The organism is Ectothiorhodospira haloalkaliphila ATCC 51935, assembly GCF_000633935.1.
Classification (GTDB): Bacteria; Pseudomonadota; Gammaproteobacteria; order Ectothiorhodospirales; family Ectothiorhodospiraceae; genus Ectothiorhodospira; species Ectothiorhodospira haloalkaliphila.
The window spans coordinates 271,025-319,450 of sequence record NZ_KK214998.1 but is presented as its reverse complement, the minus strand read 5'-3'; the positions used below and the strand labels follow the sequence as shown (position 1 = coordinate 319,450).

Genomic DNA, 48,426 nt, shown 5'->3' with positions numbered 1-48,426 from the left:
GCGCCATGATGCGCTCGAAAACAGAAGATCGGGTCATCCTCAACCTGGGGGGCATTGCCAACATCACGGTACTACCCGCTGACGAGGGAGCCCCGCTGCAGGGTTTTGATACCGGCCCGGCCAATGCCTTGATGGATGCGTGGATACGCCACGAAAGAGGTCAACCCTGGGATGCACAGGGTGACTGGGCTGCGGGCGGCGAAGTGGACGACCCTCTGCTGGCATCCATGCTGGGGGATCCGTATTTCATGCAACCGCCACCGAAGAGCACTGGCACGGAGTATTTCAATCTTCAGTGGATCAAGAAGCAGCTACAGATGGCCGACCGACCCATTCCGGCCCGCAACGTTCAGCGCACCCTGGCGGAATTGACGGTGGCAAGTGCCAGTGACGCCATCATCCGTCACGCTTCCAGTGCGCAACGGGTGCTGGTGTGCGGGGGAGGCGTTCACAACCGGGCCGTGATGGAGGGCCTCGGCCGACGACTGCCGAACGCCACCGTGGAGTCCACCGAAGCCGTTGGGTTGTCGCCCGACTGGATCGAAGCCATGGCCTTCGCCTGGCTGGCCCGGGAGACCCTGGCCGGGCGGCCGGGCAATGTGCCTTCGGTCACTGGCGCCCGAAAGGCGGTGGTGCTCGGCAGCATTCACCCCGGAGAGGTGGTTTAAGTGGCCACCGGTGCGGGTTGGGCATCGACTCTCGTCCCCGGCGCCCATTCGCGGGCGAGGCGACGCGCCTCCTCAATCTGAGCCGCGGTCATGCCCTGGGCAAACCGGTCGCGATTTTCCCGGGCCAGCTCATACCCCTGAGCTGCTGCCAATTCCGACCACATGTAGGCCAGAACCTGATCCTGGCGCACCCCATTGCCATTGGCATGCAGAACGCCCAGGTTGCACTGGGCCGAGGGATTTTCCAGATCGGCCGCCAGCCGATACCAATGGACTGCCTGAGCCGGGTCCTCGGCCACACCGCGCCCATGGAGGTACATGAAGGCCAGATTGCACTGAGCATTGGTGCTGCCCTGATCCGCCGCCAGGCGGTACCAGTGCACCGCCTTGCCATCATCCTGCTCGACCCCCTGCCCCTTTACATACATCAGGGCCAGGTTGCTCTGGGCATGCACATCACCCTGCTCCGCTGCCTTGAGATACCAGGCCACGGCCTTTTCCGCGTCCTGTGGCACGCCGTAACCCTTGGCATACATGTAACCGATGTTGAACTGCCCCGTGCAATGACCGAAAAGCGCCATGAGGCGATACCAGCCAAAACGCACCAGGGCCATCAGGCGGCTCGGATCCATGCCCTGACCTCAAACGGAGAAGGAAGAACCACACCCGCAGGTCGTGGTGGCGTTCGGGTTGCGAATGACGAACTGGGCGCCTTCCAGGCTTTCCGTGTAGTCAATCTCGGCCCCCAGCAGATACTGGTAGCTCATGGGATCGATCAGCAGGGTGACGCCCCCCTTCTCGACGGAGGTATCACCGTCGTTGACGTCTTCATCAAAGGTGAAGCCATACTGGAAGCCGGAGCAGCCGCCGCCGCTCACAAAGACGCGCAACTTCAATGAGGGATTGTTCTCCTCGTCAATCAGGGCCTTCACCTTGGCGGCAGCCGAATCGGTGAAATTCAGCGGGCTGGGCATGGTGTCGTTGGTGGTTTCGGTTGCAGTCATGAATCTGCCTCTCCGTAATCGCGGTTGATGTGCCCGAACCGGGCCTTGGTGGTACGCTAGCATTCGCCCAGAGAAACGGTCAAGAATGTGCGCTCCCGGAGGAAACCCCCGACACAGGCTTTTCTGCCCCGCCTTCCCGAGATGGCGGCTCGGTGCCGTGGGATTCACCGGGCACTTTCAGATGCTCCAGCCTCAGGGCCTCCTTGCTCTGGTGCACCAGATTACCATTGACCTCGGCTCCCATGGCCATCTCGATGAGCGTGTAATACACATTGCCCGTGACCTGGGCACCGGAAGAGAGTTCAACACGCGCACTGGCGTGCACATCCCCCTCGACCGAACCACTGATGACCACCCGAGGCACCTTGACGTCGCCCTTGATGACTGCGCCCTCGTTGATCACCAGCAGGGCATCCTCATCCTGGTCATCGGCGCTGATATTGCCATGGATGGTGCCCTCAAGGTGCATGCCACCGGAAAAGCGGAGATCCCCCTCGATGACACTGTTGCGACCCAGGATGGTATCCACCCGGGCCACCTTCATTTTCTTCTTGCGTCGAGACAACATTCAAGAGTCTCCTTCGTTAAACAGCGATGACCAGGTCTCGCGCTGTTGCACCGACCGGGCATGCGAGCCCTCCGGTTCCACACTGACCATCAAGGCCTCGGGGATCACATCGCCGGGCAGATGCAGGCGACCGCTGACCACCTGAAAGTAACGGAATGAAAACGGCCGGCCATCTACCTCGCCGGGCACGAGATCGCCATGCTCAAGCTGGATCGACTCGCCGTTTCGCCGCCCCTCCAGTTGCAGGTTCACCCTGCCCTCAAGGGATCGATTGCCCTGAACCTGCGTCAGCACCAACTGGTACCGGTACGCCCCCGGCACATCCGCCGGGGTCAACTGCACCTTATGAATGTGCAGGCCACGCTCAAGTTCGTCAGGAGAAACGATATTGCGGTAGAAATCCACCTCTTCGGTCAATTCATGGATGCGCCGTTCCAGTCCCTGTATGTCCAGCCGCACCCGATTGGACACTTCCCGCTCCACGGTCAGTTCGCGCTGCAGCAGGGCGTTGTCCTGTCGCAACTGGCGGTTTTCACGGCCCAGCACGGCCACCCGTTCACGCAAATCACGCAACTCCGTCTTGGCGCTGCCGTAATCGCCCCCTCCCAGAGCATACCCCAGGTGATACAACTGCCACCCGGCCCCCAGCACCAGCAACACCAACACCAACCTGACCACAGTACGCAGCCAGGGATTGCGATACTCCACGTGATATCCCGTGGAAAGATCCGGCAACCCCTTGCGCCAGCGCACCATGGATCAGGGCAACACGGCAATGGCCTCGAGCCCGCGCGTCTCGGGCAAGCCAAACATCAGGTTCATGTTCTGGATGGCCTGTCCCGAAGCCCCCTTCACGAGATTGTCGATTACCGAGACGACCACAGCGGTGTCGGCACCGCCGGGGCGATGCACCGCCAACCGGCAGAGATTGGTGCCACGCACGCTGCGCGTCTCCGGCTGACTTCCGGCGGGCAGGACATCCACGCAGGGTTCATCCCGGTAACGCTGTTCATAAACCGATTGCAGATCCACTTCCACGTGCGCCAGCGTGGCATAGAGGGTGGCCAGGATGCCACGGATCATGGGCACCAGGTGAGGCACGAAGGTAAGCTGGGGCACGCTGCGGGCCGCCAGGCTCAGGGTCTGCAGGATCTCGGGAAGGTGACGGTGACCGGCCACGCCGTAAGCCTTGAAGTTTTCCGAGGCCTCGCACAGCAGTGATCCCACCTGGGCCTTGCGCCCTGCCCCGCTGACACCGGACTTGGCGTCGGCCACCAGACGCAGCGGATCCACCAGCTGCTGCTCCAGCAGCGGCAGGAATCCAAGGGTGACGGCGGTGGGATAACACCCCGGCACCGCCACCAGGCGTGCCTCCGGGATCTGGGCCCGGTTCAACTCCGGCAGGCCATAGACCGCCTCCCCCAGCAACTCGGGGGCCCCGTGGGGCTGGTTGTACCAATGCTCCCAGACCTGCGCATCCTTGATGCGAAAGTCGGCGGAAAGATCGATGACCCGGGTGCCCCGTTTGAGCAATTCCGCAGCCATGGCGTGTGCCACGCCGTGCGGGGTGGCGAAAAACACCACATCGCATTCGCCCAGCGCAGCGGGATCAGGCTCCTGGAAGACCAGATCGCACTGGCCGCGCAGATTGGGGAACAGTGCATCGAGCCGCTCGCCCGCATTGCCTCGGGAGGTGACCACTGCTGGCTCTGCCTCGGGGTGCGCCAGCAGCAGACGCAGCAGTTCCACCCCGGTATAGCCGGTCGCACCGACAACGCCCACCCTGACCACCATTTCACCTCCACTCGCTAACGATCATTCAGGCGGCAGGCCTGGCGACCCACCCGCGTGTCGATATCATAACAAAACCCGCAGGCTGCACGGCGTGCCGAGCGGGACAACATGGCGAAACTCCGGTCCCGCCGTTTATGATGCAGGGCCGAGACATCCATCGCTCATAGGAACCGCAACACCGTGAAGAAAAGAGACGTATTCATCGGAATCTTCGTCCTGGCCCTGACCGGAGCGCTGCTGGCCCTGTGGCTGGCCCCCGAGGGGGGGCGCACCGCCCCGCAAGTGGAGATGGAAACCCTGGACGGTTCCACCCTGCACCTGGCAGATCTGCAGGGGCAGCCGGTGCTGCTTACCTTCTGGGCCACCACCTGCCCGTCCTGCGTGGAAGAAATCCCGCATTTCAACCAGCTCAAGGCGGAGTACGGGGAGCGGGGCCTGCAAGTGATTGGCGTGGCCATGCACTACGACCCGCCCGCACAGGTGGCAGAGATGGTGCGCCGGCGAAACGTGAACTATACCGTCGCCCTGGACCGTGATGACCAGGTAGCCCCGGCGTTTGGCAATGTGCAACTCACGCCCACCACCTTCCTGATCTCCCCCCGGGGACGCATTGCCTATCAGAAGATGGGCGACCTGGATTGGGAGCGGGTGGAAAAACACCTGGACAGGTGGCTGCCAGCCCGGAGCTGATCCGGCCCCAGCCGACCGTGCTCAGGCCTTGCCGGCCCTCACCAGCCCCCCCAGGCCGGCCTGTACCAGGGCATTATCCAGCAACGCCCGGATAGCCGCCGGCTCCTCCATCCTGACGCACTGTCGCAGCAACTCCCGGCAGCGCTCCCTGGAGAAGCTGCGGATCACCCATTTCACCCGGGCCAGGGCCGCCACGTTGACACTCAGGGCATCGATCTCCATGCCCAGCAACAGGATCACCGAGGCCGGATCCGCCGCCATCTCTCCGCACACACTGATGGTCTTGCCCGCCCGGTGAGCGCCCTGGGCCGTCTGGTCCAGGGCGTGTAGCACCGCCGGGTGCAAGCCGTTGTACAGATCGGCCACCCGTGGGTTGTTACGATCCACTGCCAGTAGGTACTGCACCAGGTCATTGGTGCCCACGGAGAGAAAATCCACCCGCCGGGCCAGGGCCTCGGACAGGTAGACAGCCGACGGCACCTCCACCATCACCCCCACCTTGGGCACCGGGATCACATAGTGTTCATCCAGCAGCTCATCCCGGGCCCGTTGCAGCAACTGCATGGCCCCCTTGAGCTCCCCCAGGGAACTGATCATGGGGAACAGGATGTGAAGATTGCTCAGACCCTGGCTGGCACGCAGCATGGCCCGCAGCTGGGTGAGGAAGATCTCCGGGTGATCCAGGGTGATGCGGATGCCCCGCCAGCCCAGGAAGGGGTTGTCTTCCGTCACCGGGAAATAAGGCAGGGCCTTGTCGCCACCCACGTCCAGGGTGCGCAGGGTCACCGGGCGGGGGTTGAATGACTTGAGGATCTCCCGGTAGATCTGGGTCTGCTCGTCCTCACCGGGGAACCGCTCCCGGATCATGAAGGGCACTTCCGTGCGATACAGGCCGATTCCGTCGGCACCGGACTGGATGGAGGGAGCGATGTCCGCCAGCAGACCGCTGTTGGCATACACTGGCACCTCCACACCATCCTGGGTGATGGCCGGCTCCTGGGCCAGGTCGCGAAGGCCCTCGGCCAGTTCCTTCTCCTCGTCCTGCAGGTGCTTGAATTCTTCCAGCAGTTCCGCCGTGGGCTGGATGTAGAGATTGCCCCGGTAACCATCCACGACGATCTGCCGGCCTTCCAGACGCCCCACGGGCAGGTCTGCCACCCCCATGACGGCGGGGATGCCCATGGCGCGAGCCAGGATGGCCACATGGGAGGAGCCCGTACCCCGCGATGAGACCACCGCCGCCAGCCGGTCCGGCGGAACCTCCGCAAGCTGGGTGGCGGTCACGTCCTCGCCCAGGAGGATGGTGTGCTCCGGAAACTCCTCCGGCTCCCGCACATGGGATTGCAGACGCATGAGGATGCGCCGGCCGATATCTCGCACATCCGACGCACGCTCCCGCAGATAGGGATCGTCCATGTCCTCGAAATTACGGGTGCTCTCGCGCACCGTGTCCCGCAGGGCGGCCGGGGCCCAGCTGCCGCCACGGATGCGGTCCACCGTGCCATTCACCAGGCTGTCGCTGCCCAGCATCATCACATAGGCATCGAACAGCAATCGCTCTTCCATGGGCAGTACGTCTTCCATGCGGTCCTTGATCTCGATGAGTTCATCCTGAACCTCCTTGACCGCCTCGCGAAACGCTGTCTCCTCGTTCTCGACGGACTCTGCGTCCCGGTCGGGTACGGACTCCAGATCCGCCAGGGCATAGGCCACCACTCCCTGCCCCACGGCGACGCCGGCAGCCCCGGGGATGCCGGCGATCTGCAGGTTATCCTGCTGGATCTCCTCGCGGCGTTTGCCCACCTCACCAATCAGTTCGGCGTGGCTGATGGCCCCTGCCAGCTGGGCCGCCAGCGTGATGAGAAAGGCCACGTGCTCATCATCGAACCGCCGCCGCTCCCGCTGCTGCGCCACCAGCACGCCCAGCAGACGCCGGTTATGAATGATGGGCACACCCAGGAAGGCGTGATAGCGCTCCTCGCCGGTCTCGGGAAAATACTTGAAGCGGGGATGGTCGGGTGCATTCTCCAGGTTCACCGGCTCGGCCCGCTCGGCCACCAACCCTACCAGGCCCTCGCCGGTGTTCATCACCACCGTCCCCACGGAATCGGGGTTCAGGCCCTCCGAGGCCATCAGCAACAGGCGCTGACCATTGGCCTCCGGCTCACGCAGATAGACGGAACAGACATCAATGGTCAGCTCCTGCTTGACCCGGCGAACGATGATCTCCAGCGCCTCTGCCAGGTTACTGGCGGCGCCAACCTCCAGGACGATCCGTCTGAGTACATGCAGCATGCGCGGGGCCAGGGGTGATGAGCCGCTCGTGCGGCCCGTGGATCAAAGCCGGCGGGGACGATAGTGCCGCTCGGCAGGACAGGAGGGTACGTCCTCCTGAAACAGCAAAGGCGCCAGTTCCTTGAGCGCCCGACGGTAGACATGGCGCTTGAAGAACACCACCTCCCGCATGGGGTACCAGTAATCGACCCAGCGCCAGGAATCGAACTCCGGGTGGGGTGCTGCATCCAGTCGCACGCAGCTGTCTTCGCCCACCAGACGCAGCAGAAACCACACCTGCTTCTGGCCAATGCACACCGGGTTGGAGCGGCGTCGGATCAAATGCTTGGGCAGCCGATAGCGGAGCCAGTGGCGGGTACACCCCACAATCTCCACATGACAGGCTTCCAGACCCGTCTCCTCGGCCAGCTCTCGATACATGGCCTGGGTGGGTGTCTCATCCCGACGGATGCCCCCTTGCGGAAACTGCCAGGACTGCTGCCCGATGCGCTTGGCCCAGAACAGGCGTCCATCCTGGTTACACAGGATGATACCCACGTTCGGCCTATAGCCATCACAATCAATCACTTACGCAGCCACCTGAAAGCCGTTCGTTGCCCTGCATTTTTCCATAAGCGGGGCGGATCGGCAAATAACACACAATCCCGGCGGATAGACCGCCGCGCGTGGCAGCCGGGCACCCGGATCAGTTAACATCACACGCCCCCCATCATCACCACAAGGAGAAGCCTGTGAGCCTCGCCCTGTTCGACCTGGACAACACCCTGCTGGCGGGAGACAGCGACCACGAGTGGGGCCAGTTCCTGGTGGATCTGGGCATCGTGGACAGAAGCCAATACGAGGACCTCAATCACCGCTTCTACGAGCAGTATAAGGCGGGCACCCTGGATATCCGGGAATTCTGCCGTTTTTCCTTCGCGCCGCTGGCCGCTCACCCGCTGGATCAACTGCAGGGATGGCGAGATCAGTTCATTCACGAGCGCATCACGCCCATGATTGCCCCGGGCGCCGAAAACCTGCTGACGGAGCACCGGGAGGCTGGCGATGAACTGGTGATCATCACGGCCACCAACCGCTTTGTCACCGAACCCATCGCCCGCCTGCTGGGTGTGGAGCACCTGCTGGCCACCGAGCCCCACTTCGAGGGCGGTCGCTATACCGGTGAACTCCAGGGCGTGCCCTGCTTCCAGGGAGGCAAGGTCACCCGTCTGGAACAGTGGCTGAACACCCAACCCGGACGGGCGCTGGACGGCAGCTGGTTCTACAGCGACTCCCACAACGACCTGCCGCTGCTGGAGCGGGTGGAACACCCCGTCGCCGTGGATCCCGACGAGATCCTGGCAGACACCGCCCGAGCCCGGGGCTGGAAGCAGATCTCGCTGCGCGATACGGCCTGAACACAGGACTCCCTGATAGGGGTCGGGAGCTGGCCTGCCAGCGAATCGGTGAGGCAGACCTGGTGCCACCCCCTCCGCGGGCGAGGCCCGCTCCCACCCTTACCGGATCAGGAAGCCATCTCCTCGAAATCGGACTTGGCTGCACCACATTCCGGGCAGACCCAGTCTTCAGGCACGTCGGCCCACGCGGTACCAGGCGGAATACCATCGTCAGGCAGTCCCTCTGCCTCATCGTAGATGAACCCGCAGATCACGCATTGATATTTTTTCATCGCTGACACTCCTCCGATGACGGCCAACCCGCAATGAGGTGGCATGGCCAGGTGGTACACTGTAATCAAATCAAGTTGGGGAGCTTAGCATGATCGATCAGCCATCGGTTCCCGTCGTCATGACCCTGGCGGGCAACGATCCCACCGGTGGTGCCGGCATCCAGGCAGACATCGAATCCATCATCAGCATGGGCTGCCATCCGGCGCCCGTAATCACCGCCATCACGGTGCAGGACACCGCCAGGGTGATGGGCTTCGCCCCCCTGGACGCGGAACTCATCATCCACCAGGCTCGGGCCGTGCTGGAGGACATGCCGGTGGCGGCCATCAAGATCGGCATGCTGGGATCCATAGAGGCGGTGCAGGCAGTACACACCCTGCTGAGCGACTACCCGGATCTGCCGGTGGTGCTGGATCCGGTGCTGGCCTCCGGTAGCGGCACCGCACTGGCCGACGAGGAAATCATCGACGGCATCCTGACCCTGCTGGCCCCGTTCACCACCCTCATGACGCCCAATAGCCTGGAGGCCCGCAACCTGGCCACCGGCTCGGACACCCTGGACGCCTGCGCCATGTCGTTGCTGGATCAAGGCACGGAATACGTGCTTATCACCGGCACCCACGAAAAGACCGGCAGGGTGCACAACACGCTCTACGGCAATCATCGCCGCCTGGACACCTTCACCGTGGATCGCCTGGAGGGTCATTTCCATGGCTCGGGTTGCACCCTCTCCTCGGCCATCGCTGCCCTGCTGGCCCAGGGGACCGTCCCCAGTGCCGCCGTACACGAAGGCTTGAACTACACCTGGAACACCCTGCGCCACGCCCACCGCCTGGGCATGGGGCAGATGATCCCCAATCGACTGTTCTGGGCTGGAGAGAACATTGAGGATGACCCCAACGACCAGACCCGCCATGCCGACTGAAGCCAACCCCCTCCACACCGGCCTCGCCGGCCTGTACGTGATCACCCCCGCCGACCTGGGCGCACAGCTTGAAACCATGGTGGGTCAGGCCCTGGATGGCGGCGCCCGGGTGGTGCAGTACCGGGACAAGACCACGGATCATTCGCGCCGTCTGAGCGAAGCCCGGGCCCTTGTGTCCCTGTGCCAGGAACACGGAGCACTGCTCATCATCAACGACGATGTGGAGCTGGCCCGGGCCTGCGGTGCCCATGGCGTACACATCGGCCTGGAAGACAGCCCCCTGCGGCGCGCCCGGGAGCGTCTGGGAGCCGATGCCATCATCGGCGTCTCCTGCTACAACCGTCTGGACCTGGCCCACGAGGCCCAGGAACAGGGCGCCGATTACGTGGCCTTTGGCTCGGTCTTCCCCTCCGCCACCAAGCCCGAGGCGGTCCACGCGCCGTTGTCGCTGCTGAGCCGTGCGCGATCGGAACTGCACCTGCCCATTGCGGCCATCGGCGGCATCACCGAGCAGAATGCCGGGCAGGTCTTCCACGCCGGGGCCCACATGGCGGCGGTGATCCAGGGCGTGTTTGGCGCCACCAATGTGCGGGCCGGCGCAGCACGGATTGCCGCCACGGCACGCCCGGAAGGTTGCACCTGACCCACCGATCAAGCCCGTTTCCAGGGGCGTGCAGCCTGCCCCCGGTTTTGCAGGGACATCCATATCGAGTATCTTGTCCCCCTTCAAGGTTTTGCCCAGTCACTTTCACCAAGCCCAACAAGCGAAAGATCACCCCATGACAAAATCCCACGATCTCTTCCAGGCAGCCCAGAAGCACATCCCCGGTGGCGTCAACTCGCCGGTCCGCGCCTTCAAGGGCGTCGGTGGCGACCCCATCTTTGTCGAGCGTGCCCAGGGCGCCTACATGTACGACGCCGACGGCAAACGCTACATCGATTACGTCGGTTCCTGGGGTCCGATGATCGTCGGCCACGCCCACCCGGAAGTCATCGCCGCTGTGCGCGAGGCTGCTCTCAACGGCCTGTCCTTCGGGGCACCCACCGCCATCGAGACGGAAATGGCCGACCGGGTCTGCGAACTGGTGCCGTCCATGGAGATGGTGCGCATGACCAGCTCCGGCTCGGAAGCCACCATGAGCGCCATCCGCCTGGCACGCGGTTTCACGGGGCGGGATAAGATCCTCAAGTTCGAGGGTTGCTACCACGGTCACGGCGATTCGCTGCTGGTCAAGGCCGGCTCCGGGGCACTGACCCTGGGCGTGCCCAACTCCCCCGGCGTACCCGCCTCCCTGGCGGAACACACCCTCACGGTGAGCTTCAACGACATCGAGCAGGTGCAAGAGATCTTCTCCCAGTACGGCAACGAGATCGCCTGCATCATCGTGGAACCGGTGGCCGGCAACATGAACTGCGTGCCGCCGGCGCCGGGTTTCCTGGAAGGCCTGCGCAGCGTCTGTGACGACCACGGCGCCCTGCTGATCTTCGACGAAGTGATGACCGGCTTCCGTGTGGCACTGGGCTGCGCACAGGCCCTTTACAACGTCAAACCCGACCTGACCACCCTGGGCAAGGTCATCGGCGGTGGCATGCCGGTGGGCGCCGTGGGCGGTCGTCGCCAGGTGATGGAGTACATGTCGCCGCTGGGCCCCGTGTACCAGGCAGGTACGCTCTCCGGTAACCCCATCGCCATGACGGCCGGCCTGAAGACCCTGGAGATCCTCTCCGCATCGGGTTTCCACGACGATCTGTCCGCCAAGACCGAAACCCTGGTCAACGGCATCCTGGACGAGGCGAAAAAGGCTGGCGTCCCCATGACCGCCAACCGTGTGGGCGGCATGTTCGGTCTGTTCTTCACCGACCAGCCCCAGGTGGCCAACTTCCAGGAAGTGGGCCGTTGCGACACGGAACGCTTCGGCAAGTTCTTCCATGCCATGCTGGACAAGGGTGTCTACCTGGCCCCCTCTGCCTTCGAAGCTGGCTTCCTCTCTGCCGCCCACAGCGCCGAGGACCTGGAAGAAACCATCCGCAAGGCGGGCGAAGTGCTGCAAAGCCTTTAAGTCGGGGCTGATACCCGGGGTCTTCCCCGGGTGGATGATATGTGGGACATCCTCGCCTATCTGGCACTGGGGGCCTTCACCGGCGTGGTGGCGGGCCTGCTGGGGGTGGGCGGTGGCCTGATCATCGTGCCGGTACTGGTGTGGCTGTTCACTCGCCAACAGGTGGACAGTGGAATCATCACCCACCTGGCCATCGGCACCTCCCTGGCCACCATCATCCCCACAGCCATCGCCTCCACCCTGGCGCATCATCGCCATGGCGCGGTGCAGTGGCAGGTGATCCGGCGAATGGCGCCCGGCGTCATGCTCGGTGCCCTGGCCGGGGCCACCCTGGCAGAATTCATGAGCGCCGTATTGCTGCGGCAGGTCTTCGGGGTATTCGAGATCCTGATGGGGATCTATCTGCTCATGAGCCTGCCGCCCAGACCGGGCAGACAGCTACCCGGACCTGCCGTGCTCAACACCGGCGGCGGGATGATCGGTGGGGTATCGGCCCTGCTGGGCATTGGCGGCGGCACCCTGATGGTGCCCTTCATGGTGTGGTTCAACATCCATTTGCGCCAGGCCATCGCCACCGCCGCAGCCACCGGCCTGCCCATCGCCCTGGCGGGCACTGCCGGATTCATGATTCACGGATGGGGGCACGCGGCGCTGCCCGCCTTCAGCAGCGGTTATGTGCACTGGCCGGCCTTTGCCGGCATTGCCCTGGCGGCCTTTTTCACTGCCCGCATCGGCGCCTGGCTTACCCACCGCCTGCCGGTGAAACTCGTGCGGCGGGTGTTTGCCCTGCTGCTGATCGGGCTGGGCTTGAGAATGATCGGGGTCGGGGGCTGATCAGCCCTGATCCTCGCCTGAGTCCGGTCCGGTTTCCATTTTGCTGCGCACGTCATCCATGTCCAGCGCGGCCACCTTCTCCAATACCTCATTGAGCTGACTGGCCGAGAGCATGCCCGGCTGGTTGAAGACGATGATTTGCTCGCGGAAGATCATCAAGGTGGGGATGGAGCGGATCTGGAACAAGGCCGCCAGTTGCTGCTCCTCTTCGGTGTTCACCTTGCCGAACACCACGTCGGGGAACTGCTCGGAGGCCTCTTCGAAGATGGGGGCGAAGGCCCGGCACGGGGCGCACCAGGGGGCCCAGAAATCCAGGATCAGCGTACCGCTGTCACGGATCGCGGCCTCCAGGCGGTCCTGGGTAATATCAATGACGGCCATGTTCAGGCCTCCTGAGTCGGTATCTGGCCGGGCAAGATGCAGGCCACGGGGCCCGTTGTCAACGTCGAGCCCGCGCCGAACGCAGGCTCAGGGCTGCAGTTGCAAGCCCATCATGGCATCACGCAGACGGAACAGGCGGGCCAGGTGATCATCCATCTCCAGCATGGCCTGCTTTTCCTTCAGATCCAGGGGCATCAACTCCGCCAGGCGGGCGCCCACCCAGCCGGCCTGATCGTAATGCCCATGCAGCAACCCATAAGGCGGCGGTAACTGTTCCACCAGGCGCTGAAGCAGACCCGACAGGGGCAGAAATTCCTCCGGCAGACCGACTTCAGGCGGCCACTCCACTGCTTCCACCTCCCCCATGAGCAGACGGTCCTTGCGGGCCCAGGTGGTTTCCACCCGGAAACGGCTCTCACCCATCACCGTGATCCCCAGCAACCCATCGGCGCGGCGATCCCAATCGACAATGCGCCCCCAGGTGCCCATGGTGTGCACCTGGGCCGCCCCGGCCACCTCGGGCCCCTCGCGGATCAGACAGACACCAAAGGGGCTCTCGGTACGCATGCACTGGCGCACCATGTCGATGTAGCGGGTCTCGAAGATCCGCAGCGGCAACACGCCGCCCGGGAACAGCACCGTGTTGAGCGGAAACAGAGGCAGTTCCATCACTCCACTCCCCCGGCCTCGCGGCCCGTATCATGGTCGGCATCCCGCCCCCAGCGGCGGACCAGGGCGTTGGGCACCCCGAGATGATCCAGCACCCGGGAGACAATGAAATCCACCAGGTCATCCACGCTCTGGGGCCGATGGTAGAACGCGGGATTGGCGGGCAGGATCACGGCCCCCATGCGGCTCAGCCGCAGCATGTGTTCCAGATGAATCTCCGAGAAGGGCGTCTCGCGCACCACCAGCACCAGCCGGCGCCGCTCCTTCAGGGCCACGTCGGCGGCGCGCTCGATCAGGGAGCGACTGGCACCACCCGACACCGCCGCCAGGGTGGCGGTGGTACAAGGGCAGATCACCATGGCATCGGGAGGAGAGGAGCCACTGGCCACCGGGGCGGTCCACTGCTCCCGGTCAAACACCTGCAACTGTCCCGGAGCAGCCCCGAAACGTTCGGAGAGAAAGCGCTCCATCTCCCGGGGCCTGCCCGGCAGTGACAGATCCGTTTCCATGCTCAACACCACCTGGGCAGGCCGGGACACCATGAGATAGACCCGCACACCCGCATCCAGCAGGCATTGCAACAGACGCAGGCCATATTGGGCACCAGATGCGCCGGTCATGGCCAGGGCCACTGTCCCGGGGGTATCAGCCACGTAGGACTCCTTCAAAGGCAGTCGATGATCGGGTCCCGGCAATGGGACAGCCATCCCTGCATCATACTCAGTCTTCAGGAACGGGTCACATACCCACGGGCCAGCAGGGGCTGACACTGATTCGCCGGCATGGGACGGGCATAGAGGTAGCCCTGGGCCTGTCCACACCCCCGTGTCCTGAGCCAGTCGGCCTGGGCCTGGGTTTCCACGCCCTCGGCCACACAGTCCAGCGACAGGCTTTCGGCCAGGGCCAGCACCGCGCTGGCGATCATCTCGGCCTCATCGCTGGATTCCAGGTCCTTCACGAACCGGGCATCCAGCTTCAGGGCATGCACCGGGAAACGCCGCAGGTAGGCCAGCGACGAGTAGCCGGTACCGAAATCGTCCACCGACAAACGCACGCCCAGTCGCCGCAGGCGACCGAGTGTCTCGGCCGCGGCATCCATGTCCTCCATCAGGCCGCTTTCGGTAAGCTCCAGTTCCAGGGCCTGGGCCGGCAACCCGGCCTGGCTCAGGGCCCACTGCACCCGCGCGATCACGTCCGCCTGGTACAACTGCACGGTGGACAGATTCACCGCCACGGTCAGATCCCGCCAGCCCGCATCCCGCCACCGCCGGGCCTGAAGACAGGCTTCCCGCAGCACCAGGTCACCAATGGCAATGATGCTGCCATTGGCCTCGGCCCTGGGTATGAACTGCCCCGGTGGAACCCAGCCCCGCCTGGGATGCCGCCAGCGCAGCAAGGCCTCGAAACTGACGATGCGGCCGGATTCCAGCGCCACCTTGGGCTGATAGTGCAGCTCGAACTGACCCTGGGCCAGGGCCTGCTCCAGGTCATGATCCAGCTCCAGGGCCTCCGTATGACGATCGAGCAGGCCCGGCTCGAAGACGCACATGCGCTGACCCAGGGTGGCCTTGGCGTGTTCCAGGGCGAGCCCGGCATGAACCAGTAGTTGCGAGGCATGATCCGGATAGGGGGGACACAGCACCACCCCCAGATGGGCTGCCACTTCGATGCGACGCTCCCCCACCTGGAAGGGCTCATCCAGGGTGGAAAGCAGATCACGCGCCAGCAAAGTGATATCCGACAGGCGTGAATCCTTGCACACCACCAGGCCAAACTGGTCGCCGTAGACCCGTGCCGCGAGTACATCCGCTCCAACCTTTTCCACCAGGCGCCGTGCAAACATTGTCAGCACCTGATCGGCCACCGCATCGCCCCAGATGCGATTGAGTTCGGCAAACCCTTCCAGGTCCATCAAGTAAAGGCAAAGTGGCCATTGGTTGGTCCGAGCCTCGGCCAGCCGGTCCTCCAGCCGCTCATGGAAGCAGCCGCGGTTGGGCAGGCGAGTAAGGGCGTCATGACGCGCCATGTACGCGATCCGCTCCGTTGCCTCCTGGTGCTGGCGGTAGCGCTGCACCAGATCCCTGGCCACCAGCAGGGACAGGCCCATGGTCAACACCGTGAGCAACAGGATGAAGAACGTCCACAGGGCCAGTCGCTCGCGGCTCCTTTCCTTTTCTGCCCGGGCGTTTTCCATGATGTGCTCCGACAACCTTATCTCCATTTCCCGCAGGGCATCCACACGGGCAGTGGTGATGCGAAACCACTCCACGGCGTCCAGGTGTTGGGGCTGGCTGGCGTCACCATTCTCGATGATGGCAGCACGGGCCGCCATCAGGGCCTGGTGATCCGCTCGGGATTCCAGTTCCAGAAGGGCATTGCCATGCTCCAGCGGGGCCAGGGCCAGAAAGTGGCTGCGTTGCTGATCCTGAATGGCCAGATTGCTGGAATAGCGATAAAAGACGTTGCGATCACGGCGGGCTGCATTGAGCCAGGCACTGCCCAGGGCCCGCTCCAGGCCCGCGTGCTCCTTGAGCAGGAGCAGTGGCCGATAGGCATGAAGCAGCGCGGGCGTCTGTGCGTGAACGCGACCCTCGGGCGCGTGAGAGGCCACCAGGATCAACCGTCGAATCACGCTGCTGTAGGGTGGCAGAACCTCCAGCGGCTCCAGCCGCTGATGATCCACCTGCCGACGGTGGTTCTCCAGGGCATCCAGCTCAGGGCACAACCTCCGCACCAGTTGTGCGACAGCGCCCACCTGCTCGGGATCCACCCGGCTGACCTGATCACGAAAGCGCTCCAGCGCCTGATCGGTTTCGTCCCGGGCGGCCTTGAGAATGGTCAGAAACTCCTGATCCGGCCCACTCAGGTAGCCAGCCGAACTGCCCCGCTCCACCTGCAGGGCATGGATCAGCACCTTGGCTTCCCAGGCCAGCGAGGCCGTGGCCAGGGCATGCTCCATGTGCCGAGCATCACCCTGCCGCCCACCCAGGGCCAGCACGGCCATCAATACGAACGCGGCAACGGGAATCGCGACGGCCAAGGTGATACGCGGCCCCAGCCTTTCCATGCCCCCTCCCACATGATCAGATCCCGGCGACAGGCACCCTTGGGTGCCCCACACCCTACGCTCACGAACAATCCGTCAGCCCGCCCACCATTTTTTGAGCCTGAGAATAACATCCCCGGTGCGGTGGCGGCCGGACACCCGCGCAGCCGGTCGTTTCAGCCTCCCGGACGTGCCGGTTCAGATCACCGCTGCCCCAACCAGAGGACAAACTCGTCCGGGGGCATGGCTGGGGCATACAGATATCCCTGTCCCAGCCGGCACCCCCGCTCCCTCAGCCAGTCGGCCTGGGCCTGGGTTTCCACGCCCTCGGCCACGGAGCGCAGGGACAGGCTTCGAGCCAATCTCAGCACCGCAGAGGCAATCATGCGCGACTCGTCGCTGGACTCCAGATCGCTGACAAAGCGCTTGTCCAGTTTCAGTCCCTGCAAGGGGAAGCGGCGCAGATAGGCCAGCGACGAATAGCCCGTGCCAAAGTCATCCACGGACAGGCTCACTCCCAGGCCCCTCAGGCGTTCCAGAGCCTCCGTGGCGGCGTTCATGTCCTCCATCAGGCCGGTCTCGGTCAGCTCCAGCTCCAGTGCCTCGGGGGGCAGACCGGTCTCGACCAGGGCCTGGCGCACCCGTGCCACGATGTCGGCCTGATAGAGTTGCAGGGTGGCCAGGTTGACGCCCACGGTCAGGTCCGGGCAAAGGCCCTGACGCCAGGCTTGAATCTGTGCACAGGCCTCGCGCAGGACATGGTCACCGATCTCGATGATGGTGCCGCTGGTTTCGGCCCGGGGGATGAACTCGTCCGGCGACACCCAACCACGCCTTGGGTGATACCAGCGCAACAGGGCCTCCACACTGACAAGGCGACCGGTTTCCAGATCCAGCTTGGGCTGATAGTGCACCTGAAACTCGCCCCTTTCCAGGGCCTTTTCCAGATCCCGATCCAGATCCACCAGGGCTGCATGCCGTTCCAGCATCCTGGGTTCGAAGCGACGGTAGCGCTGACGCGGACTGGACTTGGCGTATTCCACCGCAAAGCCGGCGTCGGACAGCAGTTCCGAGGCATGCCGGGGAAAAGGCGGACAGGCCACCACGCCGATGTTGCCGCGCATTTCGATCCGCCGCCGCCCCACCTGAAAGGGCTCATCCAGGCAGGCGAGCAACCGCTGAGCGAACGCCTCCCCGCCCTCGGCGGCGTCCAGTCCCGACGCGGACTCAGAAGGCCCTATCACAACACCGAACTGATCCCCATAGATGCGCGCCAGCAGCGCGTCCGGATGCAGTAACCCGCGCATCCGCTCGGTCACCTGCACCAGCACCTGATCGGCGACGGATTCACCCCAGATCCGGTTGACCTCCGAAAACCCCTGCAGGTCCATGAGATAAAGGGTCATGGAACTCCCCTCAGGGCGCGCCGCTTCCAGCCGCTGGTCCAGCAACTCGGTGAAGTGACTCCGGTTAGGAAGGTGAGTGAGGGTGTCGTGGCGAGCCAGCCAGGCCACCCGCTCCATGGCATGAAGGCGTTCCCGGTGGCGCTTGAGCAGACCACGGGCGATGGCCACCGAAAGGGTCACCGTGGACAGCAGCAGCATCAGGGCGATCCCCAGCAAGACCATGAACTCCTGACGGGCCTCCCGCTCTGCCCGTGCGGCGGCAACGCGAATCTCGGCAGTCAGGTCCTGTTCCATGTGTCGCAATTGATCGACACGCTCGCGGGTGACCCCATACCAGCGCATGACATTCAGATGCTCAGGCTTGCCGGCAGATCCATGGTTGATCATGGCCGCGCGGGCGGCCAGCAGTTCCTGATGGGCCGGCAAGGACTCCAGCTCCAGCAGGGCATCACGGTGACCCGGCGGGGCCAGGGACATGAACTGCTGACGCTGCAGATCCTGAATGGCCACGCTGCTCAGGAAACCATGAAACACCCGCCGATCGGGCTGAAAGGCTCCCAGCCAGGCATTGCCCAAGGCACGCTCGCGAGCCGCATGCTCCTTGAGGAGCAACAAGGGGCGGTAAGCGTTGAAGAGCGCCGTGAGCTGTGCATCGGCATGCGCTTGAGGGGTGTGAGAGACCATCAGGATGAGCCGCTGAATCAGACGGTCATACGCCGGCAGCAACTCCAGGGGGTGCAACGCCTGCTGGTTCACCAGGCTGCGGATTTGTGCCAGGCTGCGCAGGTCCTCACCCATCCTGTCCAGCAGGGTGTGTGGTGGAAGGCCCTCCTGCCCGCTGGCCAGTTGCTCCCACCGTTCCCGAAACGGCTCGATCAGTCCATCGGTGGCGTCACGGGCCTCCTCCAGGATGTACCAGAATTCGTTATCCAGGCCGCTGAGATAACCCACCGAATCGGCCCGCTCATCCTGCAGGGCGTGCACAAGGGCCTTGCCCTCCGTGGCCAGGGCGGCCATGTCTCCGGTGGTGGCCATGTCACGACCGACCCGCTCGCGCTCACCCAGGGCGATACCCGCCATGATGAGAAAGGCCACCACCGGGATGGCGATGGCCAATGCGATGCGAAACCCCAGCCTGTCCATGAGCCCTCCTCTCAGATCCTTAAGCACGGCAGCCACTCCGGATCTTCACGCGAGATCTGCATTTTACGCGAGATCAAGAGCCAGGGCTCTCCGACTTCACACCTCCGCCGGTCCGTGTTGATGATCGAGGGCATCGATGCGACGGCCGGTATCACCGGGCGAACCCGTGCGTCGGGCCAGGGTCTGGTAGGCCACCGGCACCACGAACAGGGTGAACAGGGTCGCGAACAACACCCCGGAAAATACCACCGTGCCGATCACGAACCGGCTTTCCGACCCCGGACCACTGGCCAGAATGAGCGGCAGCGTGCCCATCACCGTGGTGACAGCAGTCATCAGTACCGGCCGCAAACGAATGCGGGCCGCCTCCACCAGGGCCTCGCCGAAGGCCTGCCCCGCATCCCGCAGCTGGTTGGTGAACTCCACGATCAGGATGCCATTCTTGGCGGCCAGGCCAATGAGCATCACGATGCCGATCTGACTATGATGTTGAGACTCTGCCCGGTGAGCCACAGACCCAGCAACGCCCCGACCACAGCCAGGGGCACGGTGGTCAGGATCACCAGGGGGCTCGATCCGGATCTCGACGTATGGAGGTCCATTGGACCGGTGAAGACGGGACTTATTCCGTCACCTTTGCCTGAAAACCCAGGCGAATGATGGCCTCCTCCAGGGCCTGGGCAGCGGCAGGCCCCTCCACCACCGCCTCCTCCCGCTGGCGATCCACTCGCACCACCTGGTCCACACCAGGCACGTTCGTCAGGGCCTTTTCCACGCTGGCCTCGCAATGGCCGCAGCTCATTCCAGTGATGTGTATCCGGGTCATGGGCACCTCGTTATTCATGATTTGGCTCAACACTTTGAAGGGTTATGGGGCTGTCCTGGCAAAGCGGGCGTCCACTTGCCTTGACATCCCCCCGTGTCAACGTAGACTCACACCCGGACTACGAGCAGGGTCATTCCCGCCACTTTCGGGTGACTCGGGGAGCATAGCCCGCCACGCTCGTGATTAGCACCATGTGTTGTGTTCAGGGTCTGCGCAGACCCGCCTTCAATCTCAAGAGGATGATGTCCATGAGCGAATACAGAGCGAAGAAGCCCAGCAACCCGAGCGACGACTGGAAGCTGTGGCTGGTGGTCAACCCCGGCACCTGGCTGATGCCGATCCTGATGGCCGTTCTGGTGGTGGCCCTGGTGGTTCACGCTTTTGTCTACAGCAACGACGACTACAACCCGCTGCGCGGCGAAGTTGTTGAAGCCACCCAAGACATCGCCTGAGCGACGAGGACCTAGACCATGAACGAAGACAGCATCTCCGGCCTGAGCGAAGAACAAGCCAAGGAATTCCACGAGCAGTTCAAGACCACCTTCACCGTGTTCATGGTGCTGGCGGCGGCTGCCCACTTCCTGGTGTTCCTGTGGAGACCCTTCTACTGAGGTCTTCGCGGCATCGGAAGTCGCGGTGCGGGTAGAGGCCGCGCTGACAACCCCCTGAAACGCTGGATGGTGACTTTTGCAGAGTCCCACCCGGCGCGGTTTGTCAGCCGCCTCTACCGTTCCACCCCCTTCCCCCTTCTTTCTATCTGCCACCACCCTCTCCCCTTACCCAACCATCTGACACACCGGAAGCATGTTCCCGTTGCCGGGCAGGGCGTTATAATCCGGGACTCGTACACACAGGCCCGCATCCCCTCCCATGCCCCACCTCGAGCAAGACTCTGTCTGCCGCCTATACGGCATCAAGAACTGCGACACCATGAAAAAGGCCATCGCCTGGCTGAATGATCACGGTATCGAGTACACCTTCATCGACTACAAGAAAACAGGCGTGGTCGCCTCACGACTGCCTCACTGGAACCAGGCCGTGGGCTGGGCCGCCCTGATCAACCGTCGGGGCCTCACCTGGCGCAAGCTTCCGCAGGAGGCACGTGATCCACTGGACGAGAGCCGCGCCCGTGATTTGATGGAGACGCACCCGACCCTGATCAGGCGACCGGTGCTGGAGAGGGGCACGGAGGTGCTGGTGGGCTTTGACGCCGATCAGTACAAGGCGGTGCTGGCATGAGCCAGGATCAACTGCAGCGCTTCCTGCTCGAGGACCTGGACATCCGCGGCGCCGTGGTGCGCCTGGGGCCGGTATGGCAACAGGTCATGGCGGAACGGGACTACCCCTTTCCGGCCACCGAACTGCTGGGCGAGATGTGCGCCACTGCCCTGCTGATCTCCGAATCGCTCAAGCAACCCGGAAGGATCACCTTTCAACTGAAGGGTGACGGCCCCATCTCCCTGCTGGTGGTGGACTGCGACGAGCGCCTGAATCTGCGGGCCATGGCCCAGACCGAGCCCCGCATCGAGCCGGCACCCGCTCCACAGCTCCTGGGTGATGGTCAGTTGCTCCTTTCCCTGGACATGCCCACCATGCGCCAGCCCTGGCAGAGCGTGGTCCCCATGCAGGGGGAGCGCATCGCCAGCATGTTCGAGCACTACCTGGGGCTGTCAGACCAACTGCCCTCCCGACTCTTCCTGGCCGCCACCCGGACCGGCGTCGCCGGCCTGCTGCTGCAAAAGCTGCCCGAGGCCGACGCCCGGGATCCGGATGGCTGGAACCGTGTCGAGCAACTGGCCTCCACCGTCACCCCGCAGGAGCAGATTGAACTCCCGGCGCAGAACCTGCTCACGCGCCTCTTCCCCGAGGAGACGGTGCGCGTCTTCGAGCCCCGCCGGGTCATCCACGACGCGCCGGAGGACTGGACCAAGGTACGCAACATGCTGCGCTCCCTGGGACGCGAGCAGGTGGAATCCGTCTTGAGCGAACAAGGCGAGGTGGTCATCCGTGACGACCTGGCCAACCGGGAATACCGGCTGGATGCCGCCGCTGTGGCGGCCCTCTTCGATGAATCGCCGCCGACCCTGCACTAGTCCGGGCGCCGAGCCGACCGAGGTGGTGGACACCCCCTGAAGGGAGCACTGACTCATGCCATCCAGGCCCTCCGGCCCGTCCCGGAAACTGCTGTGGGCAATCCTCGTTGGCGCATTGCTGCTGACGGCCTGCCTTCCCCTGCTGCGCTACTCACCCCCAGCCGATGCTGGCGCCCCCCTGCTGCTGCCGCTCACCATTGGCGAACACACCGTCATGGTGGAAGTGGCTGCGGATCCGGCCAGCCGCCGTCAGGGCCTGATGTTCCGCGAGCATCTGCCGGAAGGCCAGGGGATGCTCTTTGTGTGGCCCCGGGAGGCCCGTTACGGCATGTGGATGAAAAACACCCTCATTCCTCTGGACGTGGCCTTTATCAGTGCCGATCATCGCATCATCGAGATCATGACCATGCAACCGGAAACCACCGATTCGCACACCGCCTCTGAGCCGGTGCGCTTCGCCCTGGAGGTGAATGCGGGCTGGTTCGAGCGCCACGGAATCGAACCGGGAGATGAGGTCGGTGGGAAGGCTTTCACCGCAACACGAGCCTCGCCGCCTTGAGCAACCGTTGTGTCTCGATCGGGACGCGAATCAAGCCGGATACACTGGTACAGGACTCCATGCTCACGAGCTCGACCCCGGGTTCTCAACCCAGCAGGGTCCGCACCCCCTCATACAACAGCACCGCGGCCAGAGCCAACAGCACCACCCCCAGCGCCCGCACCGTCATCACATAGCCCCGTCCTGCCAGCCAGGGGCGGGCCCACGCGGTCATCAGGGCGATGCCCACCTTGGCACCAATGAGCAATACGTAAAAGACCGTGACAAAGCCCACGGGAACCCAGGGGCCGGACTCGGACGCGCGGATGACGATGGGGCCGCCCACGCTGAGCCAGAACAGATAGGGATGCGGGCTGAGCATGTTGGCCAGCGCAGCCTTTTGCAGCGAGCGCTCCCGGGGCAGCACGCCGGCGCCCGGGCCAGCCGGGCGAAATCGCAGCGAGTCCCACCCCAGCCAGGCCACCACGCCAGCGCCGATGATCGACAACCCGCCCAGCACCTGATCCACATGGGCCAACTGCGCCAGGATGAACAGGGTGAGCAGGATGATGGGCAGATCCGTCAGCAGCGGTGCCAAGGCAACCTTCATGCCGGCACGCAAACCGTGCTGCAGGGTCTCGGAGATCACCAGGGCCAGCAAGGGGCCAGGCGCCACCCCGGCAGACAGGCCAAGCGCCGCGCCCATCAACAAGACAGCGAGGGTTTCCGTCATGGCCAATGGGGCCTCCATGAACGCAAAAAGCCCGGATAAAATCCGGGCTTTTTGCTGCCTGACACACGTCAGGGTGCAGATGGTGGCTACGGGTGGATTCGAACCACCGACCCCCGCATTATGAGTGCGATGCTCTAACCAGCTGAGCTACGTAGCCTTGGGAAGCGCAGGATTTTCGTGGTTTTCGCCCGAATTGTCAAGGCCTACACATTGAAACGGAAGTGCACCACATCGCCTTCCTTCATGATGTATTCCTTGCCTTCCAGGCGCCATTTGCCGGCATCCTTGGCGCCCTGCTCACCCTTGCAGGCCACATAGTCGTCGTAGGCGATCACTTCGGCGCGAATGAAACCCTTCTCGAAGTCCGTGTGAATCGCTCCGGCGGCACGGGGGGCGGTGGCACCGCGCTTGACGGTCCAGGCGCGAACCTCCTTCACACCAGCCGTAAAGAAGGTCTGCAGCCCCAGAAGATCGTAGGCGCCACGGATCACTCGATCCAGACCCGGCTCCTCCAGGCCCATCTCGGACAGAAATTCCACCTTCTCGTCTTCTTCCAACTGGGCGATTTCGGCCTCGATGGCGGCACATACAGGGATCACCTGGGCATGCTCCGCCTCGGCGAGTTCGCGCACACGTTCCAGCAGCGGATTATCGCTGAAGCCATCATCGTTGACGTTGGCGATGAACATGGCCGGCTTGGCGGTGATCAGTTGCAACTCCCTGAGCAGCGGACGCTCCTCGTCGGTGAGTTCCACGATGCGCGCCGGGAGACCTTCTGCCAGCACGGCCTGGGCCTTTTCTGCCACGGTCTTGCGGGCGATGGCGTCCTTGTTGCCGGACTTGGCATTACGCACCAGTCGCGTCAGCGCCTTTTCCACCGTCTCCAGGTCCGCCAGGGCCAGCTCGGTGTGGATCACCTCGATATCGGACACCGGGTCCACGCGGCCCGCCACATGCACCACGTCATCGTTCTCGAAGCAGCGCACCACGTGGGCAATGGCGTCGGTTTCGCGAATATGGGCCAGAAACTGGTTGCCCAACCCCTCCCCCTTGGAGGCACCAGCCACCAGTCCGGCGATGTCCACGAACTCCACGGTGGTTGGCAGCACGCGCTCGGGCTTGACGATCCCCGCCAGCACCTCAAGACGCGGATCAGGCACCGGCACGACGCCCACGTTGGGGTCGATGGTGCAGAAGGGATAGTTCTCGGCCTGGATACCGGCCTTGGTGAGGGCATTGAACAGGGTGGACTTGCCCACATTGGGCAGGCCGACGATACCGCATTTGAGGCTCATGGGGTGTCCGGACTCCGGTCTTGAGTTCTTGTCTGGGAGGTGGGGCTAAGGACTGGTATGGAGCTGATTCATGGCCTTTTGAACCTCTCCGATGACCACTTGGGGGGTGAGATCCAGGGCCCGATCGATGCTGTCCTGGATGGCGACATCCTCATCGGGGGCCGGTCGGCTGAGGACGAAAGGTACCACGTCATCCCGATGCCCGGGGTGACCCACGCCCAGCCTGAGACGCAGGAAGTCCTTGCCCAGATGGGCCATGATATGACGCAGCCCATTGTGGCCACCATGGCCACCGCCGCGCTTGATCCGGGCGGCACCTGGAGGCAGATCGATCTCATCGTGGACCACCAGAATGGAAGCTACGGGAATCCGGTAAAAGTCCGACAACAGGCGAATGGGCTGCCCGCTGTGGTTCATGTAGGCCATGGGCTTGAGCAGCCAGACATCCTGCCCATCGATCGTCACCCGGACCACATCACCGGCAAACCGACTCTCGGAGCGGAACTGCCCACCGTGACGCCGGGCCAGGGCGTCCACAAACCAGAACCCGGCATTATGCCGGGTCCGGTCATATTTGGGGCCGGGATTGCCCAGCCCCGCGATCAGGCGGATCGTGTCCTGTTCACTCACGGTACGCGTCCATTCCGGATCCCGGTCAACCCCGTGAGCCCATCAGGCCTCGGGGGTTTCCTCGCCACCTTCAGACTCTTCGTCCTCGGCGGTGCTAGCGCCACGGGTCTTGAGCACGCTCACCACCGGCAGGTCGTGATCGGGGCCCTGAGCCAGTGCAGTCAAGCTCACGCCTTGGGGCAGGGTCAGCTGAGACAGGTGCAGGGAATCGCCCACGCTCATTTCGCCCACGTCCACCTCGATGTACTCGGGCAGGTCACGGGGCAGGCACTCCACTTCCACTTCCACGGACTGGTGGCTCAGCATGCCGCCACCCTTCTTCACGCCCACACAGGTTTCTTCATTGAGGAAGTGCAGGGGTACGTGCACACGGACGGGCTCATTGTCACTCACGCGCTGCAGGTCCATATGCACCAGGAAGGGCTTATAGGGGTGGCGCTGCAGATCGCGCACGATGGCCTTTTCCAGCTTGCCGTCGACCGTTACGTTGAGGATATGGGAATAGAAGGCCTCGTATTCCTGGCTCAGCCAGACCGCGCTGTGATCCAGGGTGATGCTCACGGGTTCCTTGCCGGCGCCATAGATGATGGCGGGCAGTCGGCCGGCCCGGCGCAGGCGGCGGCTCGCACCCTTGCCCCGCTCCGTACGCGACTCTGCTTGCAGTTCAAAATTGGCACTCATGTCTTGCTCTCCGACTTACAAAAGAAACCCCTCCCGCGACCAGGAGGGGCGATGGGGCCGGGAGAGGAACCTCCCGGCCAAAATGTGTTCCCTACCGTCAGTCGACGAACAACGAGCTGACCGACTCCTCGCGATTGATGCGACGGATGGTTTCGGCCAGCATGCCGGCCACACTGAGCTGCTTGATGCGATCACAGGCCTGGGCTTCCGGGCGCAGCGGCAGGGTGTCGGTCACCACCAGCTCATCCAGTTCCGAATTCGTGATGTTCTCGATGGCAGGGCCTGACAGGACCGGGTGGGTGGCATAAGCCATGACCTTGGAGGCTCCGTGCTCCTTCAGGGCCTTGGCGGCCTGGCACAGGGTGCCGGCGGTATCCACCAGATCGTCGATGATGATGCAGGTCTTGTCCTGCACATCACCAATGATATGCATCACCTGGGATTCATTGGCCTTGGGCCGACGCTTGTCGATGATGGCCAGTTCGGCGTCGTCCAGACGCTTGGCCAGGGCACGGGCGCGCACCACACCACCCACGTCCGGGGAGACGACGAGCAGGTTGGGGATCTTCTGGCGCCAGATATGCCCCAGGAGGATGGGGGAGGCGTAGACATTATCCACCGGTACGTTGAAGAAGCCCTGCACCTGGTCGGCATGCACGTCCACGGTGAGCACCCGGTCTGCCCCCACTGCCTCGAGCATGTTGGCCACCACCTTGGCGGAGATGGGCACGCGGGCGGAGCGCACACGACGGTCCTGACGGGAGTAACCAAAATAGGGGATGACAGTGGTGATGCGGCCTGCCGAGGCGCGACGCAGGGCATCCACCATGATCAGCAGTTCCATGAGGTTGTCGTTGGTGGGGGAACCGGTGGACTGGATGATGAAGACATCCCTCCCACGAACGTTCTCCAGCAATTCCACCTGCACCTCGCCGTCGCTGAACCGACCGACGACCGCCTTGCCCAGGGGCAGATTGAGATGGTTGACCACGCTCTGCGCCAGGTTGGGAGTGGCGTTCCCGGCGAAGATCATCATTTTGGTTTTTTCGACCACTGTGGATCTAGGGAGCATAATTTTAGGGAACCCTAAAAACACCAAATCCCCTGCACCGGGTGGGCGCAGGGGACTCGACGATGGTTGGCTGGGCCGGCAGGATTCGAACCTGCGAATGCCGGGATCAAAACCCGGTGCCTTACCACTTGGCGACGGCCCAAGAACACTTTCAGCGAGAGTTGCAACTCATGCGCGATCCATGCGGTACTGCAATGCGGAGCGGTTCTGGCCCTGGGCCACGAAGCCTTGCCAGTGTGCCGGCAACCGGCCGTGAGCCTCCCGAGCAGCATGTTCTCCCTCAAAGGCGGCAAAGACGCAGCTACCGGTCCCCGTCATGCGGGCCTGGACGCCCTGCCCCTCCAGCCAGCCAAGGGCTTCGGCAACGGCTGGGTAGTGCTTGCACACGATGGGCTCACATACGTTTGCAGCCCGTCCCGCAGTAAAGTCGGCTATTTTGATGGCTTCGCAGTTTCGTGTCAATCCAGGATCGCCAAAGACGGCACCAGTGGACACATGAACCCCGGGGTGAACCACCAGATACCAGGGCTCGGGGGGGGCAACGGGCTCAAAGCGCTCCCCCACCCCCTCCGCCCAGGCCGCCCGCCCGTGGACAAAGATGGGCACATCAGCCCCCAGGCCCAGGCCCAGTTCCGCCAATTCCCCAAGGGTCAATCCAGTACCCCAAAGATGATTGAGCGCCACCAGAGTGGTGGCAGCATCAGAGCTGCCTCCACCCAGGCCGCCCCCCATGGGCAGCACCTTGCGCACCCGGATCAGCGCCCCGTCGCCATACCCGGTGGCACGCTTGAGGCAGCGGGCCGCCCGCACCGTCAGGTCATCCTCCGGCGCCACATCCTCCAGCACGTGAGCGGGACGTACCTGATCTCCAGCGAGCGGCTCAAAATCCAGCACATCTCCATGAGAGAGAAACTGAAACACCGTCTGCAGCTCGTGATAGCCGTCGGCACGGCGACCGGTGATATGCAGGAACAGATTGAGTTTGGCTGGCGCCGGCCAGCCCCTCCAGGCATCCAGATTCATGGGTTCATCTGCCAGTCATCCATCAGTACACGGACGCGAATGTCATCGAATTCCAGGGTCATGCGATCGGGCAGCGGCGGACGGGACTCGTCGCTGTAGCGCTGGTAGCGCACGGTCCATCCTGATTGCGCCAGCTGCTCGGGCCGACCGGCCGGGTCCAGCGCATAGGCCTCAAGGGAGCCCCCCGGAGCAGGAACCCCCAGCACCCAGTGGCGCAGGCCGTTCACAGGCAGCCGCCAGCCGAGCGTATCGTACACCAGTTGATCGGCGTCCCGGGCATGATGATTGCGCCCCTCACTGTCAGTGAGGGTCACGCCGGAGGCATCGCCACGCAGGCGGGCGGCATGGCGACCGAAAGGCCCATAGATCTGGATATCATAGGTTTCACCCTCCTGGCGCCAGCGCAAATTGGCATTCCAGCGCTCATCATCCACGGCCACGGCCACGCGCCCCGCGAGCACCCAGTCATCCCGTGCCGACAAGACCTCCAGCCGCTGCTGCCAGGTGCGCTCAACATCCTCAACCGGCTCGGGCGGACGTACGGCGCAGGCGGCGAGCAGGGCTGCCGCCAGGCATATCGTGATCAGTCGCATCATGGGTTCAGCCTTTCCTTGAGGCGCAACAGGCGTTCGTGATCCGGATCCCGCTCCAGGGCAGCCTCGAGGATGTCCAGGGCCTCCTCGCGCTCGCCCCGTTCCCAAAGCACCTGGGCCAGGTTGCTGGCGATCTCGCCATCCTCCATCTTGCCGTAGGCGCGGCGCAGGTGACTTTCCGCCTCGTCCAGGCGACCCAGGCGGTACAGCACCCAACCCATGCTGTCGATGATGGCGGCATCGTCGGGGCGCTGCTCGTAGGCCCGACTGATGTAGTCGTAGGCCTCTTCGAAGCGATCGGTACGATCCGCCAGGGTATACCCCAGCGCATTGAGTGCCGCGGGGTTATCAGGATCCTGCTCCAGGATGCGGTTCAGGTCTTCCTCCAGCTGGTCGATCCGATCCAGACGTTCGGCCATCAGGGCCCGAGCGTAGAGCAGCTCCAGGTGATCGGGATGTGACTCCAGGGCCTCATCCAGAAGCGCCAGGCCTGCCTGATAGTCCCGGGTCTCACGCAGTAACTGGGCTTCCGAAAGATAGGTTTCCACCTGCAGGCGCGGGTTGTCGCTGGTCTCGCGCAACCGGGTCAGGGCCTCCCGAGCCTCGTTGACCTGCCCCATTTCACCCCGAAGACGGGCGGCACGGATCATGGATTCCTGGCGGTAATCACCCCGATCCACCTCTTCGTAAAAGTCCACGGCACGCTGGACATCCCCCGTGAGCTCGGCAATGCGTCCCAGGTAGTAGCGCGCCTCACCGGCGCGCTGACCGATCTTGAGCAACTGCTCCAGATAACGTTCGGCCTCGCCGTACTGCTCCATCTCGATGTTGATCAGCCCCAGGGTGTAGAGCATGTCCGCGTCATCGCCGCGCTCAGCCACCACTGCCTCGAACTGGATCCGGGCATCCGCAAAGCGCTCTTCCTGCAACAGCAGCCGACCGTAATTGACCCGCAGATCCAGATCGTCGGGATAGCGCTCCACCAAATCCTTCATGGCCTGCAGGGAAGCCTCACGATCACCGGTGCGCTGGATTGCCCGCGCCCTGAGCACGCTGGCCTCGCGCAGGCCCGGGTCCATGCGCAGCGCCCTCTCCGTGGCGGCCACCGCCGCATGGGGCTGGTCCTGCTGCAGCGCCAGGCTGCCCAGGGCCAGCTGCGCCCTCGGATCATCGGAGCGTCCGGCAGCCACCTGTTCCATGGCCTTCACCGCCGCCGGACCATTCTGGGCCCGGGAAAGAATATTCACCAACAGCCCCAGGCCGTCCCCCTCCACGGCCTCCATGCGCTCAAGCACCCTCTCCAGGTGAGGCACGGCCGCATCCGGTTGATCATCGTTGACCAGCATGGCGGCCAGCACCTGGCGGGCCTCCAGGCTTTCGCCGTCCAATGCCACCCAGCGCTGGGCCGCCGGCAGGGCCTTCTCCCGGTCACCGGAGAAGAGGGCGATCCTTGTGGCTCGCTCGGCCACGCCCGGATCATCACTTCGTCCGGCCGCGCGCAAGTAATGATCAAGGGAGACTTGCAGTTCGCCCATATGACCGGCAATCTCCCCCACCAGCAGTTCATATAAGAGATCCGCCTGACCATTGTCCTCCGGCGTTCCCATCCGCAGATCAAGATTGGGATACACTTCCGGATCGTGCCCGCCGCCCCCTTGGGTGAGGCCGGCACAGGCGGTAAGCAGGCTGGCCGCAAGAACGATGCCGGCCAGACCGACGGCGGCGCGAGCGGGAAACGATGCAAAAGACGTGGCGGAAGGCTTCATCAGGGGACAGTAACCCAATAGGTCGAAATGAGCAGAACACCAGACCGGATCGCTTGTTGCAACCCGTCGGCACGAATACCCACAAGGGGGGCGCGCCAAAGGCCCCGGACAGTGTAAACTCAACTGGACAGCGCCCGGGCACCCTGAGTGTCAGATTGAGGAAACAGCCGCATGGACTGCGTCGCCTCGTCTCCCTTTGGCACCATAACGCGACCGATAAGTTCCCGGGCTCTTGGCCAACACCTGAAAGATCAAGAGTTTTCCGTGCGGACTCAAAGGGTTGAAACTGGGGTAAACTTGTCATGACTTCAATGCTGGCGCAAAATACGCTATTCACCAGGTCCTCACGTGCGATGCTTTTTACTCTCGGAGTCAATCACAAATCCGCCCCCGTCGGGATTCGCGAACGGGTCGTCTTCTCACCGGATCGCATGGAGGAGGCCCTTAATGGGCTGACCCAGTCCACGCCGGTGGAAGAGGCAGCCATACTGTCCACCTGCAATCGCACGGAAATTTATTTCCGCTCCGAAGCCCACCAGCCCACCGACCGTGTACTGCACTGGCTGGGGGAATTTCACCGCCTCAAACCCAGCGAGATCCAGCCCTATATCTACCGCCACCACGATGATGACGCCGTGCGTCACCTGCTGCGTGTGGCCTGCGGCCTGGACTCCCTGGTGCTGGGCGAACCCCAGATCCTGGGCCAGCTCAAAGGGGCCTACCAGAACGCCAACAGCTCCGGCACCCTGGGCCGTCAACTGGGGCGCCTGTTCCAGCACGCCTTCTCCGTAGCGAAGAATGTACGCACCTCCACCGCCATCGGTTCCAGCCCGGTCTCCGTGGCCTTTGCTGCGGTCTCCCTGGCCAAGCAGATCTGGGGTGACATGAAGCCCCTGACGGCGCTGATGATCGGCGCCGGCGAAACCGTTGAACTGGCCGCCCGTCACCTGAGCACCAACGAGATCGGGCGCATCATCGTCGCCAACCGCACGGTGGAACGCGCCAAGCCCCTGGCGGATCAGTTCAACGCCGAGGTGATCACCCTGCAGGAGATCCCCAATCGCCTGGCCGAGGCCGACATCCTGATCTCTTCCACCGCCAGCCCGCTGCCCATCCTGGGCAAGGGGGCCGTGGAGCGGGCCCTGAAGGTGCGCAAGCATCGGCCCATGTTCATGGTGGACATCGCCGTACCCCGGGACATCGAACCGGAGGTGGGCAAGCTGGACGACGTGTATCTCTACACGGTGGACGACCTGGAAGAGGTCATCCAGGAGAACCTGCAGTCCCGCCGCGAGGCAGCGCGCCAGGCCGAGGAGATCATCGAATCCCAGGTGGATACCTTCATGGGCTGGTTGCGGGCCCAGGACGCGGTGAGCACCATCTGCGCCTTCCGCGACAAGGCCCACAGCATGCAGCTTGAGGTGCTGGACAAGTCCCTGCAGATGGTGGCTGCCGGAAAATCCCCGGAGGAGGCCCTGGGCTTTCTCGCCCACACCCTCACCAACAAGTTCCTGCACGAGCCTTGCGACAGCATGAACCAGGCGGCCCGGGACGGCAAACTGGAGCTCATCGACGCGGCCCATGCCCTGTTCAAGCTGCCTGAAACCGACACCAGCGGTCACAAGATCAGTTCGTGAAAGACTCCATTCGCCGCAAGCTGGAAGACATTGCCGAGCGATTTGAAGAACTGGGCGGCCTGCTCTCCGACCCGGAGGTGATTGGCGACCAGGATCGGTTTCGCCAGTATTCCGTGGAATACAGCCAGCTGGAACCGGTGGTGGCGGCCTGGAACGAATATGCCCAGGCCCGTGACGACCTGGAGGCTGCACGCGAGATGGCCCGCGACCCGGATCCGGACCTGCGCGCCATGGCCGAGGACGAGATGGATGCCACCCAGGTCCGCCTGGCGGAACTGGAGCGTAACCTTCAGCGGCATCTGATCCCCCGCGACCCCCACGACGACAGCAACACCTTTCTGGAAATCCGCGCCGGCACCGGCGGGGATGAGGCCGCCATCTTTGCCGGCGACCTGTTCCGCATGTATTCCCGCTACGCCGAGACCCGGGGCTGGCAGATGGAAATCCTCTCGGAAAGCGAGGGTGAACATGGGGGTTTCAAGGAGATCATCGCCCGGGTGACCGGTCGGGGCGTGTATGCGCGCCTCAAGTTCGAATCCGGCGCCCATCGGGTGCAGCGGGTACCCGAGACGGAATCCCAGGGTCGCATCCATACCTCGGCGGCCACCGTGGTCATCATGCCCGAACCCGACGAGATGGAAGTCCCCGAGATCAACCCCGCCGATCTGCGGGTGGATACCTACCGGGCCAGCGGCGCGGGTGGGCAGCACGTGAACCGGACCGACTCCGCCGTGCGCCTGACCCACCTCCCCACGGGCCTGGTGGTGGAATGCCAGGAGGAACGCTCCCAGCACAAGAACCGGGCCAAAGCCATGAGTTACCTGGCCGCCCGGCTGCTGGAAATGGAAGAGACCCGGCGGCATTCGGAACAGTCCGCCACCCGCAAATCCCTGGTGGGCAGCGGCGATCGCTCCGAACGCATCCGCACCTACAACTTCCCCCAGGGCCGGGTGACTGACCACCGTATCAACCTCACCCTCTACAAGCTGGAAAACGTCATGACGGGCGACCTGGACCCGGTGATCGATCCGCTGGTCAATGAACACCAGGCCGAGCAACTCGCGGCACTGGGCGACTGAGGCAAGACTCTCAGGAAGCACCAGGCAAGGCCCTCACAATGGGCCCCTCACCTGCCCCCTCCAACGTAAAGGCGCACCCTGAGATGACCCTGACCGTTGCCCAGCTGATCACCGAAACCTGCCAGGGCCTGCAAACGGTGGATGCCCCCCGCCTGGAGGCCCAGCTGCTGGTGGCACAGGCGTTGGGTCGCGACCGCGCCTGGCTCTATGCCCATGGGGAAGACCCTGCACCAGAAGACGTCATCCAGCAGGTGCGCCAGTGGGCGCTGCGCCGATCCGCCGGGGAGCCTGCGGCCTATCTGCTGGGGCGTCGCGAGTTCTGGTCACTGGATCTGAAGGTGGGCCCCGAGGTGCTGATCCCGCGCCCGGACACGGAGATCCTGGTGGAGGCAGCCCTTTCACACCTGGACGAGGACAGTAACGCCTCCATCCTCGACCTGGGTACCGGCTCCGGCGCCATCGCCCTGGCTCTGGCCACGGAACGCCCGAAGGCACGCATCACCGCCACGGATCGCTCCCCCCTCGCCCTGGGGGTGGCCGCTGACAACGCCCGCCACCTGGGCCTGAACACCCGCATCCAATGGCTCGACGGAAGCTGGTATGACCCACTGGGGGACACGCGCTTTGACATGATCGTCAGCAACCCCCCCTATGTGGCCGAAGCCGACCCGCATCTGGGCCAATTGGGTCACGAACCCCGTGAGGCCCTGGTGTCTGGTGCCGACGGCCTGGACGACCTGCGTCAGATTGTGGCCGGTGCGCCGGATCATTTGCTGGCCGGCGGCTGGCTGCTGGTGGAGCATGGCGCGGACCAGGGGGGGGCGGTCCGCGCACTGTTCCAGGCAGCCGGTTTGTCACAGGTGGCCACACTCAAGGACCTGGCCGGGCGGGAGCGGGTGACCCTCGGCTGCCAGGGCTGAAACCCCGGGACGGAAAGCCTGCATTTTTTGTCTTGCATATTCCGGGCAGGCCGCTAGCATTGGCCTCATGGAATCCGCAGACGACGCATACATTCGCCATCGGGAACTGGTGTTCCGGGGCCCGCAGAAAGAACAGGACCAGCTGGAGGCCGCCTGGCTGATGTTGCGGGACGAGGTGCCCGCCATCCGCGAGGTACACCGCGATGGCGACAGGAAACTCCAGGTCACCTACGACATCCGCGAGATCACCTATGCGGAACTGGAGCAAGCCCTCACCGAGGTGGGGTTCCACATGGATAACAGCCTGTTGTCGAAACTACGCCGTGCCCTGTACAACTACGGCGAGGATACCGTCCGCGACAACCTGGGCCTGGTGAAGGACGAAAGCATCAGCGGCGTGGCACAACGGGTGTTCGTGAACCAGTACCGGCAACAGGCCCACGGCTGCCGGGATCAGCGGCCCCGGCATTGGCGGGAATACCTCTAGCCGGGGATGAGGGGCGCGGAGGGCACCCACTCGATCCGACGCCCCAGCGCCGCCCCCAGACCGAGCGTCAATCCCTCGGCAGCCTCTCCCCAGCTCACATCCACCCCCAACTGCTCCAGCGACGTGGTTGCCAGCCCCTGATGGCCACAGGGGTTGATGCGCGCGAAGGCGCTCAGATCCGGGTTCACGTTGAAGGCCAGCCCATGGTAGCTGCCACCGCGACGCACCCGCAGGCCCAGGGCGGCGATCTTGGCACCCCCCACATACACCCCGGGGGCATCCGCACGGGCCTGCGCCTGGATACCCAGGCCTTCCAGGTAATCGATCACGGTGCGCTCCAGGGTCGTTACCAGGGCACGCACCCCCATGCCCTGACGTCGCACATCCAGCAGCAGATAGATCACCACCTGACCGGGGCCGTGATAGGTCACCTGCCCACCCCGGTCCACCGGGATCACCGGGATATCGCCGGCATCCAGCACATGCTCCGGCTTGCCATTCATGCCCAGGGTGAACACCGGCGGATGCTCCACCTGCCAGATCTCGTCTGCAGTATCCTCGCCGCGCCCGGTGGTGAAGTCCTGCATGGCTCGCCACACCGGCTCATAGTCGCGCTGGCCCAGGCGATGCACGCGGATGGGCGGCTTCACAGGGCCATGGTCACCAGTTCGCAGGCGGTCAGGTCCTGGTAGAGGGCATCCATGTGTTGACGGCTCCGGGCCTGCACCACCACGGTGATGGCCACATACCGACCATTGCGGGAAGGCCGGGACGAGAAGGCCTGGCTGGACACCTCAGGTACATGGCGGCGCACGATGGCCTCCACCCGCTCATGGAACTCGGGCACCGATGCCCCCATCACCTTCACGGGGAATTCACAGGGAAAGGCGTCATCCAGCAGAGGAGTTTCACTGTGATCGCTCATGGGGCCTCCTGACGCAGGCTGGCCTTGTAGTCCTGATAAAGTGCATGAACACGCCGCCACACAGGCCCCGGCACCCCCTCCCCCACCGCACGGCCATCCAGGCGCGTGACCGGCAGGATCTCGCGGGTGGAACTGGTGAGCCAGATCTCCTGGGCACCCTGAAGACTGTCCTCGGGGATACGCGTTTCCATCACCGGCAGACCGTTGGCCTCGGCCAGTTCCACCAGCAGGTCCCGGGTGATCCCACCCAGCAGGGAATGATCCTTGGGCGGCGTGACGATCACCCCATCCGCCACCAGGAACAGGTTACTGGCTGCACCTTCCGTGGCCAGACCGTTGCGCACCAGGATGGCCTCCGTGGCACCGCTGTCCACAGCCTCCTGCCGGGCCAGCACATTGGCCAGCAGGGTGATGGCCTTGATGTCGCAACGGGACCAGCGGTGGTCGGGGATGACCACGGCGGCCACGCCCTGGGTCAGCACCTGCTCCCCGGGCGGCCGAATGGGGTTCACCATGGCCATCACCGTGGGTTCGATGGCTTCCGGAAAGGCATGATCCCGGGGCGCCACGCCGCGCGTCACCTGCACGTACACGCTGCGGTCTCCGCCCGGATTACGGGCCAGCAACTCGTCAATGAGGATCGCCCAATCCTCGCGGGACAGGGGGTCGGGAATACGGATCTCCGCCAGGCTGCGGGCCAGACGATCCAGATGCTCCCCCAGACGCAGGGGGCGGCCACCGAAGACCGGAATCACCTCGTACACGCCGTCCCCGAACAGAAAGCCCCGGTCGAGCACCGAGACCTTCGCTCTATCCTCCGGCAGAAACTCGCCGTTGAGATGGATGATCTTGCTATCAGACATCATGGCTCCCGTGCGCTTGCCGGCTCAATAGCGGATCCAGAGCCAGGCCCCGTCCATCAACTGGCGGACCAGGCCCCCCTCTTCCACCGCCTCCAACGCCACCAGGGGGCGGGTTGCGACAACCTCGTCACCCAGCACCAGCATCAACTCACCATGGCTGGCACCCTGCTGGATGGGGGCTTCCAGCAGGCGATCCATTTCCGTTTGTGCCTGCAGTTGCTCATAACTGCCCCGGGGAATGCTTACATAGAAGGGCTCGGTCAGGCCCAGGGGGACGGACTTGGTTTCCCCCTTCCACACCCGGGCCTCGGTCAGGGGCTCCCCGGCCTCGTAGACCCGATGGGTTTCAAACTGGCGGAAGGCCCAGTTGTAGAGGGCCTGGGACTCGTTGGCCCGCATGCGCCCACCCTGTTCGTGACTGGAGGCTTCGATTCCCATCACGGCCACCACCAGGCGCATGTCGTCACGCTTGGCCGAGGACACCAGATTGTAGCCCGCGGAGCTGGTCCAGCCGGTCTTGCCGCCGTCCACCGAGTCATCGCGCCACAGCAACAAGTTGCGGTTGGACTGGCTGATGCCGTTATAGGTGAAGCTGCGCTCGGCGTAGTACCCGTAGTACTCGGGGAAATCATTCACCAAGGCCTGCATCAGCCTTGAGATGTCCCGGGCCGAGGTGTACTGATCCGCCTCGCTGGGCAGACCATGGCTGTTCTGAAAGCGGGTGTCGTGCATCCCCAGGGCCCGGGCCTGGGCGTTCATCAGATCCACGAAAGCCCCCTCGGTGCCGGCCACCCGTTCTGCCAGTGCCACACAGGCATCGTTGCCGGACTGAATGATCATGCCGCGGAGCAGATCTTCCACGGTGACCTTCCTGCCCACCTCGATGAACATGCGCGACGCCCCACGCATGCCGGTGCGCCAGGCCCGCTCACTGACCTCCACTTCCTCGTCCAGACTGAGCTTGCCCTCCTGCAGTTCCCGGAAAACCATGTAGGCGGTCATGATCTTGGTCAGGCTGGCGGGCTCCACCCGCTGATCGCCTTCCCGTTCCGCGAGTATGGCGCCGCTCTGAGCATCCATCACCACGTAATTACGGGCATTGAGGTCCGAGGGAGGAGACACCCTGAGTGCACTTCCCAGGGCCACCCCGGGCAACAGGGCAAACAACAGCAAAAAGACGCTTACTCTCTGGATCATGGCTCTTCAGACACCTGGAATGATTCGATTCGGAACTGGATGGGATGAGGCTATCATACATGCGCACCCTGGATGCCGGAGACACTTCAGGGTGGATCGGGACGCATCCCCACAGGGGCAACTTAATCTGTCACGATACGAAAATCCGTGATGCCCATCGCCTCCAGGGTGCGCCCCGCCTCGGCCGCCCGCGACTCGTCGGCCTTCGGCCCAAGGCGCACCCGGTACAGACGACGATCCTCGACCCGGCTTTCGGTGACGGCCACAGGCCCGAGGCCCCGGGCCCGCAGGCGATCCTGCAGCAACTCGGCGTTGGTGCGGCTGGCGAACGCGCCCACCTGCACAAAGACATCGCCGGGAGCCTCATGAGCAGGCAGTGGCTGCAACAGGGGTGCGGGTGTCCGCCAATGTTCACCGGAACCGTTGTCGACCGCGGCGGGGGTGGCCGCCTGTTGCATCCTGCCGGAGGCCGGATAGGGCTCCAGGGCCTCCACTTCCACCCGTGCCGTGCCCTGATTGATCATGTCGATCCGGTGCGCTGCTGCATAGGACAGGTCGATGATGCGATTGTTCACAAAGGGCCCGCGGTCATTCACCCGCACCACCACACTACGCCCATTCTCCAGATTGGTGACGCGCACATAAGTGGGCAGTGGCAGCGCCGTGTGGGCCGCCGTCATGGCGTACATGTCATAGGGTTCGCCACTGGAGGTGCGCCGACCATGAAACTTGGTGCCATACCAGGAGGCGATACCACGCTCCCGGTAACCCTCGGCCGAGGCCAGCGTGTAATAGCGCCTCCCGAACACTTCGTAGGACTCTGGATTACCATACCGACTGGGTGGCTCGGGCCGCGGCGTGGGCTCCTCAACGGCAGCCAGATCGGGCACCTCCCGGGGATGCGGGGCACCATCCCCGGACACGGGTCCACTCGGACCAGCACAGGCGGCCAGCCCCACTGCCACCAGGGCCAGCAGCAGCGCGCCCACCACCCCGGGAAGATTCACGAACCATCACCCCGGCGCAGCTCGGCTTCCCGGGCCTCGCGGATTTCCCGGGCCAGTTCGTACACGGCCATGGCGTAAAGGGGGCTGCGGTTATAGCGGGTGATCACGTAGAAGTTCTCGTACCCAAGCCAGACCTGAGTACCCTCCTCCGCCTCCAGTTCAATCACCGAAAAACGGGCATCCGGATCCACCGATGACACCGGCTTGATGCCCTTTTCCGCCAGATCTTCCAGGCTATGCCGGGCCCGGTAAGGACGGCTCACCAGTGCCTTGTAGTCGTCACCTTCCACCTGGGCACGCACCACCACGGGCTCCCCCATGGACCAGCCATGGCGCCGAAAATAGTTGGCCACGCTGCCGATGGCATCGGGCCAGGAATTGAGCAGATCCCGGCGCCCGTCGCCGTTGAAATCCACGGCGTATTCCCGGTAGCTGGAGGAGATGAACTGCCCCCGGCCCATGGCCCCGGCGTAGGAGCCCTTGGTACCAAGCAGATCCAGCCCCTCCTCCCTCACAAGCCGCAGGTAGTGGGCCAGCTCGGAGCGGAAGAAATCCGCCCGGGGTGGGTAATCAAACCCCAGGGTCACCAGGGCATCGAACACCGGGAAGCCACCGGCATGCCGACCATAGAAGGTCTCCACGCCAATGATGGCAACGATGATGTCGGGGTTCACCCGGAAGCGTTCCTGGGCCCGCAACAGGGTGGCTTCATGTTCCTCCCAGAAACGCACCCCCGCCTCGATCCGCTGGCGGGTGAGGAAAATGGGCCGATAGTCCTTCCAGGGCCGGGCCTCGGCCGGCGCCGAGATCAGATCCAGCACCCGCTGCAATCCGTCGGTGTTGGCAAACAGCGCGCGCAGTTCATCCTCGTCAAATCCCTCGTCCACCTGTTCCTGGATGAAGCGCTGCACCTCCTCACGCTCCAGGTAGGGGGGGTCTCCCGCCTTGAAGCGAGGCGAGGCATCGCCCACACCCGGCATGAGGGCAAACAGGAGACAGAGCCCCATGAGGGCTGTCGTCACTCGAGGGAACGGGCTTGTTGAGGAGCCGCGCATCGGGGTCACCAGGGGGGTCATGGGGAGGTTCATCGGGCCAGCAGTCTGCGATGGGAGTTGATGGACATGAGAATACCGAATGCCGCCATCAGGGTCACCAGGGATGTTCCACCGTAACTGAACAGGGGCAACGGCACCCCCACCACCGGCAACAGGCCGATCACCATACCGGTATTCACGAACACGTAGATGAAGAACGTCAGACTCAGGCTGCCGGCCAGCAGGCGGGCGTAGGTGTCCTGGGCGCGCACGGCGATGGCCAGGCCCCGCAGAATCACGAACAGATACAGGGCAAGGAGCAGCAGCACACCCAGCAGGCCGAACTCCTCGGCGTACACCGCAAAGATGAAGTCGGTGGAACGCTCCGGCAGGAACTCCAGCTGGGACTGGGTGCCATTGAGCCAGCCCTTGCCATACAGCCCCCCCGAGCCGATGGCGATCTTGGACTGAATGATGTGGTAACCAGCCCCCAGGGGATCGCTCTCGGGATTGAGCAGGGTGAGTACCCGTCGGCGCTGGTAGTCCTGCATGAAATGCCACAGCAAGGGGGCGGCACTCAGGGCCAGCACTCCCAGCCCCAGGAGCACCCGCCAGCGGATGCCCGCCAGGAAGATCACCAGCAGACCCGCCCCGGTCACCAGCAGGGCCGTACCCAGATCCGGCTGCTGGGCGATCAGGGCCGCGGGGATGGCCACCACCACACCGGCCACCATCAACTCCCGCAGGCGCGGCGGAAGTGGCCGATCGGCAAAGTACCAGGCCACCATCATGGGCACAGCCAGCTTCATGAATTCCGATGGCTGAAAGCGGAAGAGGCCCAGGTCCAGCCAGCGCTGCGCCCCCTTGCCCACCTCCCCGAAGAACATCACCAGTATCAGCAGCACCACCCCCACCAGATACACCCAGGGCGACCACTGGCGCAGATGATGATGGGGAATCTGCGCCAGCAGCATGAGCACGCCGAAGGCCAGGGCAACACGGACACCCTGGCGGTGCAGCATGTCCATATTCTCGCCACTGGCGCTATAGAGCACCACGAAGCCCAGGGACAGCAACAGGATGATGCCCCCCAGCAGTGGCAGGTCCAGGTGCAGGGCGCGCAGGATCTGGCGCCCCAGTCCGATCTCGGCAGCCGCCGTATGAAACATCAGGAATCCATCTCCAGGAGATAGTAATCCATCAACTTGCGGGCCATGGGGGCAGCCACCCGGCCACCGCTGCCCCCGTGCTCGACAATCACCGCCACGGCGATGCGTGGATCCTCCGCCGGAGCGTAGCCGATGAACAGGGCATGATCGTGCAGATGCAAGGCCAGCTGCTCCTCGTCGTACTCCTCATCCTCCCCCAGCCCGAACACTTGGGACGTGCCGGTCTTGCCGGCAATGCGGTAGGCAGCATCCCGGCCCGCCGTGTTGTATGCCGTCCCTCGGGGTCGGTGCATGGTGTTCTCCATGGGCACGAGCACCTGATCCCAGAATTCAGGCCGGCTGACCTGTACCGGGGGCAGGTACTGGGATTCGTCGATGGTCAGCTCCCCGCCCTCTCCCTGAATGCGTCCCCGCAGCAAATGCGGGCGTACCCGTTCGCCGCGCATGGCCAGAGTGCTGGTCACGGAGGCCAGCTGCAGGGGCGTGGTGAGCATATAACCCTGCCCGATCGCCGTGATGAGTGTCTCGCCGGGATACCAGGGCTGGTTGTGCGTGGCACGCTTCCATTCCCGGGTGGGCAGCAGGCCCTGACGTTCGCCGGTACTATCGATGCCCGTGCGCTGACCAAGACCAAAAAGCCCCAGAAACTCGGACATGCGATCAATGCCCATCTTGTGGCCCAGATCGTAGAAATACACGTCGGAGGATTGGGCGATGGCCCGATCCAGATCCACTGCGCCGTGGTAGCGCCAGTCACGGTAGCGGCGGGAATCATTGGGCAGGGTGTAGTAACCCCGAGTGTACATGATGCGTTCGGCCGTGGTGATGCCGTGCTCCAGACCCGCCAGCCCCACGACGGGCTTGAGGGTGGAGCCGGGCGGATACTGTCCGGACAGCGCCCGGTTGAACAGGGGCTGGCGCCGATGGGTGCGCAGTTCCTGGAAGACGGACCGGGGGATGCCGTGGACGAACAGGTTGGGATCGAAACTGGGCATGCTGACCATGGCCAGCACTTCGCCATTGCGCGGATCCATGGCCACGATGGCGCCCGCATAGCCGTCCAGGATCTCTTCCGCCGCCCGCTGCAGGCGCACATCCAGGCTCAGCACCAGGTCGCGTCCCGGCGTGGCCGGCTCCCGCTCCAGGACCCGAAGCGTGCGTCCCTGCGCATTCACCTCCACCTTCTGGAAGCCCACCTGGCCGTGGAGCTCGTCCTCGTAGTAGCGTTCAACCCCGAGCTTGCCGATATGGGAGGTGCCGGCATAGCGCCGAGTATCGATACGGGCCAGTTCCCGCTCGTCGATGCGCCCCACATAGCCCAGCACGTGAGCCAGTGAGGCACCCTGGGGATAATGTCGGGCGACGCGCGCCTCCACATCCACCCCCGGGAAGCGATGCCGGTTCACGGCAAAGTTGGCCAATTCCTCATCGCTGAGGTTGAGTTTCAGGGGTACCGCCTGGAAGGGACGCTTGCCACGCAGCATGCGGCGAAACCGCTCGATATGCATCTCCTCCAGATTCACCACCTGGGCAAGTCGCTCCAGGGTGTCCTCCATGTCCTCCACCTGCTCCGGGGTGATCTCCAGTTGATAGGCGGGGCGGTTTTCCGCCAGCACCACACCATTGCGGTCGAAGATCAGACCTCGGGGGGGCGGCAGGGCCTCCAGGCGCACGCGATTGTTCTGGGACAGGGTGGAAAAATGAGAATAGCTGGCCACCTGCAAGTGACCCAAACGCGCACTGAGGATACCGAACAGCAGGGCGACCACCACCACCAGGATCACGACCCGGGCGAGGAAAAGCCTCTTTTCCTGGTGGTGATTCTTGAGGGGTTGGCGCGCCGGCATGGACTCGCTGATTCCGGTGATACGTGCGGGAGTAAGAGTGCGGGACCGGGGCCGCCGGCCCACGACTCGCGCGGGGCGCGCAGCCCTTCACAGGACGCCACACCCCACGGAACCGTTCAAATCAGCCCTTTTGCTGGAAGCGCTTGACGGAGGATTCGATCTCCGCGCGAGCGGCATCGACGCCTTCCCAGCCTTCCACCTTGACCCATTTGTTGGGTTCCAGTTCCTTATAGTGCTCGAAGAAGTGCTTGATCTGGTCCAGCAGCAAGGGCGACACATCGTCTGGCCCCTGAATGCGATCGTACTCAGGATAGAGCTTGGACACGGGCACCGCCAGCAGCTTGGCATCTTCACCCGCCTCGTCCGTCATCTTGAGCATGCCCACTGGGCGGGAACGGATCACGCTGCCGCTCAGGAGCGGATGCGGGGTCAGGACCAGCACGTCCACCGGGTCGCCGTCATCGGACAGGGTGTGGGGGATGAAGCCATAGTTGCAAGGATAGAACATGGGCGTGGCCATGAAGCGATCCACCACCAGGGCGCCGCTGTCCTTGTCCACTTCATATTTGACGGGCGAGGCCTGGGCCGGGATCTCGATGATCACGTTCACATCATTGGGCAGGTCCTTGCCAGCGGGAATATTGTCTATATTCATGTGTCTTCACTCCAGATGGGTTGTAAACCGACGCGGCATTATAACGGCATGACGCGCTGCGGAAAGCATGAATCCAGTGGGGGTGGTTGCGCCCCAATAGCTGGAGCAGGTATAAGTCTCGGCCTATTGTCTTGAATAAATCGCTTAAAACAAGCTCTAAGCTAAAGGGGAAATACCATGCGTATCGTCCTGTTGGGGGCTCCCGGTTCCGGCAAGGGAACCCAGTCCAAACTGATCATGGAACGTTACAAGGTCCCGCAGATCTCCACCGGCGACCTGCTGCGCGCCGCGGTATCCGCAGGCACACCTCTGGGTCAGCAGGCGAAGGCCGCCATGGACGCTGGCGAACTGGTCACAGACGACGTGGTACTGGGCATGATCCGCGAGCGGCTGGCCATGCCGGACACCCAGCGCGGGTACATCCTGGACGGCTTCCCTCGCAACCTCAACCAGGCCGGCAGCCTGGACGACATGCTCAGCGACCTGGGCCAGCCCCTGGATGCCGCCGTACTCATCCACGTGGACTTCGAGAGCCTGATGCAGCGCCTCACCGGTCGCCTCACCTGCGCCTCCTGCGGTGCCGTGTTCAACAGCTACACTCACCCCCCCCGCCAGGAAGGCGTCTGCGATCTGTGCGGCGGTGAACTCAAGCATCGCTCAGATGACAACGAAGAGACCATCGGCAGCCGCCTGAAGGTCTATCAGGCCCAGACCGAGCCCCTGGTGCAATACTACGGAGACAAGAGCCTGCTGCACACCGTGAAGGGTGAGGGCGAGATCGAGGACATCTTCAAGGAGGTCTCCAAGGTGCTCGAGTCCGTGGGTGGCCCGAAGGCCTGAAGGCCCTGAGACCCGGACTTTGCCGGTGCCGAGGGAACGGCGCCGGATTTCACTCCCGCTGATCGGACTCGCCATCGTGTACCGACACGCCCCCTCCTTGATATTGTGTGCCAGTGTCGCCTTCACGCCCGCCCTGGCGGATGAATGGGCCCTGTGCGATTACCTCCCCCCTGCCCCAGAGATCTCCCACGCCGATGACGGTCGACTGCGCTTCGAGGCCGATCGGGCCTTCCTTGACCGTGACGGCATCTCAAGACTGGAGGGGAACGTGGAGGTCTTCGAGGGCACGCGCATCTTCACCGCCGATCGCTTCGAGTACGAACACGCCCGTAATTACCTGGAGGCCATGGGCAACGTCACCTTTGACGACAAGGCCGGCCTGAGCTTCGAAAGCAGCGCCGGCCACCTCTATCTGGATTCCGAGGAAGGACGCTTCAAGGAGGTGGAATACTTCTTCCGGCCCCGGCACGCCCGGGGCAAGGCGAGCGCCATCGAACCACGCGGACCCGACCGGTTCCGGCTCAGCGACGCCAGCTACACCACCTGCGACCCGGGCCGCCAGGACTGGCAGCTCACCGCCAGCCGGGTTGACCTGAACCAGGATAGCGGCCGGGGCACGGCCCGTAATGTGCTGCTGCGCTTTCATCGGGTGCCGCTGCTGTACACCCCCTGGATCAACTTCCCCATCGACGACCGGCGCCAGACGGGATTGCTGCTGCCCAGCATCGGCAATGCCGATTCCACCGGCCTGGACGTGGAGATTCCCTACTACTTCAACCTGGCCCCCAACCGGGACGCCATCCTGGCCCCGCGTTACCTGGGCCGTCGAGGCATCATGCTGGGCAGCCAGTATCGACACATGTCGGGTAGCTCCGTGGGGCGCTTCGATCTGGAATACCTTCAGGATGACGAAGTGTACGGGGATGACCGCAGCTGGTTCACCTGGGATCAGGAATGGCGTCCCACCTCCCGGCTGCGTCTGCACACCCGGGGCACGGATGTATCCGATGCGGATTACCTGTCGGATTTCGGCAGTTCCCTGGATGACACCAGCACCACGCACCTGGAGCGGCGCGCCGACCTGAGCTACCAGGCCAGCAACTGGAATCTGCTGGCTCGAGTAGAGGACTACCAGACCGTGGACGACAACATTGTCGGCCCGGACCGGCCCTATAAACGCCTGCCACAACTGCTTTACCGTGGAGATTGGCCGCGGGCCACCCATGGCATCGACCTGGGCATGCGTGCGGAATGGGTGAGCTTTGACCGGCGCGACAGTGTGACCGGGCAGCGCACCGACATCATGCCCGAGGCCAGCCTGCCCCTGCAGGGCGCGGCCTGGTTTCTGACACCCCGCGTGCGGTATCGTCTCACCCACTACGACCTGGAGGGACAACCGTCCGGTGCCGACAGTCAGTTACAGCGGGACGTGCCCATCGCCAGCGTGGACGGGGGGCTGTTCTTCGATCGCCCCCTGCAAGGGGACCGCTTCCAGACCCTGGAGCCCCGGGTGTTCTACCGCTACACCCCTTACCGGGACCAGGATGATATCCCCCGGTTCGATACCTCCGAATACGGTTTCAGCTTTGACCAGCTGTTCCGCGACGAAAGCTTCAGCGGCCCGGACCGGGTAGCCAACGCCAACCAACTCACTACCGCCCTCACCAGCCGGGTGGTGGATGCGAGCAGCGGTACCGAACGTTTCCGTGTAAGCCTGGGGCAGATCCAGTATTTCGACGACCAGCGCGTGCGGCTGCGACCGGAGGATACCCCCCGCACCCAGGACAGTTCCTCCATCGTGGCCGAGGCCGCCTGGCGGCCGGATCGCTACTGGAATGTGCGTGGCACGACCCAATGGGACCCGCATCGGGAACAAACCGAGCGCCGCACCGCTCAACTGCAATACCGGCAGGACGGCAATCGAGTGGCCAACCTGGGCTATCGGTTCCAGGAGGATCGCCTGGAACAGACCGATCTCTCCTTCGCCTGGCCCCTGTCCAAGCGTTGGGATGCGGTAGGGCGATGGGCTTACAGCCTGGAAGACCATCGGGATCTGGAGATCCTGGCGGGTCTGGAGTACAACAGCTGCTGCTGGGGTGCGCGGGTGGTGGCCCGGCGTTATCTGACCGATGGCGTGCAGGGCGAATACAATGAAGGCATCTACTTTCAACTGATCCTCAAGGGTCTGGGCAGCCTGGGCACCGGGCTGGGAGAACTCCTGAGTGAAGGCATACTGGGTTATGAAGACGATTATTAGCATCCTGCTCATGGGGCTTATGGCCTTCCCGGGCGTGGCCCTGTCCCAGGGCGGCAACAACCACCCCGGGGTGGTGCCTCTGGACGAGGATGGCCGCCTTCTGGACCGCATCGTGGCCGTCGCGGAAGAGGATGTGATCATGCACAGCGAATTGTTCGAGCGCATCCAGACCATCCAGCGCCAGCTGGCCGCCCGGGACGGCCGGGCCCCACCGTCGAACGCACTGGTTCGCCCGGTGCTGGACCGGCTTGTACTGGAGCGTCTGCAACTGCAGGAGGCACGCCGCATCGGCATCCGTATCGATGACATCAGCCTGAACAATGCCATCGAGAACATCGCCCGGGAAAACGGCATGACCCTGGGCCAGTTCCGCGACCGGCTGGTGGCCGATGGCATCGATTTTCGCGCCTTCAGGGAACAGATCCGCGATGAAATGGCCATCGCCCAATTGCACCGGCGACAGGTGGACAGCCGTATCCAGGTGAGCGAACAGGAGATCGACGACCTGATCGCCAGCGAAAGCGGCGCCATCGACCGGGATGTGGAATATCGCCTGCTGCACCTGCTGGTGTCCCTGCCCGAGGGGGCCACCCCGGAACAGATTCGGGAGACCCGGCAGCGGGCCGAACGCATCCGCGAAGAGGCCGCCGAGGGCGCCGACTTCACCCAACTGGCACTACGCGAATCCCAGGGACAGCAGGCGCTGGAAGGCGGGGATCTGGGCTGGCGCAATGCCAATCAGGTTCCCACCCTGTTCTCCCGGCACGTGGTGCTCATGCGGGAGGGGGATGTGAGCGAGGTGATCCGCTCCCCCTCGGGATTTCATATCGTCAAGCTGGCCGATCGGCGTGCCGGCAGCCGCAGCCTGATCCAGCAAACCCGGGTACGCCATATCCTGATCACCCCAAGCGAAGTGGTCAGCGACCGGGAGGCCCACGATCGCATTCGCTCCCTGCGCAACCGCATTGAGGATGGGGCCGATTTTGCGGAACTGGCCCGGGCCCATTCCGACGATCGTGGCAGTGCCCTGCGCGGTGGTGACCTGGGCTGGACCGACCCTGGCGACATGGTGCCCCAGTTCGAACAGGTGATGAGCCGCACCGAGCCCGGTTCGGTGAGTGAGCCTTTCCGCACCCGCTTTGGCTGGCACATCCTCCAGGTGGAGGACCGCCGCAGCCATGACAGCTCCCGCGAGTTGATGCGTTCCCAGGCCCGGGAAATCATTCGCGACCGCAAGCGGGATGACGAACTGGAGATCTGGCTGCGCCGCCTGCGGGACGAATCCTACGTGGAGATGCGCCTGGATGATGTTGCAGCGGTGGATCGCGGCCTGAACCAGCAGGCCCGCTGATGAGCCCGGCCCAGGCGATTCCCCGCATTGCCATCACACCCGGCGAGCCCGCCGGGATTGGTCCCGACCTGGTGGCCATGCTCAGCCGGGAGCCCTGCTCTGCGCAGCGGGTGGTGCTGGGCGACCCACAGGTTCTGCTGGATCGGGCCGAGCAATTGGGGATACATCTCACGCTCACCCCGCTGGATCCTGACCAGCCCCCCCAGGCCAACGCACCGGGGCAACTGCATCTGTGGAAAGGCTGCACCGTGGCCGAACCAGTGATCCCCGGCACACTGAACCCGGCCAACGCCCGATACGTGCTGGACACCCTCACCCAGGCCGCAGACGGCTGCCTTGAAGGAGTGTTTGATGCGCTGGTCACCGGACCGGTGCACAAGGGCGTCATCAACGAGGCAGGCATCCCCTTCACCGGCCACACCGAATTCCTGGCCGAGCGCTGCCGGGCCTCCATGCCCGTGATGATGCTCACCGCGGGCACCCTGCGGGTGGCCCTGGTCACCACCCACCTGCCCCTGTCCCGAGTGGCCCAGGCCATCACCCCCGAGCGCCTGGAGATGGTGCTGCGCGTGCTGCATGCGGATCTCAGGAACAAATTCCCCCTGGAGACGCCGCGCATCCTGGTCTGTGGCCTCAACCCCCATGCCGGCGAGGGCGGGCACCTGGGGGATGAGGAAATCCGTGTGATCACACCGGTGCTGGAGCGACTGCGTGGCGAAGGCATGGACCTGACCGGCCCCCTGCCCGCCGACACC

At 64.0% G+C, this 48,426-nt stretch carries 51 protein-coding genes, 2 tRNA genes and 1 pseudogene (2 of these 54 only partly in view); 20 read left to right on the top strand and 34 right to left on the bottom strand.

Translation table 11 applies throughout. The features are described 5' to 3' along the window. A protein-coding gene (locus ECTHA_RS0109320) for an anhydro-N-acetylmuramic acid kinase (RefSeq protein ID WP_025280768.1) crosses the window boundary here: on the top strand, positions 1 to 668 show its 3' portion. It extends 457 nt beyond the left edge of the window; the window shows 668 of its 1,125 coding nt (coding positions 458–1,125); its start codon lies beyond the left edge, outside the window; it ends in the stop codon at positions 666 to 668. On the opposite strand, the gene ECTHA_RS17840 is transcribed toward ECTHA_RS0109320, so the two are convergent. The 5 genes from ECTHA_RS17840 to argC form a co-directional block, all read right to left on the bottom strand. Further along, positions 665 to 1,300: a tetratricopeptide repeat protein gene (locus tag ECTHA_RS17840; RefSeq protein ID WP_025280767.1), complete on the bottom strand. Its 636-nt coding sequence runs from the start codon at positions 1,298 to 1,300 to the stop codon at positions 665 to 667. The two genes, ECTHA_RS0109320 and ECTHA_RS17840, sit on opposite strands and share 4 nt — an antisense overlap. A gap of 9 nt (positions 1,301 to 1,309) precedes the next feature. After that, positions 1,310 to 1,672 carry an iron-sulfur cluster insertion protein ErpA gene (gene erpA, locus ECTHA_RS0109310; protein WP_025280766.1) on the bottom strand — a complete coding sequence of 121 codons (363 nt, stop codon included), beginning with the start codon at positions 1,670 to 1,672 and terminating at the stop codon, positions 1,310 to 1,312. Between the two features lie 79 nt (positions 1,673 to 1,751). Continuing rightward, the gene (locus ECTHA_RS17835) at positions 1,752 to 2,240 is read right to left on the bottom strand and encodes a bactofilin family protein (protein WP_025280765.1); all 489 of its coding nucleotides are present in this window, start codon (positions 2,238 to 2,240) and stop codon (positions 1,752 to 1,754) included. After that, on the bottom strand, positions 2,241 to 2,996 hold the full coding sequence (locus tag ECTHA_RS17830; protein WP_025280764.1) for a DUF6776 family protein: 756 nt from the start codon (positions 2,994 to 2,996) through the stop codon (positions 2,241 to 2,243). Positions 2,997 to 2,999: 3 nt separating this feature from the next. Further along, positions 3,000 to 4,034: an N-acetyl-gamma-glutamyl-phosphate reductase gene (gene argC / locus ECTHA_RS0109295; protein WP_274520825.1), complete on the bottom strand. Its 1,035-nt coding sequence runs from the start codon at positions 4,032 to 4,034 to the stop codon at positions 3,000 to 3,002. Between the two features lie 180 nt (positions 4,035 to 4,214). Between argC and ECTHA_RS0109285 the strand changes: the two genes are divergently transcribed. After that, positions 4,215 to 4,724: a TlpA disulfide reductase family protein gene (locus ECTHA_RS0109285; RefSeq protein ID WP_025280762.1), complete on the top strand. Its 510-nt coding sequence runs from the start codon at positions 4,215 to 4,217 to the stop codon at positions 4,722 to 4,724. A 21-nt stretch (positions 4,725 to 4,745) separates the two neighbouring features. Here the strand turns inward: ECTHA_RS0109285 and ptsP are convergent, their stop codons facing one another. Continuing rightward, positions 4,746 to 7,019, bottom strand: a complete 2,274-nt coding sequence (gene ptsP, locus ECTHA_RS0109280; protein WP_025280761.1) for a phosphoenolpyruvate--protein phosphotransferase — start codon at positions 7,017 to 7,019, stop codon at positions 4,746 to 4,748. Positions 7,020 to 7,061: 42 nt separating this feature from the next. After that, entirely contained in the window at positions 7,062 to 7,586 is a 525-nt protein-coding gene (locus tag ECTHA_RS0109275; RefSeq protein ID WP_025280760.1) for an RNA pyrophosphohydrolase, read from the bottom strand. Between the two features lie 164 nt (positions 7,587 to 7,750). Between ECTHA_RS0109275 and ECTHA_RS0109270 the strand changes: the two genes are divergently transcribed. Continuing rightward, positions 7,751 to 8,416 (top strand): histidinol-phosphatase, encoded by a 666-nt coding sequence (locus tag ECTHA_RS0109270; RefSeq protein WP_025280759.1) that lies wholly within the window; start codon positions 7,751 to 7,753, stop codon positions 8,414 to 8,416. A 107-nt stretch (positions 8,417 to 8,523) separates the two neighbouring features. Here the strand turns inward: ECTHA_RS0109270 and rd are convergent, their stop codons facing one another. Beyond that, on the bottom strand, positions 8,524 to 8,688 hold the full coding sequence (rd, locus tag ECTHA_RS0109265) for a rubredoxin (RefSeq protein ID WP_025280758.1): 165 nt from the start codon (positions 8,686 to 8,688) through the stop codon (positions 8,524 to 8,526). Between the two features lie 89 nt (positions 8,689 to 8,777). On the opposite strand from rd, the gene thiD reads away from it, so the two are divergent. From thiD to ECTHA_RS0109245, 4 genes are all read left to right on the top strand, one after another. After that, positions 8,778 to 9,614 carry a bifunctional hydroxymethylpyrimidine kinase/phosphomethylpyrimidine kinase gene (gene thiD / locus ECTHA_RS0109260; RefSeq protein WP_026623673.1) on the top strand — a complete coding sequence of 279 codons (837 nt, stop codon included), beginning with the start codon at positions 8,778 to 8,780 and terminating at the stop codon, positions 9,612 to 9,614. Continuing rightward, positions 9,604 to 10,257, top strand: coding sequence for a thiamine phosphate synthase (thiE, locus tag ECTHA_RS0109255; RefSeq protein ID WP_025280757.1), 654 nt, complete (start codon positions 9,604 to 9,606; stop codon positions 10,255 to 10,257). Before thiD ends, thiE begins: the two co-directional genes overlap by 11 nt. Positions 10,258 to 10,393: 136 nt before the next feature. Further along, the gene (gene hemL, locus ECTHA_RS0109250; RefSeq protein ID WP_025280756.1) at positions 10,394 to 11,674 is read left to right on the top strand and encodes a glutamate-1-semialdehyde 2,1-aminomutase; all 1,281 of its coding nucleotides are present in this window, start codon (positions 10,394 to 10,396) and stop codon (positions 11,672 to 11,674) included. A gap of 39 nt (positions 11,675 to 11,713) precedes the next feature. After that, positions 11,714 to 12,508, top strand: a complete 795-nt coding sequence (locus ECTHA_RS0109245; RefSeq protein ID WP_025280755.1) for a sulfite exporter TauE/SafE family protein — start codon at positions 11,714 to 11,716, stop codon at positions 12,506 to 12,508. Here ECTHA_RS0109245 and ECTHA_RS0109240 read toward each other — a convergent pair whose 3' ends face one another. The 7 genes and pseudogenes from ECTHA_RS0109240 to ECTHA_RS0109205 form a co-directional block, all read right to left on the bottom strand. After that, positions 12,509 to 12,889, bottom strand: a complete 381-nt coding sequence (locus tag ECTHA_RS0109240; RefSeq protein WP_025280754.1) for a thioredoxin family protein — start codon at positions 12,887 to 12,889, stop codon at positions 12,509 to 12,511. An 87-nt stretch (positions 12,890 to 12,976) separates the two neighbouring features. Beyond that, positions 12,977 to 13,558 (bottom strand): LON peptidase substrate-binding domain-containing protein, encoded by a 582-nt coding sequence (locus ECTHA_RS0109235; protein WP_026623672.1) that lies wholly within the window; start codon positions 13,556 to 13,558, stop codon positions 12,977 to 12,979. Then, positions 13,558 to 14,211 (bottom strand): flavin prenyltransferase UbiX, encoded by a 654-nt coding sequence (locus ECTHA_RS0109230; RefSeq protein WP_025280752.1) that lies wholly within the window; start codon positions 14,209 to 14,211, stop codon positions 13,558 to 13,560. The genes ECTHA_RS0109235 and ECTHA_RS0109230 overlap by 1 nt, the downstream gene beginning before the upstream one ends. Before the next feature lie 74 nt (positions 14,212 to 14,285). Then, positions 14,286 to 16,625, bottom strand: a complete 2,340-nt coding sequence (locus ECTHA_RS19020; RefSeq protein WP_025280751.1) for a putative bifunctional diguanylate cyclase/phosphodiesterase — start codon at positions 16,623 to 16,625, stop codon at positions 14,286 to 14,288. A 182-nt stretch (positions 16,626 to 16,807) separates the two neighbouring features. Further along, positions 16,808 to 19,180 (bottom strand): putative bifunctional diguanylate cyclase/phosphodiesterase, encoded by a 2,373-nt coding sequence (locus tag ECTHA_RS19015; protein ID WP_128571847.1) that lies wholly within the window; start codon positions 19,178 to 19,180, stop codon positions 16,808 to 16,810. Between the two features lie 69 nt (positions 19,181 to 19,249). Further along, positions 19,250 to 19,722, bottom strand: a pseudogene (locus tag ECTHA_RS0109215) (efflux RND transporter permease subunit); the annotation flags it as partial. A 53-nt stretch (positions 19,723 to 19,775) separates the two neighbouring features. Continuing rightward, on the bottom strand, positions 19,776 to 19,997 hold the full coding sequence (locus ECTHA_RS0109205; protein WP_238625227.1) for a heavy-metal-associated domain-containing protein: 222 nt from the start codon (positions 19,995 to 19,997) through the stop codon (positions 19,776 to 19,778). Between the two features lie 230 nt (positions 19,998 to 20,227). Between ECTHA_RS0109205 and pufA the strand changes: the two genes are divergently transcribed. The 5 genes from pufA (at position 20,228) to ECTHA_RS17810 (ending at position 22,631) form a co-directional block, all read left to right on the top strand. Next, positions 20,228 to 20,431, top strand: a complete 204-nt coding sequence (gene pufA, locus ECTHA_RS17815) for a light-harvesting antenna LH1, alpha subunit (protein ID WP_025280747.1) — start codon at positions 20,228 to 20,230, stop codon at positions 20,429 to 20,431. Positions 20,432 to 20,449: 18 nt separating this feature from the next. Further along, on the top strand, positions 20,450 to 20,590 hold the full coding sequence (pufB, locus tag ECTHA_RS0109195; protein WP_025280746.1) for a light-harvesting antenna LH1, beta subunit: 141 nt from the start codon (positions 20,450 to 20,452) through the stop codon (positions 20,588 to 20,590). Between the two features lie 259 nt (positions 20,591 to 20,849). Continuing rightward, positions 20,850 to 21,218 carry an arsenate reductase gene (locus ECTHA_RS0109190; RefSeq protein WP_029762247.1) on the top strand — a complete coding sequence of 123 codons (369 nt, stop codon included), beginning with the start codon at positions 20,850 to 20,852 and terminating at the stop codon, positions 21,216 to 21,218. Beyond that, entirely contained in the window at positions 21,215 to 22,072 is an 858-nt protein-coding gene (gene hslO, locus ECTHA_RS0109185; RefSeq protein WP_025280744.1) for an Hsp33 family molecular chaperone HslO, read from the top strand. Before ECTHA_RS0109190 ends, hslO begins: the two co-directional genes overlap by 4 nt. 55 nt (positions 22,073 to 22,127) lie before the next feature. Next, positions 22,128 to 22,631: a DUF192 domain-containing protein gene (locus ECTHA_RS17810; protein ID WP_025280743.1), complete on the top strand. Its 504-nt coding sequence runs from the start codon at positions 22,128 to 22,130 to the stop codon at positions 22,629 to 22,631. Between the two features lie 85 nt (positions 22,632 to 22,716). Here the strand turns inward: ECTHA_RS17810 and ECTHA_RS0109175 are convergent, their stop codons facing one another. From ECTHA_RS0109175 to ECTHA_RS0109130, 10 genes are all read right to left on the bottom strand, one after another. Continuing rightward, positions 22,717 to 23,343: a LysE family translocator gene (locus ECTHA_RS0109175; RefSeq protein WP_026623670.1), complete on the bottom strand. Its 627-nt coding sequence runs from the start codon at positions 23,341 to 23,343 to the stop codon at positions 22,717 to 22,719. Positions 23,344 to 23,423: 80 nt separating this feature from the next. Continuing rightward, positions 23,424 to 23,500, bottom strand: a tRNA-Met gene (locus tag ECTHA_RS0109170). Between the two features lie 46 nt (positions 23,501 to 23,546). Beyond that, complete coding sequence (gene ychF, locus ECTHA_RS0109165) at positions 23,547 to 24,638, bottom strand: redox-regulated ATPase YchF (protein WP_025280741.1); 1,092 nt, start codon at positions 24,636 to 24,638, stop codon at positions 23,547 to 23,549. A 45-nt stretch (positions 24,639 to 24,683) separates the two neighbouring features. Then, positions 24,684 to 25,268, bottom strand: a complete 585-nt coding sequence (pth, locus tag ECTHA_RS0109160; protein ID WP_025280740.1) for an aminoacyl-tRNA hydrolase — start codon at positions 25,266 to 25,268, stop codon at positions 24,684 to 24,686. Positions 25,269 to 25,310: 42 nt separating this feature from the next. Further along, the gene (locus ECTHA_RS0109155) at positions 25,311 to 25,949 is read right to left on the bottom strand and encodes a 50S ribosomal protein L25/general stress protein Ctc (RefSeq protein ID WP_025280739.1); all 639 of its coding nucleotides are present in this window, start codon (positions 25,947 to 25,949) and stop codon (positions 25,311 to 25,313) included. Positions 25,950 to 26,046: 97 nt separating this feature from the next. After that, on the bottom strand, positions 26,047 to 26,985 hold the full coding sequence (locus ECTHA_RS0109150) for a ribose-phosphate diphosphokinase (RefSeq protein WP_029762245.1): 939 nt from the start codon (positions 26,983 to 26,985) through the stop codon (positions 26,047 to 26,049). Positions 26,986 to 27,088: 103 nt separating this feature from the next. After that, positions 27,089 to 27,163, bottom strand: a tRNA-Gln gene (locus tag ECTHA_RS0109145). A gap of 26 nt (positions 27,164 to 27,189) precedes the next feature. Beyond that, on the bottom strand, positions 27,190 to 28,044 hold the full coding sequence (gene ispE / locus ECTHA_RS0109140) for a 4-(cytidine 5'-diphospho)-2-C-methyl-D-erythritol kinase (protein ID WP_025280737.1): 855 nt from the start codon (positions 28,042 to 28,044) through the stop codon (positions 27,190 to 27,192). Further along, positions 28,041 to 28,640, bottom strand: coding sequence for a lipoprotein insertase outer membrane protein LolB (lolB, locus tag ECTHA_RS0109135; RefSeq protein ID WP_025280736.1), 600 nt, complete (start codon positions 28,638 to 28,640; stop codon positions 28,041 to 28,043). The genes ispE and lolB overlap by 4 nt, the downstream gene beginning before the upstream one ends. Beyond that, positions 28,637 to 30,403, bottom strand: coding sequence for a tetratricopeptide repeat protein (locus ECTHA_RS0109130; protein ID WP_025280735.1), 1,767 nt, complete (start codon positions 30,401 to 30,403; stop codon positions 28,637 to 28,639). Before ECTHA_RS0109130 ends, lolB begins: the two co-directional genes overlap by 4 nt. Positions 30,404 to 30,756: 353 nt before the next feature. Between ECTHA_RS0109130 and hemA the strand changes: the two genes are divergently transcribed. The 4 genes from hemA to ECTHA_RS0109110 all read left to right on the top strand — a co-directional run bounded on the left by hemA (position 30,757) and on the right by ECTHA_RS0109110 (position 34,526). Beyond that, positions 30,757 to 32,040, top strand: coding sequence for a glutamyl-tRNA reductase (hemA, locus tag ECTHA_RS0109125; RefSeq protein ID WP_025280734.1), 1,284 nt, complete (start codon positions 30,757 to 30,759; stop codon positions 32,038 to 32,040). Further along, the gene (gene prfA / locus ECTHA_RS0109120) at positions 32,037 to 33,119 is read left to right on the top strand and encodes a peptide chain release factor 1 (protein ID WP_025280733.1); all 1,083 of its coding nucleotides are present in this window, start codon (positions 32,037 to 32,039) and stop codon (positions 33,117 to 33,119) included. The genes hemA and prfA overlap by 4 nt, the downstream gene beginning before the upstream one ends. 83 nt (positions 33,120 to 33,202) lie before the next feature. Further along, positions 33,203 to 34,039: a peptide chain release factor N(5)-glutamine methyltransferase gene (gene prmC, locus ECTHA_RS0109115; RefSeq protein WP_026623668.1), complete on the top strand. Its 837-nt coding sequence runs from the start codon at positions 33,203 to 33,205 to the stop codon at positions 34,037 to 34,039. Between the two features lie 67 nt (positions 34,040 to 34,106). After that, a complete protein-coding gene (locus ECTHA_RS0109110) occupies positions 34,107 to 34,526 on the top strand; it encodes a hypothetical protein (RefSeq protein ID WP_025280732.1) in 420 nt (139 codons plus the stop codon). Here the strand turns inward: ECTHA_RS0109110 and lipB are convergent. The 9 genes from lipB to ppa form a co-directional block, all read right to left on the bottom strand. Continuing rightward, entirely contained in the window at positions 34,523 to 35,176 is a 654-nt protein-coding gene (gene lipB / locus ECTHA_RS17805) for a lipoyl(octanoyl) transferase LipB (protein WP_025280731.1), read from the bottom strand. The two genes, ECTHA_RS0109110 and lipB, sit on opposite strands and share 4 nt — an antisense overlap. Then, the gene (locus ECTHA_RS0109100; protein ID WP_025280730.1) at positions 35,173 to 35,451 is read right to left on the bottom strand and encodes a YbeD family protein; all 279 of its coding nucleotides are present in this window, start codon (positions 35,449 to 35,451) and stop codon (positions 35,173 to 35,175) included. Before ECTHA_RS0109100 ends, lipB begins: the two co-directional genes overlap by 4 nt. After that, positions 35,448 to 36,317 (bottom strand): D-amino acid aminotransferase, encoded by an 870-nt coding sequence (locus ECTHA_RS0109095; RefSeq protein WP_026623666.1) that lies wholly within the window; start codon positions 36,315 to 36,317, stop codon positions 35,448 to 35,450. The genes ECTHA_RS0109100 and ECTHA_RS0109095 overlap by 4 nt, the downstream gene beginning before the upstream one ends. Before the next feature lie 21 nt (positions 36,318 to 36,338). Beyond that, positions 36,339 to 37,511 carry a D-alanyl-D-alanine carboxypeptidase family protein gene (locus ECTHA_RS0109090; RefSeq protein WP_025280728.1) on the bottom strand — a complete coding sequence of 391 codons (1,173 nt, stop codon included), beginning with the start codon at positions 37,509 to 37,511 and terminating at the stop codon, positions 36,339 to 36,341. A gap of 122 nt (positions 37,512 to 37,633) precedes the next feature. Then, on the bottom strand, positions 37,634 to 38,518 hold the full coding sequence (locus tag ECTHA_RS0109085; RefSeq protein ID WP_025280727.1) for a septal ring lytic transglycosylase RlpA family protein: 885 nt from the start codon (positions 38,516 to 38,518) through the stop codon (positions 37,634 to 37,636). After that, positions 38,515 to 39,573, bottom strand: coding sequence for a lytic murein transglycosylase B (gene mltB / locus ECTHA_RS0109080; protein WP_026623665.1), 1,059 nt, complete (start codon positions 39,571 to 39,573; stop codon positions 38,515 to 38,517). The genes ECTHA_RS0109085 and mltB overlap by 4 nt, the downstream gene beginning before the upstream one ends. Positions 39,574 to 39,602: 29 nt before the next feature. Beyond that, positions 39,603 to 40,721: a rod shape-determining protein RodA gene (gene rodA / locus ECTHA_RS0109075; RefSeq protein ID WP_025280725.1), complete on the bottom strand. Its 1,119-nt coding sequence runs from the start codon at positions 40,719 to 40,721 to the stop codon at positions 39,603 to 39,605. Continuing rightward, positions 40,721 to 42,568: a penicillin-binding protein 2 gene (gene mrdA / locus ECTHA_RS0109070; protein WP_025280724.1), complete on the bottom strand. Its 1,848-nt coding sequence runs from the start codon at positions 42,566 to 42,568 to the stop codon at positions 40,721 to 40,723. The genes rodA and mrdA overlap by 1 nt, the downstream gene beginning before the upstream one ends. 121 nt (positions 42,569 to 42,689) lie before the next feature. After that, positions 42,690 to 43,223 carry an inorganic diphosphatase gene (gene ppa, locus ECTHA_RS0109065; RefSeq protein WP_025280723.1) on the bottom strand — a complete coding sequence of 178 codons (534 nt, stop codon included), beginning with the start codon at positions 43,221 to 43,223 and terminating at the stop codon, positions 42,690 to 42,692. A gap of 177 nt (positions 43,224 to 43,400) precedes the next feature. Here ppa and ECTHA_RS0109060 point away from each other — a divergent pair, with 177 nt between their 5' ends. From ECTHA_RS0109060 to pdxA, 4 genes are all read left to right on the top strand, one after another. Next, a complete protein-coding gene (locus tag ECTHA_RS0109060) occupies positions 43,401 to 44,063 on the top strand; it encodes an adenylate kinase (protein ID WP_025280722.1) in 663 nt (220 codons plus the stop codon). Positions 44,064 to 44,139: 76 nt separating this feature from the next. Then, positions 44,140 to 46,320: an LPS-assembly protein LptD gene (locus tag ECTHA_RS0109055; RefSeq protein WP_238984815.1), complete on the top strand. Its 2,181-nt coding sequence runs from the start codon at positions 44,140 to 44,142 to the stop codon at positions 46,318 to 46,320. Further along, entirely contained in the window at positions 46,304 to 47,671 is a 1,368-nt protein-coding gene (locus ECTHA_RS17800) for a peptidylprolyl isomerase (RefSeq protein ID WP_051582630.1), read from the top strand. Before ECTHA_RS0109055 ends, ECTHA_RS17800 begins: the two co-directional genes overlap by 17 nt. After that, positions 47,671 to 48,426: the 5' portion of a 4-hydroxythreonine-4-phosphate dehydrogenase PdxA gene (pdxA, locus tag ECTHA_RS0109045; RefSeq protein WP_025280719.1), read on the top strand. Its footprint extends 261 nt past the window's final position; the window shows 756 of its 1,017 coding nt (coding positions 1–756); the start codon lies at positions 47,671 to 47,673; its stop codon lies beyond the right edge, outside the window. Before ECTHA_RS17800 ends, pdxA begins: the two co-directional genes overlap by 1 nt.

Bases quoted from the DNA above. Each gene is read 5' to 3' on its own strand.
- ECTHA_RS17840 (WP_025280767.1), bottom strand. From the start codon at position 1,300: ATGGATCCGAGCCGCCTGATGGCCCTGGTGCGTTTTGGCTGGTATCGC.
- erpA (WP_025280766.1), bottom strand. From the start codon at position 1,672: ATGACTGCAACCGAAACCACCAACGACACCATGCCCAGCCCGCTGAAT.
- ECTHA_RS17835 (WP_025280765.1), bottom strand. From the start codon at position 2,240: ATGTTGTCTCGACGCAAGAAGAAAATGAAGGTGGCCCGGGTGGATACC.
- ECTHA_RS17830 (WP_025280764.1), bottom strand. From the start codon at position 2,996: ATGGTGCGCTGGCGCAAGGGGTTGCCGGATCTTTCCACGGGATATCAC.
- argC (WP_274520825.1), bottom strand. From the start codon at position 4,034: ATGGTGGTCAGGGTGGGCGTTGTCGGTGCGACCGGCTATACCGGGGTG.
- ptsP (WP_025280761.1), bottom strand. From the start codon at position 7,019: ATGCTGCATGTACTCAGACGGATCGTCCTGGAGGTTGGCGCCGCCAGT.
- rd (WP_025280758.1), bottom strand. From the start codon at position 8,688: ATGAAAAAATATCAATGCGTGATCTGCGGGTTCATCTACGATGAGGCA.
- thiD (WP_026623673.1), top strand. From the start codon at position 8,778: ATGATCGATCAGCCATCGGTTCCCGTCGTCATGACCCTGGCGGGCAAC.
- thiE (WP_025280757.1), top strand. From the start codon at position 9,604: ATGCCGACTGAAGCCAACCCCCTCCACACCGGCCTCGCCGGCCTGTAC.
- hemL (WP_025280756.1), top strand. From the start codon at position 10,394: ATGACAAAATCCCACGATCTCTTCCAGGCAGCCCAGAAGCACATCCCC.
- ECTHA_RS0109245 (WP_025280755.1), top strand. From the start codon at position 11,714: ATGTGGGACATCCTCGCCTATCTGGCACTGGGGGCCTTCACCGGCGTG.
- ECTHA_RS0109240 (WP_025280754.1), bottom strand. From the start codon at position 12,889: ATGGCCGTCATTGATATTACCCAGGACCGCCTGGAGGCCGCGATCCGT.
- ECTHA_RS0109235 (WP_026623672.1), bottom strand. From the start codon at position 13,558: ATGGAACTGCCTCTGTTTCCGCTCAACACGGTGCTGTTCCCGGGCGGC.
- ECTHA_RS19020 (WP_025280751.1), bottom strand. From the start codon at position 16,625: ATGGAAAGGCTGGGGCCGCGTATCACCTTGGCCGTCGCGATTCCCGTT.
- ECTHA_RS0109205 (WP_238625227.1), bottom strand. From the start codon at position 19,997: ATGAATAACGAGGTGCCCATGACCCGGATACACATCACTGGAATGAGC.
- pufA (WP_025280747.1), top strand. From the start codon at position 20,228: ATGAGCGAATACAGAGCGAAGAAGCCCAGCAACCCGAGCGACGACTGG.
- pufB (WP_025280746.1), top strand. From the start codon at position 20,450: ATGAACGAAGACAGCATCTCCGGCCTGAGCGAAGAACAAGCCAAGGAA.
- ECTHA_RS0109190 (WP_029762247.1), top strand. From the start codon at position 20,850: ATGCCCCACCTCGAGCAAGACTCTGTCTGCCGCCTATACGGCATCAAG.
- hslO (WP_025280744.1), top strand. From the start codon at position 21,215: ATGAGCCAGGATCAACTGCAGCGCTTCCTGCTCGAGGACCTGGACATC.
- ECTHA_RS17810 (WP_025280743.1), top strand. From the start codon at position 22,128: ATGCCATCCAGGCCCTCCGGCCCGTCCCGGAAACTGCTGTGGGCAATC.
- ECTHA_RS0109175 (WP_026623670.1), bottom strand. From the start codon at position 23,343: ATGACGGAAACCCTCGCTGTCTTGTTGATGGGCGCGGCGCTTGGCCTG.
- ychF (WP_025280741.1), bottom strand. From the start codon at position 24,638: ATGAGCCTCAAATGCGGTATCGTCGGCCTGCCCAATGTGGGCAAGTCC.
- ECTHA_RS0109155 (WP_025280739.1), bottom strand. From the start codon at position 25,949: ATGAGTGCCAATTTTGAACTGCAAGCAGAGTCGCGTACGGAGCGGGGC.
- ECTHA_RS0109150 (WP_029762245.1), bottom strand. From the start codon at position 26,985: ATGATGATCTTCGCCGGGAACGCCACTCCCAACCTGGCGCAGAGCGTG.
- ispE (WP_025280737.1), bottom strand. From the start codon at position 28,044: ATGAATCTGGATGCCTGGAGGGGCTGGCCGGCGCCAGCCAAACTCAAT.
- lolB (WP_025280736.1), bottom strand. From the start codon at position 28,640: ATGATGCGACTGATCACGATATGCCTGGCGGCAGCCCTGCTCGCCGCC.
- ECTHA_RS0109130 (WP_025280735.1), bottom strand. From the start codon at position 30,403: ATGAAGCCTTCCGCCACGTCTTTTGCATCGTTTCCCGCTCGCGCCGCC.
- hemA (WP_025280734.1), top strand. From the start codon at position 30,757: ATGCTTTTTACTCTCGGAGTCAATCACAAATCCGCCCCCGTCGGGATT.
- prmC (WP_026623668.1), top strand. From the start codon at position 33,203: ATGACCCTGACCGTTGCCCAGCTGATCACCGAAACCTGCCAGGGCCTG.
- ECTHA_RS0109110 (WP_025280732.1), top strand. From the start codon at position 34,107: ATGGAATCCGCAGACGACGCATACATTCGCCATCGGGAACTGGTGTTC.
- ECTHA_RS0109100 (WP_025280730.1), bottom strand. From the start codon at position 35,451: ATGAGCGATCACAGTGAAACTCCTCTGCTGGATGACGCCTTTCCCTGT.
- ECTHA_RS0109095 (WP_026623666.1), bottom strand. From the start codon at position 36,317: ATGATGTCTGATAGCAAGATCATCCATCTCAACGGCGAGTTTCTGCCG.
- ECTHA_RS0109090 (WP_025280728.1), bottom strand. From the start codon at position 37,511: ATGATCCAGAGAGTAAGCGTCTTTTTGCTGTTGTTTGCCCTGTTGCCC.
- mltB (WP_026623665.1), bottom strand. From the start codon at position 39,573: ATGCGCGGCTCCTCAACAAGCCCGTTCCCTCGAGTGACGACAGCCCTC.
- rodA (WP_025280725.1), bottom strand. From the start codon at position 40,721: ATGTTTCATACGGCGGCTGCCGAGATCGGACTGGGGCGCCAGATCCTG.
- mrdA (WP_025280724.1), bottom strand. From the start codon at position 42,568: ATGCCGGCGCGCCAACCCCTCAAGAATCACCACCAGGAAAAGAGGCTT.
- ppa (WP_025280723.1), bottom strand. From the start codon at position 43,223: ATGAATATAGACAATATTCCCGCTGGCAAGGACCTGCCCAATGATGTG.
- ECTHA_RS0109060 (WP_025280722.1), top strand. From the start codon at position 43,401: ATGCGTATCGTCCTGTTGGGGGCTCCCGGTTCCGGCAAGGGAACCCAG.
- ECTHA_RS17800 (WP_051582630.1), top strand. From the start codon at position 46,304: ATGAAGACGATTATTAGCATCCTGCTCATGGGGCTTATGGCCTTCCCG.